This window comes from Caulobacter sp. SSI4214 (assembly GCF_012184455.1).
In the GTDB taxonomy this organism is placed as follows: Bacteria; Pseudomonadota; Alphaproteobacteria; order Caulobacterales; family Caulobacteraceae; genus Caulobacter; species Caulobacter vibrioides_E.
The window spans coordinates 1-56843 of the sequence record NZ_SZWJ01000017.1 but is presented as its reverse complement, the minus strand read 5'-3'; the positions used below and the strand labels follow the sequence as shown (position 1 = coordinate 56843).

Genomic DNA, 56843 nt, shown 5'->3' with positions numbered 1-56843 from the left:
TCCATCTTCTTGCGCTCGTCCTCGGCGATCGCGTTGTCCTTCTCGGCCTTTTTCAGGTCGTCGTTGGCGTCGCGGCGAACGTTGCGGACGGCGATCTTCTGCTGCTCGGCGTACTTGCCGGCGATCTTCGAGAGATCCTTGCGGCGCTCCTCGGTGAGCGGCGGGATCGGAATACGCAGGTTCTGGCCTTCGACGACCGGATTGAGGCCCAGACCGGCGGCGCGGATGGCCTTCTCGACCGAGACCACGACGCCGCGATCCCAGACGCTGACGCTGATCTGGCGAGGCTCGGGCACGCTGATCGAGGCCACCGCGTTCAGCGGCGTCGTCGAGCCATAAGCCTCGACCATCACCTGGTCCAGCAGGCTGGCCGAGGCGCGGCCAGTGCGCAGGGACCCGAACTCCTCCTTCAGGGCGGCGATAGCCTTGTCCATGCGATCGCGGTAGCGCGACAGGACGGGTTTTTCGGCGGCGGCCATGAGGCTCTCCTCGCTTTTTGCCGCCCGTCCCTCGGGGACGGGCCACTGCTCTAGAATTTAGGCGGCGCGGTCGGCGGCGACCACGGTGTAGGTCCCCTCGCCTCTCAGGACGCCCAGCAGATTGCCGCGTCCCTTGATCGAGAAGACCACGATCGGAATGTTGCTGTCGCGCATGAGGGCGACGGCCGAGGCGTCCATGACCCGCAGGTCCTTGGCCAGGACATCCATGTAGCTCAGTCGGTCGTAGCGCTGGGCGGTCGGATCCTTCTTCGGATCGGCCGTGTAGACGCCATCGACGCTGGTGCCCTTCAGCAGGGCGTCGCATTGCATCTCGGCCGCGCGCAGGGCCGCGGCCGTATCGGTGGTGAAGAACGGATTGCCCGTGCCCGCGGCGAAGATGACCACGCGCCCCTTCTCGAGGTGACGCTGGGCGCGGCGGCGGATGTAGGGCTCGCAGACCGTGGCCATCGGAATGGCCGACTGCACGCGAGTCTGAACGCCGATCCGCTCGAGCGCGTCCTGCATGGCCAGGGCGTTCATCACCGTGGCCAACATGCCCATGTAGTCGGCGCTGGACCGTTCCATGCCCTTGGCCGCGCCAGCCATGCCGCGGAAGATGTTGCCGCCGCCGATCACCAGGCAAAGCTCGACGCCCGACTTGACGATCTCGGCCACGTCCTCGGCCACGGCCTGGACGGTGTTGGTGTCGATCCCATAGGGCGTGTCGCCCATCAGGACCTCGCCCGACACTTTCAGCAGGATGCGGCGGTATTTCTGAGGTGCGCTGGTATCGGACATTGGACCGCTATTCCTGAGTCGTCGGCACGCACTTTACGTGCGTTCTACAGAAGTGGGATGGGTTTTGCCAACCGGCGCGGCGTCGCGGCGCGGCGGGCGCAAAAAGGGCGCGGCGCGCGTCTAGAACGCGCCGCGCCCTCGATATCCGGCCGGGAGCCTAGGCTCCCGCCGCTTGGCTTTAGGCTTGGCCGGTCATCGAGGCGACTTCGGCGGCGAAGTCGTCCTGCTTCTTTTCCACGCCTTCGCCCAGAGCCAGACGGGTGAAGCCCTTCACCGTGATCGGCGAACCCAGGGTCTTGGCGGTTTCGGCGACCAGTTGCTCGACGGTCTGGTCGGGGTTCATGACGAAGGCCTGCTTCAACAGCACGACTTCTTCCAGGAACTTGCGGATACGGCCCTCGATCATCTTCTCGACGACCGCGGCCGGCTTGCCCGATTCCAGAGCCTGTTCGGTGAAGACGGCCTTTTCACGCTCGATCGCGGCCGGGTCCAGATCGTCCGGCGACAGCGACAGCGGCGCGGTCGCGGCGACGTGCATGGCGATCTTGCGGCCCAGTTCGCGTAGGGCGGCCTTGTCGCCAGCCGACTCCAGCGCGACCAGCACGCCGATGCGGCCCAGGTCCGGAGCGGTGGCGTTGTGGATGTACGAGGCGACGACGCCCGTATCGACCGTCCATTTGGCGGCGCGGCGGGCCATCATGTTCTCGCCGATCGTGGCGATCAGGTTGGTCAGGTGGTCCTGAACGGTCTCGCCGCCGGCGAGCTTCGCGGCCGTGATGGCTTCGATCGAACCGTCGGTGGCCAGGGCCGCGCCAGCGATCTGACGGGCCGCGCTCTGGAACAGGTCGTTGCGCGACACGAAGTCGGTTTCGGCGTTCACTTCGACGGCGGCGGCGGTTTCACCCGCGCCCTGATCGGCGACGGCGATCGCCACCAGACCTTCGGCGGCGGCCCGGTCGGCCTTCTTGGCGGCCTTGGACAGGCCCTTGGCGCGCAGCCAGTCGATGGAGGCTTCGATGTCGCCGTTGTTCTCGGCCAGCGCCTTCTTGCAGTCCATCATGCCGACGCCGGACTTTTCGCGCAGTTCCTTGACGAGGGCGGCGGTGATCTCAGCCATCGAGTATCTCCAGATTCAAACGGTTGGCGATCGGGCCTTCAGCCCGCCGCGGTCTCAATGCGTATGCGACCGAGCTTGTTAGCCCGGTCGCATGTCAGGGTCGCGACGGTCCCGATCCCGGACGAACGTCCGGGCCGGAACACGTGGAAAATCAGGCCTCGGCCGATTCCGCGGCGGCTTCCGGAGCTTCCGGAGCCAATTCGCGAGCCAGGGCCGGCTCGACCGGGGCGACCGAAGCGCCCAGGTCGACGCCCGAGGCGGCTTGACCGGCGGCCAGACCGTCCAGGACGGCGTCGGCGATCAGGTCGCAGTACAGCTGCAGGGCGCGAGCGGCGTCGTCGTTACCCGGGATCGGATAGGTGATGCCGTCCGGATCGCAGTTGGTGTCGAGGATGGCGACGACCGGGATGTTCAGCTTGCGGGCTTCCAGGATCGCGATCGCTTCCTTGTTGGTGTCGATCACGAACATGATGTCGGGGATGCCGCCCATGTCCTTGATGCCGCCCAGCGACAGCTCCAGCTTGTCGCGCTCGCGGGTCAGCTGCAGCAGTTCCTTCTTGGAACGACCTTGAGCTTCGCCGGCCAGGACGCCTTCCAGTTCGCGCAGACGAGCGATCGAGCCCGAGACGGTGCGCCAGTTGGTCAGGGTGCCGCCGAGCCAGCGGTGGTTCACATAGTACTGGGCGCAGCGCTTGGCGGCCGTGGCGACCGGGTCGCTGGCCTGACGCTTGGTGCCGACGAACAGCACGCGGCCGCCGGCGGCGGCGACTTCACGGACCTTCACCAGGGCTTGGTGCAGCAGCGGGATCGTCTGCGACAGGTCGATGATGTGGATGTTCGAGCGCGAGCCGAAGATGTAGCGGTCCATCTTCGGGTTCCAGCGGTGCGTCTGGTGGCCGAAGTGGGCGCCGGCTTCCAGGAGCTGACGCATGGAGAATTCGGGAAGAGACATCGGGCCTTTGTCCTTTTTCCGGTTGAACCTCCGCGGACACCCCGATCCAGACCATTCTGGAGCGGGACCGGAACGGCGAGGCCGGGATTTCTCCCCGGCGACGACGAACATCCGCGTGTGGAATGGGCGCGCAGATAGTCGCTTGGCGGAGAAAAAGCAAGCCCCGAAGCCGCGTTCACCCGGCGACGAAATGACCGATGAGGCGATCGCGCGGGCATGGCGTCTTCCTCACGAGGCGTCCAAGGCGCGACGATCTTTCCACGGTTCGTGGACGAGACCTTCGCGAGACTTACACACGGACGTGTCTCAATCGCGGAGCCTCGCGAGGGGCGGCGCTTGGAGGACGGGTTCAATGCTTGCGGTCTTCGATCTCGACGGCACCCTTCTGGACGGCGACTCCACGGGGATCTGGCTTTGGGAGCGCGTGCGCCGGTCGCCGCTGCGCGCCCTGCTCGCCCTGGCCGCGGCCCCGATCGCGGGTCCCATGGTCGCCATCCCCCGCACGCGCCGCGCCGGCGCCTCGGTTCTCCTGTGGATCGCCACCTTCGGTCTGCGGGAGAAGGACCTCCGCGCCTCGCTCAATCGCTTTGGCGAGGCGTTCAGGGCCGGCGAGAGCAAGCTCACCTGGCGCGCGGGCGGTCTGGCCACCTTGAATGAGCATCTGACACGCGGCGACCGCGTCGTCGTGGTCACCGCCGCTCCCGCGCTTCTGGCGGAGGCCCTGATCGGCCCGCTGGGTCATCCCATCGAGGTGTTGGGTACGTCGCTGAAGCGCCGCGGCGGCGGCTGGGTCGCGGATGTTCACTGCCGGCATCAACGCAAATGCCAGGCTCTGGCCGAAGCCGGCCACGGCGCCCGCTGGACCTACGCCTATACCGACAGCCTCGACGACCTCCCGCTGCTGCGCGGCGCCGAACGCCCGGTGATCGTCAAGGGCGGCAAGGCGGCGGAACGACGCCTGTTCCGCGCGGGCTTGCTGAACGGACGCGCGGCGGCTTGGTAGCGCCGTAGCCCGGTCGCTCTCGGGCTTCTTCGCTTTAGAGCGTGATAGCCGAAAGTGTAAGCGGTTTCGGCGGCTATCACGCTCTAAATGTTTGATTTAGAGCCTTATCCGCTCGAATGATTCCATTCGAGCGGATAAGGCTCTAGGCTGACGATCTCCGCGCGCCGCCGAGCGAGATCGCCAGCTGCGGTGCTAGCCTTCGCCCAAGCCTGCCCCTTGGACGTTCCAGATCCGCAGCCCTGATGACGTGAAAGCAGCGCCACGACAAAGACCTCCGGCGCCCCGCGAAACTAGGAATAAATTCCTAGACGTCCTCCAGTAAGGCGACGCCCGGCGCGGTCTTCAGCGCGCCGCGCAGCGAGGCGTCGAGCGCGTAGCGGCCTGGAAGGCGCAGTTCGATCTCTCGACCGCCTCCAATCGCGGCGACGAAGGTCACCTCGCCGCCCTTCTGGGATTGAGCCGGTTCGAGCCGCCGCTTGAGGGCCTCGATCTCGGCGGCGCTGGGCGACAGGTGCACGCGCAGGCCCGCCACGACGTTCTCGATGGCTTTTTCGATCGGCTCGGCGTCGTCGCCAAAGAAGCGGACCTCGCCGTCGCGAGCCTTGGCGCGGACCTTGATGGCCACGGCCTTGCCCGGCTCCAGCGTGTCGCGACATTTGCGCAGGGACTCCGGCGGGAACAGCACCTCATATTCGCCGGTGGGATCCGACAGCGAGACGAAGGCGAACTTCTCGCCGCTCTGCGATGCGCGCTCCTGACGGCGACGCACCACCCCGCACATGCGGAAGGCCTCCATGCCGGCCTCGGCCTGGGCCACGGCCTCGGCGAACATCACCGTGCGCTTGCGACGCAGCGGCCCGACCATGTCCTCCAGAGGGTGACCCGTCAGGTAGAAACCGACCGCCGACAACTCCTCGTCCAGCAGGTCGACCTGGTTCCAGTTCTCGGTCTTGGCGAGACGCGGACGCCCGGCGCTCGGGTCGGAACCGAACAATCCCCCCTGCCCGCCCTGGCGATCGGCGTGACAGCTCTGAGCATGAGCGATCAGGACGTCGGCGGAGGCCACGATCTGGGCGCGGTTCTTGTGGATCGAATCGAAGGCGCCGGCCCGGGCCAGGTTTTCGATCGCGCGCTTGTTGACCTGGCGCGGATCGATCCGCTCGACGAAGTCGAAGATGTCGCGGAATGGCCCACCCTCCTCGCGCACCGCGACCAGATGCTTCATCGCCTCGAGACCCACATTGCGGATCGCGCCCAGAGCGTAGAGCACCTCGCCGTTCTCGACTTCGAAGTCGGCGCCGGAAAGATTGATGTCGGGCGCGCGCACGGTGACGTCGAACTTGCGCGCGTCCTGATGGAAGACCGCCAGCTTGTCGGTGTTCGACAAATCGAGGCTCATCGAGGCCGCGAAGAACTCGACCGGGGTGTTCGCCTTCAGCCAGCCCGTCTGGTACGAGATGAACGCATAGGCGGCGGCGTGCGACTTGTTGAAGCCGTAGCCGGCGAACTTGGCCACCAGTTCGAAGATCGATCCCGACTGCTCCTCGGGAACACCCTTTTCCTTGGCGCCGGAGACGAAACGGATCTTCTGAAGATCCATCTCCTCCTTCTTTTTCTTGCCCATGGCGCGCCGCAGCAGGTCGGCTTCGCCCAGACTATAGCCCGCCAGGATCTGGGCGATCTGCATCACCTGTTCCTGGTAGACGATGACGCCGTAGGTCTCCTTCAGCACCGTCTCCAGCGAGGGGTGGAGCGTGTCGACCGGCTTGCGACCGAACTTGCAGTCGACGAAGGTGTCGATGTTGTCCATCGGGCCGGGGCGATACAGCGAGATCAGCGCGGTGATCTCCTCGATCGAGCCGCAGCGCATCTTACGCAGGGTGTCGCGCATCCCCTGGCTTTCAAGCTGGAACACGCCGACCGTCTGGCCCGAGGCCAGCAGTTCGTAGGTCTTGGCGTCGTCGAACGGCAGCTTGCCCAGATCGATCTCGAAGCCGCGCTTCTTCAGGTGCTTCACCGCCCGGTCCAGCACGGTCAGGGTCTTCAGGCCCAGGAAGTCGAACTTCACCAGCCCCGCGCTCTCGACCCACTTCATGTTGAACTGGGTGGCGGGCAGATCCGAGCGCGGATCCTTATAGAGCGGCGTCAGTTGGGTCAGCGGCCGGTCGCCGATCACCACGCCGGCGGCGTGGGTCGAGGCGTTGCGGAACAGGCCCTCCAGCTGCAGCGCCACATCCAGGCAGGCCGAGACGTTGGCGTCTTCCTTCTTAGCCTGCTTCAGACGCGGCTCGATATCGATGGCCTGGGCCAGAGTCACGGGCGCGGCCGGATTGTTGGGCACCATCTTGCAAAGACGATCCACCAGGCCCAACGGCAACTGCATCACCCGGCCCACGTCGCGCAGCACGGCGCGGGCCTGCAGCGAGCCGAAGGTAATGATCTGGGCCACGCGGTCGCGGCCGTATTTCTCCTGCACGTAGGAGATCACCTCTTCGCGCCGCTCCTGGCAGAAGTCGACGTCGAAGTCGGGCATCGAAACCCGCTCGGGATTGAGGAAGCGCTCGAACAGCAGACCAAAGCGCAGCGGGTCCAGATCGGTGATGGTCAGGACCCAGGCGACCAGGGACCCCGCGCCGGAACCCCGTCCAGGGCCGACGGGGATACCATGAGCCTTGCCCCATTTGATGAAGTCCGAAACGATCAGGAAGTAGCCCGGGAACCCCATCTTTTCGATGATGCCGAGTTCGAACTCGAGCCGCTTCCAATACTCCTCCTCGGGCGCCGACAGGGTCAGACCGTCAAGCCGCATCTTCAGGCCTTCCTTGGCCTGGTGACGCAGTTCCTCGGCCTCGTTGCGGCCGTCGCCCGTCGGGAAGCTGGGCAGGATGGGCGCGCGCTTGTGCACCATGAAGGCGCAACGCCGGGCGATATCGAGGGTGTTGTCGCAGGCTTCCGGCAGATCGGAAAACAACTTGCGCATGTCCGCCGCGGGCTTGAACCAGTGCTCCGGCGTGACGCGACGGCGTTCGTCCTGGCCGACAAACGCCCCGTCGGCGATGCAAAGCAGCGCGTCGTGCGCGTCGTAGAAGCCTTCCTTGGCGAAATAGACGTCGTTGGTGGCGACCAGCGGCACGTCATTGTCGTAGGCCCAGTTCACCAGGCCCGGTTCGGCGGCCGCCTGCTTGGGCAAGCCGTGCCGCTGCAGCTCGACATAGAAGCGGTCGCCGAATGCCCTGTGCATCTCGGCCAGGGCGGCCGAGGCCTCCGCGGTCTTGCCGGCGGCGAACAGGGCGTCAACCGGCCCATCCGTACCCCCCGATAGCAGGATCAGCCCCTCGCTATAGGCGGCGACCTTGTCCCACGGCACGACCGGTTCGGGCAGCTCGGCGCTATCGAGATAGGCAATCGACGACAGTTCCGAGAGGTTTAGGTAGCCCTGCTCGTTCTGGGCCAGCAACACGACCGTCGGGGCGCGCGCCCAGCGTTCGGTCGGACCGCCGCCGATGCCGGTGACGGGAATGGCGCAGCCAATGATCGGCTGGACCCCGGCGTCCTTGGCGTAGGACGAATATTCAAGCGCCCCGAAGAGATTAGCGCGGTCGGCGATCCCGGCGGCCGGCATACCTGCCGCGGCGGCCAGCTTGCCGATCTGGTCCGCCTTGATGGCGCCTTCGAGCAGCGAATAGGCCGAGCGAACGCGCAGGTGGACGAAATTCTGCCCTTCCGCGTCCGCCATCACCGTTTCTCCGCGCCTACACGACTCAGGCCACCAGCTGAGCCACCGAACACATCATCCAGACGAAGCCGACGACCGACACAAGGGCCAAAGACTCACGGGCGATACGGATCATCGGAACCTCCACAACTTTCTCGTTTCGTTCCATATTCCGCTTTTGTTCCGTTCACAAGATGTTCCAGCGATCTTCACCGCATTTTCCTTGGGCGTTCGGTGAACGGTTCACGGTCCAAAGCCACGGACCTATGGCCAAGCGCGCCGGATCGGTTCAGATCAACGCCATGCGCTTGATCATCGACACCGACACCGCCGGCGACGACGTCTTTTCGCTGATGTTGGCCCTGACCCGCCCCGGCGTGTCCGTGGAGGCGATCACGATCGCCCATGGCAATGTCGGCTTCGACCAGCACGCCGAGAACGCCCTGATTACGCTGGAGATGTGCGGCCGGGCCGGCGAGGTCCCGGTCTATCTGGGCGCGCAGGGGCCGTTCAGCCGCGCGCCGCTGGACGCCGCCTACGTCTTCGGCAAGGACGGCATGAGCGACAGCGGCTTCGCCAGGACCGCCCAGCGGCCCGCCGACGGTCACGCGGTCGATGAGCTGGTGCGTCGGATCATGGCCGCGCCCGGCGAAATCACCCTCATCGCCCAGGCCCCGCTGACCAACATCGCCCTCGCCTATCTGCGCGAGCCCCGGATCGCCAAGGCGCTAAAGCATCTCTGGATCATGGGCGGGACGGACAACGGCGTTGGCAACGTCACGCCGGCGGCCGAGTATAATTTCTACGTCGATCCCGAAGCCGCCAAGATCGTGGTCAACGCCGGCTTCAACCTGACGATCTCGACCTGGACCCTGACGCTGCGGGACGGCCTCTGGAGCACCGCCCAACTGGCGGAGCTCGAAGCGCTGGGGACCGACAAGGCCCGCTTTTTCACCGATGTAAACCGCGCCTCCCTCGCCTTCGCCCGCGAAACCGAGGGTCTGGACGGAAGCCTTCACCCCGACGCCCTGACCTGCGCCTTGGCTTTGGACGAGCGCCTGATCCTCGACGCCGAGACCTGCGTCGTCGATGTCGAGACCATGGGCGAGCTGACGCGGGGCTATCTTTCGGTCTCCCACGCGATCCTGCCGGATATCGAGGTGGCCGACCCAGCCCTGAAGCGGCGCGAGCCCAATGCCCGCGTGATCAAAAAGATCGACCAGGCCGGCTTTTTCGCCGCGATGAAAAGGGCGCTGCTCTGAAGGAAGACCGCGCCCAGGCCGCTTCTATCTAGAAGGTCTGGGCCACGAGGTGACCGTCCTTCAGGGCCAACACCCGGTCCATATAGCGGGCCAGCTCCATATTATGCGTGGCGATCAAGGCCGCGACGCCTTGCTGCCGACAGACCTGATAAAGAGCCTGGAACACCGACGCCGAGGTGGCCGGATCGAGGTTGCCCGTCGGCTCGTCGGCCAGCAAAAGCTTGGGATGGTTGGCCAGGGCCCGGGCGATCGCGACGCGCTGCTGCTCGCCGCCCGACATCTGGGCTGGCTGGTGGGTCAAACGATGCCCCAGACCCAGGCCTTCCAGCAGCTCGCGCGCCCGCGCCTCGGCGTCCTTCCGTCGCCGGCCGGCGATGGTCAGCGGCATGGCGACGTTCTCGAGCGCCGTGAACTCGGGCAGCAGATGATGGAACTGATAGACGAAGCCTACCGTGCCCAGGCGGATCCGCGTGCGTAGACGTTCGGACAGCCTGGAGCAGTCGCGCCCCTCCAGCGCCACCAGCCCCCCGTCCGGCCGTTCCAGAAGCCCGGCCGAATGCAGCAGCGACGACTTGCCCGAGCCCGAGGGGCCGATCAGGCCCACCACCTCGCCCGGGTAGACGTCGATATCGACGCCGCGCAGTACCGGCAGCGGACCGGCCTCGGTCTTGTAGACGCGCTCGACGCCGCGCAGGGCCAGGATAGGATCACTCATAACGCAGCGCCTCCACTGGATCAAGGCGCGCGGCGCGCATGGCCGGCGGCAGGGTCGCCAGCACGCTCATCAGGGCCGAGATCGCGACGATGCCGCCGACCTCTGTCCAGTCGATCTTCGCCGGAATGTGCGAAAGCATATAGACATCGGCGTTGAACACCGAGGTCCCCGTCGCCCATTCCACGAAATTCTGGATCGGGGTGATGTAGGTGCAGAACAGCGCGCCCAACGCCAGACCGCACAGGGTGCCGGCCACCCCGATCGAGGCCCCGGCCATGATGAAGATGCGCAGCACCGCGCCCTGGCTGGCGCCCATGGTGCGCAGGATGGCGATGTCCTTGCCCTTGTTCTTCACCAGCATGACCAGGCTGGAAATGATGTTCAGCGTGGCGATGGCCACGATGCAGAACAGGATCAGCCGCATCACCTTCCGCTCCACCTGAAGCGCGGTGAAGTAGCTGTGGTTCTTGTCGACCCAGTCGGTGACGAGCGCGCCGGGACCAGACGCCACCTCGACCGCGTGCTTGTAATCCTTGGCCTTGTCGGGGTCGTCGACCTTGATCTCGACATAGTCGATCGACGTGTCCCGGCCGAAGAACAGCTGAGCCTGCTCCAGCGGCATGTAGACGAAGGCCTCGTCAAACTGGCTCATGCCGACGCTGAAAATACCGCCGACGATGTAGTTCTTTTCCCGGGTCGAGCTGCCGAAGGCCGTCGCGGGACCAGTCGGCGAGATCAGGGTGATGGCGTCGCCCGGCTTCACCCCCAGGCTCTGGGCCATGCGGTCGCCGATCAGGACAATCTCGCCGCCGTACTCGCCCTGGCCAAAACCGCTGATCGAGCCCTGTTTGATGTTGCCCGAGATCAGCGACATGTGCCGCAGGTCCGACGTCGTCACCCCGCGCACGATCGCGCCGGTCACCTGGGTCGGACCGATGACCATGGCCTGGGCCTCGACCATCGGCGCGGCCTGGATCACGCCCGGGGCGGCCTGGATCCGCCGGATGATGGTGTCCCGGTCGGGGCCGTTGATCAGCGGCGACTGAGCATAGAGATGCCCGTTGAAGCCGAGAATCCGCCCCAGGAGCTCGGCGCGGAAGCCGTTCATGACGCTCATCACGGTGATCAAGGCGAAGACCGCCAGCATCACCGCGCAGAACGAGATGACCGAGATCAGCGCCACACCGCCGTTCTTGCGCTTGGCGAACAGGTATCGCCGAGCGACCGAGCGCTCCCAGCGACTGAAGGGACCGGCGGCGCGGACGTCTGGCATCAGGCGGTCTTACCCTTGACGAGCTGTTCGAGGACGGCGTCGAGCGACGCGCTTTGCCGCTCGCCGGTCTTGCGGTTCTTCAGCTCGACCACGCCCTCGGCGACGCCCTTCGGGCCGACGATCAGCTGCCAAGGCAGGCCGATCAGGTCCATGGTGGCGAACTTGGCGCCGCCCCGGGCGTCGGTGTCGTCGTAAAGCACGTCCTTGCCGGCGGCCTTCAGCGCCGCATAGGCCTTGTCGCAGACCTCGTCGCAGGCGGCGTCGCCCTGTCGCATGTTGACGATGCCCACATCGAACGGCGCGACGCTTTCCGGCCAGATGATGCCGCCCTTATCATGGCTGGCCTCGATGATCGCGCCCAACAGACGCGAGACGCCGACGCCATAGCTGCCCATCTGGACCGGAACCTGCTGGCCGTCGGGGCCTTGGACCGTGGCCTTCATCGGCTCGGAGTACTTCGTGCCGAACGAGAAGATGTGGCCGACCTCGATGCCGCGCGCCGACAGGCGATCGTCTTCCGGCAGGGCGTTGAAAGCGGCCTCGTCGTGCATCTCCTCGGTCGCGGCGTAGAGCGCCGTGCGCTGGTTCACCAGCGGCTGCAGGTCGCCGTCGATCCAATCGAGGTCGGGACCGGGGGCCGGCATCTCGACCAGGTCCTTATGGCAGAAGACGGCGCTTTCGCCGGTCTCGGCCAGAACGATGAACTCGTGGGAAAGGTCGCCGCCGATCGGACCGGTGTCGGCCCGCATCGGCACGGCTTTCAGGCCCATCCGCGCGAACAGGTTCAGATAGGCCACGAACATGCGGTTGTAGGACTTGCGCGCGCCTTCGGCGTCGAGGTCGAAGCTGTAGGCGTCCTTCATAAAGAACTCACGGCCGCGCATCACGCCAAAGCGCGGGCGGCGCTCGTCCCGGAACTTCCACTGGATGTTGTAGAGGTTCTTGGGCAGGTCCTTGTAGCTCTTGATCGAAGCGCGGAAGATGTCGGTGACGACTTCCTCGGCCGTCGGACCGAACAGCAGCTCGCGCTTGTGGCGGTCGGTGATGCGCAGCATCTCGTCGCCGTAGTCGTCGTAGCGACCGCTCTCGCGCCACAGGTCGGCCAGCTGGATGGTCGGCATCAAGAGTTCGATGGCGCCGGCGCGATCCATTTCCTCACGGACGATCTGCTCGATCTTGTTCAGGACCCGCAGGCCCAGCGGCAGCCAGGCGTAGATGCCCGCCGCCTCCTGGCGGATCATGCCGGCGCGGAGCATCAACTGGTGCGAAACGATCTGGGCGTCGGACGGCGCTTCCTTCAGCACCGGCAGGAAATAGCGCGACAGGCGCATCAGCTTGGAAACTCCGGGAATTCGAGAAGGGCCTGAGATAGCCCCTCGCCCGTGAGCTTGGCAACGCGGTAGAGCCCGCCCGGTTCAGATCTTTGATCTGAACCGGATCAGCAGGCTCGTCCCTTCAAGCATGGAAGCGCGACTATCGCAGAAACGGGCATCCACTTTCTGCGGTCGCGCTTCGGGCCAAAGTAAGGCTCCGTCGCGAGAAAAAGAGAGGCCGCGCGGATCGCCGCGCGGCCTTGTCAGTCATCGTCGGGGAAGACGCCACAGAGCGAGACCGGCAAGGCCGATCTCCTGAAGTCACCTTACCGACCGAACCGGTGTTGGGGCACGCGCTTGCGGTGAAAGCTCGGACATTGGGGCCGATCGCCCAAGCCTTAAGCGAATGGGGGCAAATCGATCGCCCGTCGCTCAAGGCTTGTGCATTCGCACGTCATGCCGCGGCAGGAAGATCCGGCAAACGCACCAGATGGAACTGGATCACCGCGAAGAACACAGCGAACACGATCGCCGAGACCCAGGTGGTGGTGATGAACTTGCGCTTCAGGTTCGGATTGATCGGCGCGCCCGGCTCGACGCCAGGCGGCGGCGTAATGCCGGCCTCGTGAAAACTCCGAACGCCTAGCGGCAGGATGCCGAACAGCACCGTCCACCAGATGGTGACATAAATGGCGAACCAGGTGATCGGGCTCATCAGTGAGCGTCCTTTGGCGTTTCCATGAGCTCGACCAGCATGCCGCCCATGTCCTTTGGGTGAACGAAGATCACCAGCGTCCCGTGGGCCCCGATGCGGGGCTCGCCCAGCACGGTCGCGCCCTTGGCGACTAGGTCATCGCGGGCCTCGTGGATGTTCTCGACCTCGAAGCAGATGTGATGCTGGCCGCCCTTGGGGTTCTTGGCCAGGAAGCCGTGGATCGGCGACTTCTCGCCATAGGGCTCGATCAGCTCGATCTGGCTGTTGGGCAGGTTGACGAAACAGACCCAGACGCCCTGCTCCGGCATCGCCCACTTCTCGGTCACCGAGGTGGCGCCAAGCAGCTCTCGGTACATTTTCACCGAGTCGTCGATGGACGGCGTGGCGACGCCGACGTGGTTGAGCTTGCCGATCATGTCCGAACTCCCGCTACGCTTTTCTGGTTCTTGCCGTATGGCCTAGCACCAGCGCGCTCCGGAAAGAAAGGGCGACCACGGCGTTTTCGCGGCCGCCCCCGCTATCAGATGCGCAGGACCGTGGTCTCGACGACCGGCTTGCGCTCCCAGATGCGGAACGCGGCCTTCTTCACGGCGCGAGAAATGGCGCTTTCGATCGTCTCGTCGATCTCGCGGGCGTCGCCGTCGAGACGCTTGTAGGCGGTCTCGGCCTCCTCGCAGAGATCGTCCAGCGCGTCGTCCAGCGAGTATTCCTCGTCGCCCGTCAGGCCGATGCCACGGATCTGCGGACCCGAGACGATCTTGTTGCGACCATCCAGCACGATCGACACGGCCAGCACGCCGTTATAGGCGGCGTGGCGACGCTCGCGCAGGGCCTCGCCGTTCTCCGGCGTGACGACGCCCCCATCGACGTAAAGACGTCCGGCCGGCACTTCGTCGATGATCCCCGGCTGACCGGGCGCCAGGCGCACCATGTCGCCGTTGCGCGGGCTGACCGCGTGCGGAACTTGCAGATCCTTGGCGAAGGCGGCGTGCTCGATCAGGTGGCGACGCTCGCCGTGCGTCGGCACGGCGATATGCGGACGCACCCAGGAGTACATCTGACGCAGTTCATCGCGGCACGGATGGCCCGAGACGTGGATGCCCGGCGTATCGCGCTCGGTGTGCAGGCGCACCCCGCGATCGGCGAGCTTGTTTTGCAGGTTGCGGATCGGGATCTCGTTGCCCGGGATCACCCGCGAGCTGAAGACCACGTGGTCGCCCTGCCCCAGCTTCACATGCGGATGGCTGCCCTCGGCGATGCGCGACAGCGCCGCGCGCGGTTCGCCCTGGCTGCCCGTGCACAGGAACAGGACTTGGTCCTCGGGCAAGTGCTTGGCTTGGTCGTCGTTGATGAAGGGCTCCACGCCCTCCAGCAGGCCGACGGAGCGGGCGGCGGCGGCCATGCGGTGCATCGAGCGGCCCGCCAGGCAGACCTTGCGGCCGCTCGCCTGGGCGGCGCGGATCACCGTGTCCATGCGCGCCACGTTCGAGGCGAAGCAGGCGACGGCGATCTTACCCCTCAGGCTCCGGATCAAATCGCCGAGGGCCTTGCGGACATCGGCTTCCGACCCCGCCTCGCCTTCGACGAAGACGTTGGTGCTGTCGCAAACCATGGCCAGCACGCCCTCGTCGCCGAGTCTGCGGATGGCCGCCTCGTCGGTCGGGGCGCCCAGCTGCGGCTCCGGATCGATCTTCCAGTCGCCCGTGTGCAGGATGGTGCCCAGCGGAGTCTTGATCGCCAGACCGTTCGGCTCTGGGATCGAGTGCGTCAGCGTGATCAGTTCCAGCGCGAACGGGCCCAGCTGGAAGGTTCCGCCCAGCGGGACCTCGGTGATCGACACCTCGTCCAGCAGGTCGGCGTCGCGAAGCTTCTCGCGCAGCAGGAAGGCCGTGAACGGCGTGGCGTAGACCGGCGCCTTCAGGCGCGGCCACAGCCAGTGCACCGCGCCCAGGTGATCCTCGTGCGCGTGCGTCAGGACGATGCCGAGAATATCGTCGGCATAGGGCTCGATGAAGGTCGGATCGGGAAGAATGATCTCGACGCCCGGCGTTGTCTGGTCGCCGAAGGTCACGCCCAGGTCGACGACGATCCATTTGCGATCATGCGCCGGCCCGAAGCCGTAAAGGTTGAAATTCATGCCGATCTCGTTCGACCCACCCAACGGCAGGAAGACGAGTTCGTCGTCATTGGCTTTTTTCATCAGGTCTCTGAAACAGTGTTTCGTCTGTAGATTTCAAGGAGACCCCGGATCGTCAGATCGGAGTCGAAATGGTCAATGCTGTCGGTGGCGCCCTCGAACAGCGAGGCGACGCCGCCGGTGGCGATCACGGTCATGGGCTCGGCGCGCTCGGCCTTGATGCGCGAGACGAGCCCCTCGATCAGGGAGATATACCCCCAAAACACGCCAGACTGCATGGCCGACACCGTGTCGGTGCCCACGATCCTGTTACCCGCCGGCCGCTGGATCGCGATCCTCGGCAGCTTGGCCGCCGCTTCATGCAAGGCCTGCATCGACAGATTGATCCCGGGCGAGATGATGCCGCCCTCGAACGCGCCGTCGGCCGCGACGATGTCGAAGGTCGTGGCCGTGCCGCTGTCGATGACGATCAGCGGACCGGAATAGACCATCGCCGCGCCAATGGCGTTGACCAGGCGGTCGGCGCCGGCCTCCGATGGCTTTTCGATCCGAACGTCTATGCCCAACTTGGCGTTCTCGCCGATCACCAGGGGCTCGACATTGAAGTAGCGGCGGCTGAGGTTACGAAGGTTGAAAATCGACTGCGGCACGACGCTGGAGATGATCACCGCGTCGATCGCCCGAAAGCCGATGCCCTGCATCGACAGCAGCTGCGACAGCCAGACCACATATTCGTCGGCGGTGCGGGTGCTTTCGGTCGCCGACCGCCACTGGGCGATCCACGACTGACCGTCGTGAATGGCGAACATGGTGTTGGTATTGCCCTGTTCAATGGCCAACAGCATCAGGCAGCTCCGAAAAACACGTCGCCGGCGGTGATCCGGCGCACCCGACCGTCGGGCAGACGCAGGCGTAACGCGCCGTCGCCGTCGAGCCCTTCGGCGATCCCCTCGACCGTCTCGACGCCCAGGCGGGCGACGCAGGCCTCGCCCAGGCCGTAGGCGCGCGCCGTCCAGGCGTCGGCGATCACCGGGAATCCCAGCGCGGTCCAGGATCGCGACCAGCGCTCGAAGGCGCGCGCCAGGACCTCGACGGCCTCGGCCGGATGCGGCGGCGGACTTTCACGATGGGCGGCGACCGAGGTGGCGGGACGCTCGCTCTCGACCGGCTTGTGGCGGAGATTGACGCCGACGCCGACGGCGATCCACAGCCCGCCCTGGGGCGCGGCGCCGGACTCGACCAGGATGCCGCTGACCTTCAAGCCGGCCAGCATCGGGTCGTTGGGCCATTTCAGGCTGATGAGAGACGCGGGCGCGTATTCGGCCAACATGTCCGCCACGGCGAGGGCGGCGACGAAAGAGACCTGGGCGGCCTCCGCGGGCGGCTTATCGGTGCGGAATAGCAGGGTCGCGGCGAGATTGCCCTCGCCGGTCTCCCAGGCGCGGCCACGACGACCGCGCCCAGCGGTCTGGCGCAAGCCCAGCAGCCAAAGCGGCCCGACCTCGCCCGCCTCGGCCCGGCGACGGGCCTCGGCGTTGGTGGAGTCGATCTCGTCTAGAACGACGATCGGCGGGATGACGACGGGCGGAACGCCCGTCACCTCACGCGTGACCAAAGGCGGCCGCGGCGGCCTTGGCGGCGGGCTCAAGCCAGGCCAGGGCGAACAGCACGATCGGGCACGAGAACAGCGCGGCGGCGAAGCCGACCGCTCGGGCCGACGGCGACGGCGCGTCGACCGAACCGTTCGGCGCGTCGAACCACATCGTCTTGATCAGGCGCAGATAGTAGAACGCCGCGACGACGGAGCCGACCAGGCCCAACACGGCGGCCCACTGCATCATCACGTCGCCGGTGGCGATCGCGGCCTTGAAGACAAAGAACTTCGACCAGAAACCCGAGAACGGCGGCAGGCCCAGGGCCGACAGCGAGAACGCGGTCATCGCCAGGGCCACACCCGGACGCGCCTTCACCAGACCGGCCATGTCCTCGATGGTCTCAATCGACTTGCCGTCGCGGTTCAGCGCCTGCAGGCAGGCGAAGAAGCCGGTGACGTCGATCATATAGAGGACCATGAACACCAGCATCGACTGCAGGCCGTCCTGGCCGCCCGCGGCGACGCCCAGAAGGGCGTAGCCGACATTGGCGATCGAGGAATAGGCCCACAGACGCTTGAGGTTGCTCTGCGCCAGGCCCGCGAACGCGCCGACGAACACCGACAGCAGGGCCGCGATCACCAGGATCTGGCGCCATTGGTCACCGGCGGCCGGGAAGGCGTCGCCCAGCACGCGGGCGAACATCATCATGGCCGCCAGCTTCGGCGCGGCGGCGAAGAAGCCGACGACCGGGGTCGGGGCGCCTTCGTAGACGTCGGGCGTCCACATGTGGAAAGGCGCGGCCGACACCTTGAACGCGAGACCGCAGATCAGGAACACCAGGCCAAACAGCAAGCCCGCGCCATGCGCGCCGCCATGGGCGGCGGCCAGCGCGATCTGGCTGAAGTGGGTCGAACCCGTAAAGCCGTAGATCAGCGAGGCGCCGTACAGCAGCAGGCCGGAAGACAGAGCGCCCAGCACGAAGTATTTCAGGCCCGCTTCCGACGACTTGGCGTCATCGCGACGCATGGCCGCCAGGACGTACAGGGCCAGCGATTGCAGCTCGACGCCGACATAGAGGCTGATCAGATCGCCCGCCGAGGCGGTGACGCCCATGCCGACCGCCGCCAGGATCACCAGGACGGCGTATTCGAACTTCTGATCGCCGCGCTGAGCCAGCCAGCGGTCGCCGAGCACGACGGCCACGGCGCTGGAGAGATAGATGGCCACCTTGGCGTAGCTCGCCGCGGCGTCGGCCACATAGACCCCGCCGAAAGCCCGGCCATGCGGCCCCAGCACGGCCGTGGCGGCCGCCGCGAGCAGCGCGGCCACGGCGGCCAGCGTGAAGATCGGTCCGACCTTGCCTCGGAAGGCGCCGGCGACCAGCAGAACCAGCGCCGCGATCGCGAGAACGATCTCGGGCAGGACAAGCGAGAAGTTGGCGGAAAACGTCATAGGCTCCTCACCCGCCCACGGCGGCGCGCCAGGCGCCGACCAGCGCATCGACGGAGGATGCGGTCAGGTTGAACACAAGATTGGGATAGATGCCGAGCACCAGGGTCATGATGATCAGCGGCACGAAAAGCACGTACTCGCGCGGCTCGAGATCCTTGATCGTGGCCAGCTGCGGGTTGGTGATCTCGCCGTACATCACCCGGCGGTACAGGGTCAGGGCGTACATGGCCGAGAAGATCACGCCCGAGGCGGCGACCAGCGCGGTCCAGGTCGAGGCCTTGTAGGCGCCGGTCATGGTCAGGATTTCCCCGACGAAGCCCGACGTGCCCGGCAGGCCGACATTGCCCATCGTGAACAGCAGGAAGACGAAGGCGTAGTGCGGCATCCGGTTGGTCAGGCCGCCGTAGAAGGCGATCTCGCGGGTGTGCATACGGTCATAGACCACGCCGACGCAGAGGAAGAGCGCGCCCGAGATCACCCCGTGGCTCAACATCTGGAACAGAGCGCCCTGCTCGCCGGCGGCGTTGCCCGAGAAGATGCCCATGGTCACGAAGCCCATGTGGGCGACGGACGAATAGGCGATCAGCTTCTTGATGTCGGTCTGCCGGAAGGCGACCAGCGAGGTGTAGACGATGGCGATCACCGACAGCGCGAACACCAGCGGCTGGAAGAACTCCGAGGCGTTGGGGAACATCGGCAGGCTGAAGCGCATGAAGCCGTAGCCGCCCATCTTCAGCAGGATGCCCGCCAGAATGACCGAACCGGCCGTCGGCGCTTCGACGTGCGCGTCGGGCAGCCAGGTGTGCACCGGCCACATCGGCATCTTCACGGCGAACGACGCGAAGAAGGCCAACCACAGCCAGGTTTGCAGCCACGGCGCGAACTTGAACGTCATCAGCGCGGGGATCGACGAGGTGTGGGCGATCGCGATCATGGCCAGGATGGCGGCCAGCATCAGCACCGAGCCAAGCAGCGTGTAGAGGAAGAACTTGTAGGCCGCGTACACCCGACGCTTGCCGCCCCAGATGCCGATGATCAGGAACATCGGGACCAGGCCGCCCTCGAAGAAGAGGTAGAACAGGATCAGGTCCAGCGCGCAGAACACGCCGATCACCAGGGTCTCCAGGACCAGGAAGGCGATCAGATATTCGACCACGCGCTTGTCGACCGACTTCCAGCTGGCGATCACGCAGATCGGCAGCAGGAACGCCGTCAGAAGGACGAACAGCACCGAGATGCCGTCGACGCCCATGCGGTAATGCAGGCCAGCGAACCACGCGACGTCTTCCACGAACTGGAAGCCGGGGTTCTTGGGATCGAACTGAAGGGTGACGATGACCGACAGACCGAAGGTGACCAGCGTGGTCGCCAGCGCGATCCACTTGGCCAGGGTGTCGGTCTTTTCGCTGGCCCCGTTCAGGGCGCGCGCGGCGAGAAGCGCCGCGACGCCCGCCAGGGGCGCGAAGGTCGTAAGGCTGAGAAGGCCGATCATGAGCTCCGTCGCCCTCAGTGGAATTTGAACAGGGCGTAGGTCAGCAGGCCGGCGACGCCGAGCAGCATGACAAACGCGTAGTGGTACAGGTAGCCGGTCTGCAGCTTGCCGGTGCGCTTGCCGACCTCATACGAGACCGCGCTGACGCCATCGGGACCCAGACCGTCGATGATCTTCTGATCGCCGCCCTTCCAGAACAGGTCGCCGAGGAACTTGGCCAGACGCACGAAGGTGGCGTCGTACAGTTCGTCGAAGAACCACTTGTTGTAGAAGAAGACGTAGAGCGGGCCCTTGCGCTCGGCCAGCTTCAGGCCCAGGCGCTCGTCGCCCTTCAGCAGGTAGACGTAGGCGGCGATCAGCAGGCCCAGGATCGTGGCGATCAGCGGGCTGTACTTCACCCACTCGGCCACGCCGTGCGCTTCGTGCAGCACGTGGTTGGTCGGGGCGTTGTAGATCGCGCCGCGCCAGAACGCTTCCTGGTGGTGGCCCACGAAATAGCCGGTGAAGACGAAGCCCGCGGCGACGGCGCCAATCGACAGGACGACCAGCGGGAACAGCATCACCCACGGGCTCTCGTGCGGCTTGTGATCATGGCCGTGACCATGGTCGTCGTCCGGCAGAGGCTCGTCGTGGGTTTCGTCCGCGTGGGCGTCGTGGCCGTGCGCGTCGTGAGCGTGCGCATGGTGGTCGTCATGACCCCAGCGTGCCTTGCCGTTGAAGGTGAAGAAGGCCAGGCGCCACGAGTAGAACGAGGTCAGGCCGGCGACCAGGACGCCGATCACCCAGGCGAACATGCCGATCGGGTTGTGCTGGCCCGCCGCATAGGCGGCCTCGATGATGGTGTCCTTCGAGTAGAAGCCGGCGAAGCCCAGTTCCAACGGCGGAATGCCCAAGCCCGTGATGGCGATGGTGCCGATCGTCATGGCGATGAAGGTGATGGGCAGCAGCTTGGCCAGGGCGCCGTACTTCCGCATGTCCTGCTCATGGTGCATCCCGTGGATCACCGAACCGGCGCCGAGGAACAGCAGGGCCTTGAAGAAGGCGTGCGTGAACAGGTGGAACATCGCCGCCTGATAGGCGCCGACGCCCGCCGCGAAGAACATGTAGCCCAGCTGCGAGCAGGTCGAATAGGCGATGACGCGCTTGATGTCGTTCTGAGTCAGACCGACCGTGGCGGCGAACAGGGCCGTCACCGCGCCGATCACCGTGACGATGTTCTTGGCGATGGGCGCGTATTCGAACATCGGCGACAGCAGGCACAGCATGTAGACGCCGGCGGTGACCATGGTGGCCGCGTGGATCAGGGCCGACACAGGGGTCGGGCCCTCCATGGCGTCCGGAAGCCAGGTGTGCAGGAAGAACTGGGCCGACTTGCCCATCGCGCCGATGAACAGCAGGAAGCAAGCGATGTCCATCAGCGGGAAGGTATGGCCCGCGAACACCCAGGTCTTGCCGGCGTGCGCGGCGATCTGCGGGAAGATCTCGGCGAACTGGATCGACCCGAACGCCCAGAAGGTGGTCATGATGCCCAGGGCGAAGCCGAAGTCGCCGACGCGGTTGACCACGAAGGCCTTGATGGCGGCGGCGCTGGCCGAGGGCTTCTTGAACCAGAAGCCGATCAGCAGGTACGACGCCAGACCCACGCCTTCCCAGCCGAAGAACAGCTGCATGAAGTCGGCGGCGGTGACCAGCGACAGCATGGCGAAGGTGAACAACGACAGATACGCGAAGAAGCGCGGCTTGCTGTCGTCCTCGGCCATGTAGCCCCAGGAATAGATGTGCACCAGGGCCGAGACCGTCGTGACCACGATCAGCATGGTCGCCGACAAAGCGTCGATCCGGATCGACCAGTTGGCCTGGAAGTCGCCGATGTGGATGAACGGCAGCAGGCGGACCGTGAAGGCCTCCAGGCCGCCCCAGGTCCACTGGCTGAACGTGTACCACGACAGGGCGCAGGCCAGGATCAGCAGGCCGGTCGTGACCGCCTGCGAGGCGACGTCGCCGATGCGGCGGCCGAACAGGCCGGCGATCAGGGCGCCGACCAGCGGCGCGAAGACGAGAATGGTTACAAGCGTCTGCATGACGTCGCTTAGCCCTTCATCATGCTGGCGTCGTCAACCGCGATGTCGCCGCGGTTGCGGAAGAAGGTGACGAGGATGGCCAGACCCACGGCCGCCTCGGCGGCGGCCACGGTCAGCACGAACATGGCGAAGATCTGCCCCGCCACGTCGTGCAGGAAGGCCGAGAACGCCACGAGATTGATATTCACCGCCAAGAGGATCAACTCGACCGACATCAGGATGACGATGATGTTCTTGCGGTTCACGAAGATGCCGAAGACGCCGATCGTGAACAGGATCGCGGCGACGACGAGATAGTGCGGCAGGCCGATCATTCGGAGATCCCCTCACCCGGCTTGATCTGAACCAGCTCCATGCCGGTCTTGGGCGTGCGGGCCACCTGCTTGCCGATGTCCTGGCGCTTGACGCCCGGCTTGTGGCGCAGGGTCAGGACGATGGCGCCGATCATGGCCACCAGCAGCACCAGGCCCGCGAGTTGGAAGAAGAAGACATAGTCGGTGTAGAGCACGCGGCCGATCACCTCGGTGTTCGGAACGCCGCCCGGCGACGCGTTCGGCAAGGCCTGCTTGGCGGCCGCGCCGTTGCTGGCCACGGCGGCGACGACCGCGATCATCTCCCCGACCAGCACCAGACCCACGAGGCCACCGATCGGCAGGTTGTTGACGAAGCCCTGACGCAGCGCCGCGAAGTCGATGTCCAGCATCATCACGACGAACAGGAACAGCACCGCGACCGCGCCCACATAGACGACGATCAGCAGCATCGCCAGGAACTCCGCGCCCAGGAGGACGAAGAGCCCGGCGGCCGAGAAGAAGGCGGTGATCAGGAAGAGCACCGAGTGCACCGGGTTCTTGGCCGACACGACGAGCAAGCCCGACGCGAGGGTCACGAAAGCCAGTAGATAAAATGCGATCGCCTGCACGGGCATTGGCCCAGGGCTCCCCTGAAATCTTACGTCCAATGACGCCGACGCCTCGCGGCGCGACGCCTCCTAGGAATCGCGCCCCCTCTTAGCGGTAGGGCGCGTCCAACTCCAGATTCTTCGCGATCAGGCGTTCCCAGCGGTCGCCGTTATCGAGAAGCCGTTCCTTGTCGTAGTACAGTTCCTCGCGCGTCTCGGTCGCGAACTCGGTGTTCGGCCCCTCGACGATGGCGTCCACCGGGCAGGCCTCCTGGCACAGGCCGCAGTAGATGCACTTGACCATGTCGATGTCGTAGCGGGTCGTCCGGCGGCTGCCGTCCTCGCGTGGTTCGGCCTCGATCGTAATGGCCTGGGCGGGGCAGATGGCCTCGCACAGCTTGCAGGCGATGCAGCGTTCCTCGCCCGACGGATAGCGACGCAGGGCGTGCTCGCCCCGGAAGCGCGGCGACTGCGGGTTGCGCTCGTTCGGATAGATCACGGTCTTCTTCGGCGCGACCATGTGCTTCATGGCCAGACCGAACGCGCCGGCGAAGTCGAGCAGGGCCGCGCCCTTGACCGCTTGAGTGATGCGCTGGAACACCAGAGCTCTCCTAAACCTGTACCTCGACGAAGGGCCGTCGTGGCCCCTCCCCACTTCGATGGGCCAAGGCCCCTTATTTCGTCCCGCGCGGGATCACGCAGGTGTAGTTCGCCAGCTGAGCGGGGTCGCCCCCGTCCTGCTTGAACCGGATCGTCCCGCCCTCGGCCTTGCACTTGTCGCCGGCGCGACGAAGATCGTCGTAGCTGACAATCCCCTCGCCCAGCGAATAGGACCGATCCGGAGCCGAGACGGCCTGGCAGGCCGAAAGGGCGAGGCCGGAAAGGCCCAGCGCGATGACCGCTAGGCGCCGCATCAGGCCCCCGGACCGAACACGCGCCACGCGGCGACCGCGGCGACCAGCACGAGCGAGGTCGGCAGAAACACCTTCCACCCCAGGCGCATCAGTTGGTCGTAGCGGTAGCGAGGCACGATGGCCTTGGCCATGGCGAACATGAAGAACCAGAAGACGATCTTGGCGTAGAACACCAAGGCCAGCAGGAAATTGACCAGGAACGGCGGCCAGTGCGCCGTGAAACCAATCGGGAAGCCCGGATTCCAGCCGCCGAAGAACAGCACGCTGATCATCGCGCACATCAGGACGATGTTCGAATACTCGGCCACCATGAACAGCAGGTACGGGGTCGAGCTGTACTCGACCTGGTACCCGGCCACGAGTTCGGATTCGGCTTCCGGCAAGTCGAATGGCGGGCGGTTCGTCTCGGCCAGACCCGAGATGTAGAACATGCCCATCGCGATGACCATCACCGGCAGCAGGACGATGTTCTTCAGGCCGGCGCCGCCAAACACGTTCCAGTTCCAGAACCAGCCGGTCTGCTTTTCGACGATGGTCGACAGGTTCATCGAACCGGCCAGCAGGATCACCGTGATGATGATCAGGCCGATCGAGACCTCGTAGGACACCATCTGCGCGGCCGAACGCAGGGCGCCCAGGAACGGATACTTCGAGTTCGAAGCCCAGCCGCCCATGATGATGCCGTAGACGCCCAGCGAGCTCATGGCCAGCAGGTAGAGGATGCCGACATTGAGGTTGGAGACCACCCAGCCCGGCGCGAACGGCACCACGGCCCAGCCGACGAAGCCCAGGATCAGGCTGATCAGCGGCGCCAGGATGAAGATCACCTTGTCGGCGCCGGCCGGGATGACGATCTCCTTCAAGACGAACTTGAAGAAGTCGGCGAAGGACTGCAGCAGGCCGAAGGGACCCACCACGTTGGGACCCTTGCGCATCTGGACGCCGGCCCAGATCTTGCGGTCGGCCAGCAGCAGGAAGGCCAGGCTCAGGAGAACCCAGATCACGACCAGCAGGATGCCGCCGGTCGTCAGGCCAAACCAGAGAAGCGGATTGGTCGAGTCCACGATTTACTCCGCGGCGATCTTGGCGGCGCCGGAAGCCACGGCCGCGCATTCGGCCATGGTCACGCTGGCGCGCGCGATGGGGTTGGTCAGGTGGAAGGCCTTGATCGGGCTTTCGAACGGCGCGTCCGAAACCTCGCCGTCGGCGCCCAGCGCGCCCACGTCGAACGACGTGGCCACCGAGCCCGGCGCGTAGTCGATCTGGCCGAAGGTCGGGTGATCGGCGAACAGCTTGGCGCGCAGCTGGTCCAGGCTGTCATACGGCAGCTTGTGGCCCAGCACTTCGGAAAGCGCGCGAAGGATCGACCAGTCTTCCTTGGCCTCGCCCTTCGGGAACACCGCGCGGCGGCCCATCTGGACCCGGCCCTCGAGGTTTACATAGAGGCCGTTCTTCTCGGTATAGGCCGCGCCCGGCAGGATCACGTCGGCCTTATGCGCGCCGTTGTCGCCGTGCGTGCCGAGATAGATCTTGAATGCGTCCGAGGCGGCCGTCTCGCACTCGTCGGCGCCCAGCAGGAAGAGGACGTCGACAGCGCCCGGCTTCAGCATGTCGCGGGCGGCGAGGCCGCCGTCGGCCGGGACGAAGCCCATGTCGAGGCCGGCCACCCGAGCGGCTGCGGTGTGCAGCACGTTCCAGCCGTTCCAGCCGTCACGCACGACCTTCATGGTCTTGGCGAGGCCGGCGGCGGCCTTGAGGATCGCCGCGCCATCGGCGCGGGCCAGGGCGCCCTGCCCGATGATGATCGCGGGACGCTCGGCGGCCTTCAGGGCCGCGACGAAGTCGTTCTTGCTCTTGGCCAGGCCCGACAGGGTCTTGGCGCCGGCGCCGAGATAATCATAGCCGAAGGTCAGGTCGGCCTGCTCGCCGATGACGCCGAAGCGGGTCTTGCCGGCGATCCACTGCTTGCGGAAGCGCGCGTTCAGAACCGGCGCCTCGATGCGCGGATTGGCGCCGACGAACAGAACGACGTCGGCGTTCTCGATGCCGGCGATCGTCGAGTTGAACAGCCAGCTCTCGCGCGGGCCGGCGCCCAGCGCCGCGCCGTCCTGGCGGCTGTCCAGGTTCTTGACGCCCAGGGCGGTGAAGAGATCCTTGGTCGCCTTGAGGCTCTCGGCGTCCTGCAGGTCGCCGGCGATGACGCCGATGCGCTCGGGCGCGGTCGTCTTCAGCTTGGCGGCAACGGCGGCGAAGACTTCCGACCAGGTCGCGGGACGCAGCTTGCCGTCCACGCGGACATAGGGACGGTCCAGGCGCTGACGGCCCAGGCCGTCGACGGCATAGCGCGTCTTGTCCGAGATCCACTCTTCATTGACGTCGTCGTTCGTGCGCGGCAGCACGCGCAGCACGGCCGCGCCGCGCGCGTCGACGCGGATCGATGAGCCCAAGGCGTCCATCACGTCGATGCTCTCGGTCTTCTTCAGCTCCCACGGACGGGCTTCGAAGGCGTAGGGCTTGCTCGTCAGGGCGCCGACCGGGCACAGGTCGATGACGTTGGCGCTGAGCTCCGACGTCACCGCCGCGCCCAGATAGGTCGTGATTTCAACGTCTTCGCCGCGCGAGATCAGGCCGATTTCCGGCGAGCCGGCGACCTCGGTGATGAAGCGGACGCAGCGCGTGCACTGGATGCAGCGCGTCATCACGGTCTTGATCAGCGGGCCCATGGCCTTTTCTTCGACCGCGCGCTTGTTTTCTTCGTAGCGGCTGTCGTCGCGGCCATAGCCCATGGCCTGGTCCTGCAGGTCGCACTCGCCGCCCTGGTCGCAGATCGGGCAATCCAGCGGGTGGTTGATGAGCAGGAACTCCATCACCCCTTCGCGGGCCTTCTTGACCATCGGAGTCTTGGTGAAGATCTCCTGCCCCTCGGCGGCCGGCAGAGCGCACGAGGCCTGGGGCTTCGGCGGGCCGGGCTTCACCTCGACCAGGCACATCCGGCAGTTGCCGGCGATGCTGAGGCGCTCATGGTAGCAGAAGCGCGGGATCTCTTCGCCGGCCAGTTCCGCGACCTGCAGAACCGTCATGCCGGGTTCGAACTCGACTTCGACGCCGTTGACCTTGGCGATTGCCATTCTTGTTACTCCGCCGCGATCAGCTTGGCGCCCTGCACGTGCAGGCGACCGCTACGATAGGAAGCGATCCGCTCCTCCACCTCGTGGCGGAAGTGACGGAACAGGCCCTGGATCGGCCAGGCGGCCGCGTCGCCCAGGGCGCAGATGGTGTGACCCTCGACCTGGGTCGTGACGTCCAGCAGGGTGTCGATCTCTTTCGGATCGGCCTCGCCGGTCGCCATGCGCTCCATGACGCGCCACATCCAGCCCGTGCCTTCGCGGCACGGCGTGCACTGGCCGCAGCTCTCATGCTTGTAGAAGTATGACAGGCGGGCGATGGCGCGGACGAGGTCGGTCGACTTGTCCATGACGATGACGGCGGCGGTGCCGAGGCCCGAGCGCAGGTTGCGCAGCGCGTCGAAGTCCATCGGCAGGTCTTCGCACTGCTCGGCCGGGATCATCGGCACGGACGAGCCGCCCGGAATGACGGCCTTCAGGTTGCCCCAGCCGCCCCGGATGCCGCCGCAGTGATCCTCGATCAGCTGGCGGAACGGGATGCTCATCGCCTCTTCGACGTTGCAGGGCAGGTTCACGTGGCCCGAGACGCAGAAGAGCTTGGTGCCGGCGTTGTTCGGACGACCAAAGCCCGCGAACCAAGCCGCGCCGCGACGCAGGATCGTGCCCGCGACGGCGATGCTCTCGACGTTGTTGACCGTGGTCGGCATGCCGTAGAGGCCCGCGCCGGCCGGGAACGGCGGCTTCAGACGCGGCTGGCCCTTCTTGCCTTCCAGGCTTTCCAGCAGAGCCGTCTCTTCGCCGCAGATATAGGCGCCGGCGCCGTGATGGACGTAGAGGTCGAAGTCCCAGCCGTGGACGTTGTCCTTGCCGATCAGCTTGGCCTCGTAGGCCTGCTTGATCGCGGCTTCCAGGATCTCGCGTTCGTAGACGTACTCGCCACGAATATAGATGTAGCAGGCGTGGGCCAGCATGGCGCGCGAGGCGATCAGGCAGCCCTCGATCAGGAGGTGCGGATCATGCCGCATGATCTCCCGGTCCTTGCAGGTGCCCGGCTCGGACTCATCGGCGTTGACCACCAGGTAGTGAGGACGACCTTCCTTCACTTCCTTGGGCATGAACGACCACTTCAGCCCGGTCGAGAAACCGGCGCCGCCCCGGCCGCGCAGGCCGGAGTTCTTCATGTTGTCGATGATCCAGTCGCGCCCAGCGTCCAGGATGTCCTTGGTGCCATTCCAGCAGCCGCGCTTCTTCGCGCCCTCGAGGCCCCAATCCTGGAGACCGTAGAGGTTCGTGAAGATGCGGTCCTTGTCTTCGAGGATACCGACCATGACTCAGCTTTGCGGATCGAATGGATGGGCGCGCACATAACCCGCCCGACGAATGATGACATAGGCGAAAAGCAACCAGCCCGCGCCAATCGTGACGAGACCGGCGACAACCGCCCAGAACGGCGCCCCTTCGACCGTCCGCCCCCAGATCAGGAGCAGCGCGCCGAGGAGGCAGGCCACGAAACCCAAGCCGCGTTCACGACGGCCCAGGCCACGGATGGTGTCGGCATAGGCCGCGCGGCGGGCGATGAGGAGGCTGTCGTCGGTCATGACGTCGCGCCCTCGCGCTTGGTCGCGCGCATCCAGCCCAGGATGAACCAGATGTGAGAGGCCAGGCCAGCCACGATGGCGCCCAGGAAGACCAGCCGCAGCCAGTCGATCCGCAGCGACACCGCGCCATAGATCGCGACGCCGGCCAGCACGAAGCACACCGCGTTGATGGCGAGCATCACGGTGAGGCGCTTCTTCTGGATGTTGGCGTCGGCGGTCATGTTAGGCGGTCGGCTCCGGCTTGGCCTTGGTCGCCTTCGGCTTTTCCGGAAGGTTCGGGATCTTGATCTTCTTGGCGGCCGAGCCGTCGTACAGCTTCGGATCCGTCAGGGTCTGGATCTTGCCCTTCGGCTCCGAGGCGCCGCGGCCGTCATAGCTGCCCGGCTTCGGCGCCTTGCCGGCCGCGAAGTCGTCTAGGATCTGGGCCAGGCTCTCCGGCGTCAGGTCCTCGTAGTAATAGTCGTTGATCGCGGCCATCGGCGCGTTGCAGCAGGCGCCGAGGCACTCGACCTCTTCCCAGCTAAACTTGCCGTCGGCCGAGACGTGGTTGGCGGCGCCGATCTTGTCCTTCAGAACCTTCTTCAGGTCCTCGGCCCCGCGCAGTTGGCAGGGCGTGGTGCCGCACAGCTGCACGAAGGCGACCTTGCCGACCGGCTGCAGCTGGAACATCACGTAGAAGGTGGCCACTTCCAGCACGCGAATGACCGGCATCTCGAGTTGCTTGGCGATCTCCTGGATCGCCGGCTCGGACACCCAGCCCTCCTGCTTCTGGGCCAGCCACAGCATCGGGATCACCGCCGACTGCTTGCGGGCGGCGGGGTACTTGGCTTTCCACCAGTCGGCCTTCGCCTGGCTTTCCTTCGAGAAGGCGAAGCTGGCGGGCTGTTCTTTAGCGAGACGTCTCACACTCATTTGGGGGCGCTCATCGGGCGAAATCAACGCGAGCGATCTTGTCGCCCTTGAAGGTGTAGATGGCGGCGACCTCGAAGACGGGATCGCCATTGCCGCGGTCGACGCGCTCGTGATCGATCACGTTCGAGCCGACCACGATGCGGTTCAGCAGTTCGGCCTTGTTGCCGGGAAAATCGGCGAAGACCTTTTCGTACCAGGCGCGATAGGCGTCGATCCCGGTGCGCGCGACCTCGCCGTTCAGGCCGCCCACGACGACGTCGTCGGCGAAATGGGCGCAATGAGCGTCCAAATCCTGGGCGTTATAGGCGTCCAGCTGGGCCTGGGCCACTTTCTCAAGGGCGATGGCTTCCAGGCTCACCGGTCGATCTCCCCGAACACGATGTCCAGCGAGCCCAGGATGGCCGAGACGTCGGCGAGCTGGTGGCCGCGGTTCATCCAGTCCATCGCCGCCAGGTGCGGGAAGCCTGGCGCGCGGATCTTGCAGCGGTACGGCTTGTTGCCGCCGTCGCTGACCACGAACACGCCGAACTCGCCCTTCGGGGCCTCGACGCAGGCATAGACCTCGCCTTCCGGCGTCTTGAAGCCTTCGGTGTAGAGCTTGAAGTGGTGGATCAGCGCTTCCATCGAGCGCTTCATCTCGGCGCGGCGCGGCGGCGAGACCTTGTTGTCTTCCGACAGCACCGGACCGTGCGTCTTGCGCAGCATGTCGCAGGCCTGACGGATGATCTTGGTCGACTCGCGCATCTCCTGCATGCGGCAGAGATAGCGGTCGTAGCAATCGCCATTCTTGCCCAGCGGGATGTCGAACTCGAAGTCGTTGTAGTTCTCGTAGGGTTGGCTGCGGCGCAGGTCCCAGGCGATGCCCGAGCCGCGCACCATCACGCCCGAGAAGCCCCACAGAATCGCCTCGTCCTTGCTGACGACGCCGATGTCGACGTTGCGCTGCTTGAAGATGCGATTGTCGGTGATCAGGCCTTCGATGTCGTCGCAGATCTTGGGGAACGCCTTGGCCCAGGCGTCGATATCCTCGACCAGCTCCGGCGGCAGGTCCTGGTGGACGCCGCCCGGACGGAAATAGTTGGAGTGCAGGCGGGCGCCGCAAGCGCGCTCGTAGAACACCATCAGCTTCTCGCGCTCCTCGAAGCCCCAAAGCGGCGGGGTCAGGGCGCCGACGTCCATGGCCTGGGTCGTCACGTTCAGCAGGTGGTTCAGGATCCGGCCGATTTCCGAGTATAGGACGCGAATGATCTGGCCCCGGATCGGGACCTCGACGCCCAGCAGCTTCTCGATGGCCAGACAGAAGGCGTGCTCTTGGTTCATCGGCGCCACATAGTCGAGGCGGTCGAAGTACGGCACGTTCTGCAGATAGGTGCGCGCTTCCATCAGCTTCTCGGTGCCGCGGTGCAGCAGGCCGATGTGCGGATCGACGCGTTCGACGATCTCGCCATCCAGCTCCAGCACCAGGCGCAACACGCCGTGCGCGGCCGGGTGCTGGGGGCCGAAGTTGATGTTGAACTTACGGACAGGCGTCTCCGGAACGGCCGGAACCGTCGCCTCGTCTCGGAAGTAGTCTGTCGCCGCGGCGGGCGAGTTCGTGCCGGTCATGGCTACGGACCTTCGTTACACTGTTCCATGCCAGGCCGGCCATCGGCCAGTCCCGGCAAGTGATCTGGAGCCAGCGCCTTCGCGCCGGCCCCGGCCCTACGCGTCTCCCGCCCGCTTCTCGGCTTTCTCGTCGCCGGGCAGCGCGTACTTCGCGCCCTCCCAAGGCGACAGGAAGTCGAACGCACGGAACTCCGTGATCTTTACGGGTTCGTAGACGACACGCTTAAGCTCGTCGTCGTAGCGCACTTCCACATAGCCCGTCATCGGGAAGTCTTTCCGAAGCGGATGGCCGTGGAAGCCGTAATCGGTCAGGATCCGGCGCAGGTCCGGATGGCCTTCGAAGAAGATGCCGAACATGTCGAACGCCTCGCGCTCGAACCAGTCGGCGACCGGGAAGACCGACGTCACGGTGGGAACGGCCGTATCCTCGTCGGTCTGCACCTTCAGGCGAATCCGATGGTTCTTCACCAGCGACAGCAGGTGATAGACCACATCGAAGCGGCGCTCGCGCTGCGGATAATCGACGCCGGTCAGGTCGACCAGCTGGTGGAAGCGGCAATCGGCGTGGTCGCGCAGGAATTCAAGCGCCTGGACCACGCGGTTCGCCGGGCCCAGCACCGTCAGCTCGCCGAACGCCACGTGATAAGCGGTGATCGCGCCGGCGCTGTTGGCGACGATGGTCTGGCCCAGCGCTTCCAGCGGCGAGATCGCCGTTTCGGTCGGAACCACGTCGGTCATCGCTCGATCGTCCCCGTGCGGCGGATCTTCTTCTGCAGCTGCAGCACGCCATAGACCAGCGCCTCGGCCGTGGGCGGGCAGCCCGGAACATAGATGTCGACCGGCACCACGCGGTCGCAGCCGCGCACGACGCTGTAGCTGTAATAGTAGTAGCCGCCGCCGTTGGCGCAGCTGCCCATCGAGATGACGTAGCGGGGCTCCGGCATCTGGTCGTAGACCTTGCGCAGGGCCGGAGCCATCTTGTTGGTCAGAGTGCCGGCGACGATCATCACGTCCGACTGGCGCGGGCTGGCGCGCGGAGCGAAGCCATAGCGCTCCAGGTCATAACGCGGCATCGAGGCCTGCATCATCTCCACGGCGCAGCACGCCAGGCCAAACGTCATCCACATCAGAGAGCCCGTGCGAGCCCAGGTGATCAGGTCGTCGGCGGCGGCGGTGATGAAGCCCTTGTCGGCCAGCTGCTGCGAGACGCCGTCAAAGAACGGATCGTGCAGCTTGGGGTCATAGCCCTCGACCGTCGAACGGCCGCCCGACAGCGCCGGAACGCCAGATCCCGTTGGGGCCGCGTTGGCGGGAACGATCACTCCCATTCGAGGGCGCCCTTCTTCCATTCGTAGATAAAGCCGACGGTCAGGACGCCGAGGAACGTCATCATCGACCAGAAGGCGAACTGGGCCACGTCATGCGGCAACTTCAACAGCGTGACCGCCCAGGGGAACAGGAACGCCACTTCGAGGTCGAAGATGATGAACAGGATCGACACCAGATAGAACCGGACGTCGAACTTCATGCGCGCGTCGTCGAAGGCGTTGAAGCCGCATTCGTATGCGGACAGCTTTTCCGGGTCCGGCGCCTTCGGCGCGAGCACGGCCGCGGCCAGAAGGAAGACAATCCCGATAGCCGCCGCGATCCCGAGGAAGATCACGATAGGCAGGTACTGGAGGAGGAAGGCGGTCATGACAGCCCTTGGCTTGAATCGAGCGGTTTGTAGCCCACTGTCGCCAGCGCTTCAAACACCCGAGACACATTGAGAAACGATCGCAACTAGACAATCTTGAGCTAACGCTGGTCTGTCGCGCGCAACCGGCGCGGCCTTGGCCCACAAGGACCTTTCACCTCGCCTCGCGCGCGTCGATCGCGAGCGAAACCCTTTGTCCCCAGCTCCGTTTCGCGGCTTCGGCGATATGGCCGTTGACACGAGTCTTCGCCCGACATATCAGACGCCCCTCGCCGATCGGCGGGTCGCGCTTTCGCCTCGGCGAAGGCTTATGCGGATGTAGCTCAGTTGGTTAGAGCGCCGGCCTGTCACGCCGGAGGTCGCGGGTTCGAGCCCCGTCATTCGCGCCACTCTCTCGAGAGTGGTCAGCTTCCCTCCCCTCGGTCTACGGACGACCGTCGCGCTCCAAGCGCACGACGCGGATGTAGCTCAGTTGGTTAGAGCGCCGGCCTGTCACGCCGGAGGTCGCGGGTTCGAGCCCCGTCATTCGCGCCACCGTCCAGTGGCTTCCCCTTCGAAATCGGAAACGACGACCTCATCGGGCTTGAGTTGCCGCGACCGCGCGCCATCTAGCCTTCATGAGCAGCACCGCGTATCCGCCGTTTTCCGTCCTGGACCTCGCGCCCGTTCCGCAGGGCGTGACCGTCGGCCAGGCGCTTCACAATAGTCTCGATCTCGCGCGACACGCCGAATCCTTGGGCTTTCACCGCTACTGGCTGGCCGAGCACCACAATATGCCGGGCATCGCCAGCGCCGCGACCGCCGTGGTCATTGGCCACGTGGCCGGCGGTACGAAAACGATTCGAGTCGGCTCCGGCGGCGTCATGCTGCCCAACCACGCGCCGCTGATGGTCGCCGAACAGTTCGGCACCCTGAACGCGCTCTATCCAGGCCGGATCGATCTGGGCCTAGGCCGCGCGCCCGGTACGGACCAGGCCACGATGCGGGCGTTGCGCCGCTACGCCGGCGCCGTTGATTCGTTCGCCCAAGACGTCGTCGAGCTGCAGCATTGGTTCAAGCCGGCCAATCCGGACCAGAGCGTCCGCGCCGTGCCAGGCGAAGGCCAGGATGTGCCGATCTGGATGCTCGGCTCCTCGACCTGGGGCGCGCAATTGGCGGCGGCCCTTGGCCTGCCCTACGCCTTCGCCGCCCACTTCGCGCCCGACTCGCTGTTGGACGCCCTCCTCCTCTATCGCCGGCATTTCAAGCCGTCGGAGACCCTGGACAAGCCACATGTCATGGTTTGCGTCGGCGTGTGCGCGGCGGATACCGACGCGGAGGCCGCGCGTCTGGCGACCTCGACTCAGCAGCAGTTCCTGGCCCTGCGTCGGGGGCGCCCCGGCCTTCTGCCGCCGCCTGTCGACGACATCCGCGAGCACGCTTCGCCCGCGGAGTTGGCGGGGCTGGACCACACCTTCCAGTATTCGGCGATCGGCTCTCCCGAGACGGTGCGCCGCAAGATCGAGCGGGTGCTGGAATTGACGGGCGCGGACGAGCTGATGGCGGCCTCGCAAATCCACGACCACGACGCCCGGAAGCACAGCTACGAGATCCTCGCCAGCCTCAGGGCTTAATGATCGCGAACCTGGGCGCCAGACCCAAAGCTCCGCCGTCCCGTCAACTCGCCATAGATGCCGCAGAGCTGGCGAAAGACCGCGTCCCAGCCGTGCCGCTCGACGGCGCGGCGACGAGCGGCCGCGCGGACGGCGGCCAGATCGCGGGCGAACAGGGCCTCGATAGCTTCGGCGAACGGCGCGGGCTCCGACCGTGTCGCCAGTTGGCCGACCTGGTCGTCGACCGATTCGGCCACGCCGCCGGCGGCGACGCCCACCATGGGCAGGCCGCAAGCCATGGCCTCCAGTACGATCAGCCCGAAAGGCTCGTTGTCGTTGGCGTGCACGAAGGCGTCGCAGCTGGCCAGAATCCCCGCCAATTCGGCCGGATCGCGGACATAGTCCATGCAGATCGCGCGATCACTCACCGGCGCTCCGCCGCCCGCGCCGACGAGCAGAAGCTTATAGGGCGCGCCCAGGCGCTCGACCGCGCCGACCAGCACCTCCAGCCGCTTTTCCCGCGCCGGGCGGCCCGCGAACACCAGCAGACGTTCGTCCGGCGCCACGCCCAGGCGGCGGCATAGCCGCGCCCGGTCCGCGCGGGCCGGATGGAAGATCTCGGTGTCGACGCCCAGCGGCAGGCCGATGGCGTCGTGCACGCCAGCCTCGACCAGGCGGCCAGCGATGAACCGACTGGGCGCGACGGCGCGATCGAACTGACGGTAGATGGCGGCCCAACGCTTCTGCACCGGCTTTTCGACCCATTCGCCGATATGCAGAGCGGCCAGCGCCCCCAGATCGGTGTGGCAAAAGCCCACCACCGGAACGCCTAGGGCGTCGCCGGCGCGCAGCGCCGCCAGGCCCGGGGTATAGGGATCGCCAGCCTCGATAATGTCGGGCCGCTGGCGGATCAGGCGCTCCATCCAGGCCTGCTTGACCACGGGCCAACGGTATCCGGCCCCGAACGGCAGGGGCGTGGCGTAGATCGAGACCCTGCCTTGCCCGTCATGGGAATCGCGCGCGCCGGGGACGACCAGCGTGTGGCGAACATCGGGACGGTTGGCGGCGAGCCACGCGCGCTTGGAGGACAGATAGCGTCGAACCCCGCCGCTGCGCGGGGCGTAGAGCATCGTGGTGTCGACGAGACGGACCGGGCCTTCAGTCGGCGGATGGTCGGAGATGGGGAGAACGCGCGGGCCGAGCGGCCGGTCCGATATCGTGTCCGTCACGCCGATTCCTCATCGTTACCGAAGCCCCCCAATACGGCCTCCGAACGATAAAGCTTTTGCGACAACCACGGTTCCTGGCCGCTTCCGACGATTTCCGCGCCCAGTCTCGCCGGTTCGCAAGGTACGCTTTCGCGGCTTGCAAGGCTCGCCATCTGGCAACGTGGCCGTGAAGAGTGGTGGGCAGTGAGGGGATCGAACCCCCGACCCTCTCGGTGTAAACGAGACGCTCTACCGCTGAGCTAACTGCCCCTTCGCGTCGGCGCTTCTAGAGTATTTTCCGATAGGTGTGAAACGGTTATCGGGCCGAAAATCGGAAGGGACATCGCCGCGGAGGCCCATCCGCGAAACGGGAAAACGAAAAAGCGGAGCGGCCCGGCCGGGCGCCCCGCCTCTCCCTACGCGGAAGAAAGAGGTCAGTCGTTCAGCGAGGCCTTCAGCCCCTCGCCCACCTGGAAGCGCGCCGTCTTCGACGCGGGACGGTTGACGGTTTCGCCGGTGCGGGGATTGCGCGCGGTGCCGGCGGCCCGGGTCACGGCCTTGAAGGCGCCGAAGCCGACCAGGCGAACATCCTTGCCCGACTTGAGGGAGTCGGTGACGGCGTCGATGAAGGCTTCCAGAGCGTCCTTGGCCTGGTTCTTGTTGATGCCCGCCTTCTCGGCGATGGCCGTGACGAGCTCGGCTTTTGTGGTCATGTTTTTCTCCCAGCCTGGGCGGCGACGCGTTTTCCCTTACGGCGCTTCGTCCAGAGCCGGGATTATGGCGGGCGAAAACGCCCCGTCAAACGACAGCGGCGCGGGAATCCCCCGCGCCGCTTAAGTTATCAACGATAAGTTGCTTTTAGTGGGTCAGCACGGCGTCGCTGTCGCCGTCGTCCTTCTTCTGACCGGCGGCGATCGGCTCGTCGGCCTCGCTCCACTCGACGGGCGTCAGCGGACCCGTGAGGCCGTGCTTGAGCACCTCGTCCATGGTCGAGACCGGGATGATCTCCAGGCCGTCCTTGACGCTGGCGGGCACGTCGACCAGGTCCTTTTCGTTCTCCTGCGGGATCAGGACCGTCTTCACGCCCGAGCGCAGGGCCGCGAGCAGCTTTTCCTTCAGACCGCCGATCGCGGTGACCCGGCCGCGCAGCGTGATCTCGCCGGTCATCGCGATGTCCTTGCGGATCGGGACGCCCGTCAGCACCGAGACGATAGCCAGGCCCATGGCCGCGCCGGCGGATGGACCGTCCTTCGGCGTGGCGCCGTCGGGCACGTGGATGTGGACGTCGGTCTTCTCGAACACCGGCGGCTTGATCCCGAACTGCAGGGCCCGCGAGCGGACATAGCTGTTGGCCGCGGCGATCGACTCCTTCATCACGTCCTTGAGGTTGCCGGTGATCTGCATCCGACCCTTGCCCGGCATCTTCACGGCTTCGATGGTCAGGATATCGCCGCCGAACTCCGTCCAGGCCAGACCGGTGACGATGCCGACCTGATCGACCTCGTCGGTCTCGCCGTAGCGGTACTTCTTGACGCCCGCGTACTTGGCCAGGCGCTCGTCGTCGATCGTGATCGAGGCGACCTTTTCGCGGGCCAGATCCCGAACCGTCTTGCGCGCCAGGGCGCCCAGTTCCCGCTCCAGCGACCGCACGCCGGCTTCCCGGGTGTAGTAGCGGATCAGGTCGCGGATCGCCTTGTCCGGGACGATGAACTCGGCCGGCTTCAGCCCATGATCCTTGGCCAGCTTGGGCAGGATGTGGCGCTTGGCGATCTCCAGCTTCTCATCCTCGGTGTAGCCGGGGATGCGAATGATCTCCATGCGGTCCAGCAGCGGCTGGGGCATGTTCAGGCTGTTGGCCGTCGTGACGAACATCACCTGCGACAGGTCGTAGTCGACCTCCAGATAGTGGTCGCCGAAGGTCGAGTTCTGGGCCGGGTCCAGCACTTCCAGGAGAGCCGAGGCCGGATCGCCGCGATAGTCGCTGCCCATCTTGTCGATCTCGTCCAGCAGCACGAAGGCGTTGGTGGTCTTGGCCTTCTTCATCGACTGGATGACCTTGCCGGGCATCGAGCCGATATAGGTGCGGCGGTGACCGCGGATCTCGGCCTCGTCGCGCACGCCGCCGAGGCTCATGCGCACGAACTCGCGGCCGGTCGCCTTGGCGATCGACTTGCCCAGCGAGGTCTTGCCGACGCCGGGAGGGCCGACCAGGCAAAGGATCGGCCCCTTCAGCGAATTGGTGCGCGCCTGAACGGCCAAGTACTCGAGGATCCGCTCCTTGACCTTCTCCAGGCCATAGTGGTCGGCGTCGAGGATGCCTTCGCTCTCGACAAGGTCGATCTTCTTGGTCTTGGCCTTGCCCCACGGGATCGACAGCAGCCAGTCCAGATAGTTCCGGACCACGGTGCTCTCGGCCGACATCGGGCTCATGTTGCGCAGCTTCTTCAGTTCGCCCTCGGCCTTGGCGCGGGCTTCCTTGGAAAGCTTGGTCTTCTTGATGCGCTTTTCGAGGTCGATCAGCTCGTCGCGCGAGTCGTCGGGGTCACCCAACTCGCGCTGGATCGCCTTCATCTGTTCGTTCAGATAGTACTCGCGCTGGGTCTTCTCCATCTGGCGCTTGACGCGCGAGCGGATCTTCTTCTCGACCTGCAGCACCGAGATCTCGCCTTCCATGAGGGCGAAAACCTTCTCAAGGCGCTTCACGACGTCGAAGATTTCCAGCAGGTGCTGCTTGTCGCCGATCTTGACCGATAGGTGCGCGGCGATGCTGTCGGCCAGCTTGCCCGGCTCGGCGATCTGCGGGATCGAGGCCAGGGCCTCCGGCGGCACCTTCTTGTTGAGTTTGACGTAGTTCTCGAATTGCTCGACCACGGCGCGCGACAAGGCCTCGGCCTCGGGGCCCGCGCCCTCGTCCTCGCTGACCTCGCCGATCTGGGCCTCATAGAAGGACTCCTGATCCGTGAACTTGACGACCGCGGCGCGGCCCTTGCCCTCGACCAGCACCTTCACGGTGCCGTCAGGGAGCTTCAGCAGTTGCAGGACGGTGGCCAGGACGCCGACGTCGAAGATGTCGCCCGGCGCCGGATCATCGTCGGCCGAGTTCTTTTGCGTCACCAGCAGGATCTGCTTGTCTCCGCGCATCACCTCTTCGAGCGCGCGCACGGACTTATCGCGGCCCACGAAAAGCGGCACCACCATATGGGGGAAAACAACGATGTCCCGCAGCGGCAGGACGGGAAGGGTACGAAGTTCGGACATGTTCTCAATACTCCCGGCCTAGGCCCAAAAGAGGCGCCTGGCCATGCGGGCCGCCGTAACACCAGACGATGCGCCTGAGTCGAACGGCCCGTCCGCCCGGGACTGGGCGGAATGTCGTTATTTATGTGGACGTTTTACAACAGGGTTCAAGCGGGCTCGCCCATCAGCGGCGACAAGTCGCGCGGGAGCGGCAAAGCTAGCGGACTGTTGCCCCCTTCCCGCTCTTCGACGGGAAGTTTCTCCAAAAGTCCGCCCGTTGAGGGATTTGCGTCGCCAAAGCTTCGCGTGGCGCCCAGAGCGCACCCGCCGCGAAACTTCTCGTCCAGGCCCGCCGCGCACGAAAAAGGCGCGTCCCCGAAACGAGGACGCGCCCTGAACGCTTCAGACGAGACCGGTCGTTAGGCCGAAGCCGCCCCACCCTTCTTCTCGGCATAGATCAGCAGCGGCTGGGCCCGGCCTTCGACGACCTCGGCATTGACGACCACTTCCTCGACGCCCTCGTAGTTGGGCAGCTCGAACATGGTCTCCAGCAGGATGCCTTCCATGATCGAACGAAGGCCGCGCGCGCCGGTCTTGCGGGCGATGGCCTTCTTGGCGACCTGATGCAGGGCGTCGTCGGTGAAGGTCAGCCCGATGTTCTCCATCTCGAACAGGCGCTGGTACTGCTTGACGAAGGCGTTCTTCGGCTCGGTCAGGATCTTGACCAGGGCGGCCTCGTCGAGGTCCTCCAGGGTCGCGACCACCGGCAGACGGCCGATGAATTCCGGGATCAGGCCGAAGCGCTGCAGGTCGTCGGGCTCGACGTTCCGCAGGATCTCGCCCGTCCGGCGCTCTTCCGGATCGGTGACCTTGGCGCCGAAGCCGATCGACTTGGCCGCGCCGCGCGCCGAGATGATCTTCTCGAGCCCGGCGAAGGCGCCGCCGCAGATGAACAGGATGTTCGTCGTATCGACTTGCAGGAATTCCTGCTGCGGATGCTTGCGCCCGCCTTGCGGCGGCACGGAGGCGACCGTGCCTTCCATGATCTTCAGCAGGGCCTGCTGGACGCCTTCGCCCGACACGTCGCGGGTGATCGACGGGTTGTCGGACTTGCGGCTGATCTTGTCGATTTCGTCGATATAGACGATGCCGCGCTGGGCGCGCTCGACATTGTAGTCGGCGGCTTGCAGCAGTTTCAGCACGATGTTCTCGACGTCCTCGCCGACGTAACCGGCCTCGGTCAGCGTCGTGGCGTCGGCCATCGTGAACGGCACGTCGATGATTCGAGCCAGGGTCTGGGCCAGAAGCGTCTTACCCGTACCGGTCGGACCGACCAGCAGGATGTTCGACTTGGCCAGTTCGACGTCGTTGTTCTTCGACGCGTGGTTGAGGCGCTTGTAGTGATTGTGGACCGCCACCGCGAGAACCTTCTTCGCGTGGCCTTGCCCGATCACGTAGTCGTCCAGGACCTCGCAGATCTCGCGCGGCGTCGGCACGCCGTCCTTGGACTTCACGAAGGCGATCTTGTGCTCTTCGCGGATGATATCCATGCACAGTTCGACGCATTCATCACAAATGAACACCGTCGGCCCGGCGATGAGCTTGCGCACCTCGTGCTGGCTCTTTCCACAGAAAGAACAATACAGAGTGCTCTTGGTGTCGCCGCTCGCGGCTTTCGTCATGATCGCTTCTCACACTATGGCGACTTACGGCTTAACGCCGCGACGCCCCTCCGAGCGCATACGCCGCCACCGAAGCAAGCAGAATATACGCCGGGAGTTGTCTAATCCTTGACAATCCCCGATCCGGGCTCGGTTCACAAGCCTTGCCGGCGCCTTTCCCGCCTCAAACGCTCGAACACACCGGATCGTGTCATGACCTCGTCATCTAAATTGGGCGATTGGCGCGCCGGCGCAAGCGTCGTGCGTCTTGGCTCTTACGGCCACCCCCGCGAGGCCGTATTAGCAATTGGGGAATCGTGTGGAACGGAGCGCGTGAAGCGCCCGCATGGAAGGTCGATGGCTAAGCGTTCGTGGATGGCCAAGGGGCTCAGCGCCTCGCGTCCGATGACCGGCGACATGGATGACGAGCCGGCGCTGGTGGCCTTCGACTTCGATGGCACCCTGACCGTCAAGGACAGCTTCAACGCTTTCCTGAAGTGGCGCGCCGGGCCGCGTCGCTGGGCGCGCGGGATTGTTCGCCTCACGCCCTCGCTGATCGCCTACCTGTTCGATCGCAATCGCGCGAAACTCAAGGCCGCAGCGGTGCGCGAGTTCCTGAAGGGCGCGACGGTCACAGAGATCGAAAACGACGCCCGCGCCTTCGCGCAAGCCCACGCCCAGTCCCTGCTTCGCCCCGACGCGGTCGCTGTCTGGCGGTCCTGGCGCGCCAAGGGGGCCAAGCTCGTGATCGTGACCGCTTCGCCCGAAATAACCGTCGCGCCGTTCGCGCGGGGCCTCGGCGCCGACCTGCTGATTGGCACCCGCCTGATGTGCTCCGAGGACGGCCGCGTGCTGGGCGGTCTCGACGGGAACAATTGTCGCGCCAAGGAGAAGGTGACGCGCCTACGCGAGGTTTTCGGCCCCGATGTCCATCTGACGGCCGCGTATGGCGACACCTCGGGCGATACCGAAATGCTGGCGATCGCCGACGAGAAGGGCTTCCGCGTCTTCCGAGGAAGACCCGCCACCTGAGCGGATTTGTCGCGGGCCTTCAGGCAAGAAAAACGCCGCCGATCGAAAGACCGGCGGCGCTTGTTTAGCGACGGCTTAAAGCCCTACTCGGCGCCAGCCTCGGCGGCTTCGCGGGTGTCATAGACGTGGTCGACCAGGCCCCAGGCCTTGGCTTCATCGGCGCTCATGAAGTGGTCGCGGTCCAGCGTGCGCTCGACCTCTTCATAGGTGCGGCCGCAGTGCTTCACGTAGATTTCGTTCAGGCGACGCTTGGTCTTGATGATGTCCTCGGCGTGGCGTTCGATGTCCGAGGCTTGCCCGCGGAAGCCGCCCGACGGCTGGTGCACCATGATGCGGGCGTTCGGCAGCGAGATACGCTGGCCAGCTGCGCCGGCGGCGAGCAACAGGCTGCCCATCGAGGCGGCCATGCCCATGCACACGGTCGAGACCGGGCTCTTGATATATTGCATGGTGTCGTAGATCGCGAGGCCCGACGTCACCACGCCACCCGGCGAGTTGATGTACATGGCGATCTCCTTCTTGGGGTTCTCCGACTCCAGGAAGAGAAGCTGGGCGCAAATAATGCTGGCCATGGTGTCTTCGACGGGGCCCGTTACGAAGATGATCCGCTCCTTCAGCAGGCGCGAGAAGATATCAAACGAGCGCTCGCCGCGGCTGGTCTGTTCGATGACCACGGGAACCAGGTTCATCGCCGTCGTAACCGGATCGTACATGATGGGCATCACCCTTTTTGTGTGTCTTGGCCACGCGAAAACGAATCAGCCCGCGCGCCGCCGTCGCCCACGCATATCGCGTGGCCCTTAACAGGTTGCAAGGAGCCGCCCGGTTTGCGCGCGCACGAAAAAGGCGCGGTTCTCGCGAACCGCGCCTCGTTTCCGTCCGTCTCGGCTGGCCTCAGCCGCCGTAGCCTTCCGGCAGGTCGTCTTCTTCCAGGAGTTCATCCTTGGAGACTTCCTTGTCCTCGATCTTGGCCTTGCCGAAGATCAGGTCGACGACCTTGTCTTCATAGATCGGGGCGCGCAGGGCCGCCTGCAGGTCGGCGCGCTGGCGGTACATGTCGAACACTTGCTGAGCCTGGGCGCCGTATTGGCGAGCTTCGCGCATGATCGCGTCGGTCAGTTCCTGGTCGGTGACGACGACGTCGTTCTTACGGCCGATCTCGGCGAGAACCAGACCCAGGCGCACGCGGCGCTCGGCGATCTTGCGGTACTCGGCCTTCAGCTGGTCTTCCGACTTCTCGGCGTCTTCCGGCGGCAGACCGCCACGCGCCTTGTCGGACTCGACCTGTTGCCAGATGCCGGCGAACTCGGCCTCGACCATGCGCGGCGGCAGCGGGAAGTCGTGCTTGCTGTCCAGGACGTCCAGCAGGGCGCGCTTCAGCTTGAAACGCGAGCTGTTCTCATAGCGGCCCGACAGGTTCGAGCGCAGCAGGTCGGTCAGGGCGGCCAGATCCGACAGACCCAGGCGCTTGGCCAGTTCGTCGTCGGCCTTGCCGTCGACCGGCGCGCGGACTTCGTGGACCTTGGTGGCGAACTCGGCGTCCTTGCCGGCCAGTTCGGCGGCTTGGTAGTTCTCCGGGAACTTCACCTTCACGACGACGTCGTCGCCCGGCTTCGCGCCGACCAGTTGGTCCTCGAAGCCCGGGATGAACTGACCCGAGCCCAGCACGAGTTCAGCGCCCTCGGCCTTGCCGCCGGCGAACTCAACACCGTCGATCGTACCGACGAAATCGATCAGCAGTTGGTCGCCGTCCTTGGCCTTCAGGCTCTTGCCCGTGCGCGGCTCGTAGGTGCGAGCCTGCTTGGCCAGTTCGTCCAGAGCTTCTTGCACTTCGTCGTCGCCGACCTTGTAGACCGGCTTGACCAGTTCGATCGACGCCGGGTCGATCGGTTCGAATTCCGGCATGACCTCGACGGCCAGCTCGAAGGCCAGGTCCTCGCCGCCGGCGATGACCTTGTCCATGTCCGACGACGGGTTCAGCTCGGGCTGGCCCGCCGGACGCAGCTTGTTGTCCTCGAGGACCTTCTGGGTGGTCTCGTTCAGCGCCTGCTCGACGACTTCGCCCATCAGGGCCTTGCCGTACAGACGGCGGACGTGGGCCGTCGGCACCTTGCCGGGACGGAAGCCCTTGACGTTCATCTGCGGCGCGACTTCGGCGATCCGCGCATCAAGACGCGTGGCCAGTTCACTCGCGGGCACCGTGACGCCAAAAACGCGGCTGAGGCCTTCGCCCGACTTTTCAACGATCTGCATCGACATTCTTATTTCTCGGGTCCGGGTCGCCGCGCGCCCGAGCACCGCCCTTGGGGTCCAAAAGATCGACGCCGCCCGCGAGGACCGGGGCGGCGAAAGAGCGCCCTTATGTCACGACGTGCGCGAGCATCCAAGAGCGGCGGCGATAAAACTCGCGCCCGCCCGGCGTGTCCCAAACGAGTCAGGACACGGATGAGCCAGCAGAGGTTCAAATTTCCATGGATAATCCTCTTCCTCCGCGCTAGATCGACTTCCGCGCGGTTATGGCGGAATTGGTAGACGCAGCGGTTTTAGGTACCGCCGGGAGACCGTGGGGGTTCGAGTCCCTCTAGCCGCACCATCTTTTCAATCCCTGCCGAATCCGGAATCGGCGGCGCTCACTCGCCGACCGACAGCTTCATGCGCCAGTCGCGGGCCATGACCATGAAGGTCAGCGACGTCGACCAGCCGATCAGGATCAGGCCCACCAGCGGCTCGACGCTGGCCAGCAGTCGCAGGCCGCCGATCGGATAGAGGTCGCCGACGCTTTGCGTCGTGTAGGTCTCCAGCGCGAAGGAATAGTATTGGAAGGCGTCGCGCGGGGCCCGGCCGACGAACCGTCCGAACTTCAGAACGTCAGCGCCCAGCCAGAAGCCGACCCCGAACAGCCCAGCCTCCACGGCGTGCGCCGCCAGCACGCCGAAGATCACCGCCAGCACCGTCAGCCGCGAGGCGTTGGGGCGATCGACCACCGCGACCGAGATGCCCCGCAGGGCCTCATAGTGAATCAGGACCGCCAGGCAGCTGACCAGCAGCGCCAGCAGTAGTCCTTCCGTCACCATCATCGCCTACCTCCGGGCGGACCAATCAGCGGACCCTTGCGGGGCGAACACGGCCGAAGCGAGACATCCACGCGGCGCTTCAACGACACGCGAAAAGCTCGGCCAGAACGGCCGGCGCCAAGCCTGGCAGATCCTCTGCGATCAGGCCGGGACCATGACGGGCGCCGCATTCGGCGTGGATCCAGGCGCCGGCGCAGGCCGCCTCGAAGCTTTCCATGCCCTGAGCGATCAGGCCGCCGATGAAACCGGCCAGCACATCGCCCGAACCGGCGGTGGCCAGCCAGGGCGCCCCATTCAGCGACACGGCCGCGCGTCCGTCCGGCGCGGCGACCACCGTGTCCGGTCCCTTTAGCAGCACGACGGCTCCGGCGCGGTGGGCGGCTTGGCGAGCGGCGGCGATGCGCTCGGGCGACTGGTCCAGCACGCCCGGAAAGATCCGCTCGAACTCGCCCGGATGCGGGGTCAGAACGTCGTCGCGGTCGAGGCAGGCGAACAGGGCTTCGGGATCTTGGCGGAAACTGGTCAGGGCGTCTGCGTCCACCACCAGGGCCGCGCCGGTGCGCGCCAGGGCCTGCAGATTGCGAGCGGTCGCCTCCCCTACCCCGGCTGCGGGTCCGATCACGACGGCGTCGGCCCGCTCGGCGGCGGCGGCTAGGTCGGCGTCCGTCTCGAATGGCGACAGCATCACCGCTTCCAGGTGGGCGGCGTTAACGGCCAAGGCGTTGGGCGGCGACAAGACCGTTACGGCCCCCGCCCCTATCCGCAATCCGCCCCGCGCCGCCAGCCGGCTCGCGCCGGTGCTCCAGGCCTCGCCGCTGACGACCTTCAGCCGGCCCCGCGTATGTTTGTGCGCATCCATCGCCGGCCACGGAAAGCGCTGAGCCCATAGGCTGGGGTCGTTCTCGAACAGATCCGGATGCTCGGCGGGCCAGAGACCAATGTCGGCCACGACGATCTCGCCGCAAGCCTCGCGGCCTTGGGCCAGCACATGCGCCCGCTTGCGACGATGGAAGGTCACGGTCAGATCGGCGCGGAACGCGACGTCACCCAACGGCCGGCCGGTGTCGCCCTGTATCCCCGAGGGCGTGTCGACCGCCACGATGGCGAGCGGCTGGGACTGACAGAACCGCGCCAGCTTGGCGATCTCGCCTTCCAGCGGCCGCGACAGGCCGGCGCCAAACAGCGCGTCAATATAAAGTGTCCCTGGCGACGGCGCGTCGGACAGAGGTCGCACCTCGCCCTTCCAGCGGGAAGCGGCCCAGCGGGCGGCGTCGGTGGCGGGCGGATAGGCCGCCTCCACCGCCACCTGCCAGCCCCGCCGGCGCAAGTGTCGGGCGGCGACATAGCCGTCCCCGCCATTGTCGCCCGGTCCGCACCAGATCACCACCGGCCGATGGGCGTAGCGCGCGCGCACGGCCCGCGCCACCGCCTCCCCGGCTCGCTCCATCAGCACCGGCGTGGGCGCGCCCCGCTCCACCGCGGCGCGATCGGCGGCGGCCATTTCGGCGACGGAGAGGATCTCTCGCGGCACGACGACTCCTTCAGAGCACCTGGCTCTGAGCTTCGCGCCCTTTCTCCAGCAGGATCAAGCGCTCGCCCTCGATCGCGAAGGTCGTGAGCGAGGCGTGGTCGGGCCGGAAGGCCATGACGTCCGCGGTCCCGGTCGCCACCGCGACCGCCGCGTTCAGGGCGACGAAGTGGCTGAACACGGCGGCTCCGGCGTGCTCACGCAAGGCCGAGGCGACGCCCTCGGTCCAGGCCACATAGTCGAGGTCGCCCCTGATCTGGTCCCAGCGCCCCGCGAACGCCTCGCGCAGCCACGCGGGACGCTCGGCCGGCGACAGGGCGGCCGGGGTCGGAATCTCGCCGACACGGGGGTCGACCTCAACCGGCACGCCAAGCGCCAAGGCCAGCGGCGCGGCGGTTTCCTGACAACGACGCAACGGCGAAGACACCACGCGGGCCGGACGCCGCGCGAGCGGCAAGGCCAAGATGGCCTCGGCCACGGCCCGCGCTTGAGCATGGCCGATCTGGTCGAGCCCGGGATCCGCATCGCTTTCGCCCCAGGCGGCCGCCGGCTTGCCGTGCCGGATCACGTGAACGAAGCTCATGGCGATCAATCCCGAACCAGAAGGCGGCGGCGCGGCGCCGAAGGGTTGAGCCAAGCGACAGCCGCCACAACTTTCAGCAATCCTGGCGACATCGAGGCATTATGGCCGCGTCCCCAATCCGGGAATTGACCAACCGCAAATAAAATCGACGCTCCGCCCCGCACTTCCAGCCCCATTCAAACGATCGTTTCCCGGGATCGTAGGCTCGAAACGGAACGCGGCAAGCGCATTTGACGGCGAACGAGCACATGCCCGATCGATAGGCGCCAGGCGCCTAAATTTCGATCGCGCGGTCGGAAGTGCATTCTCTCGTCGTAATAGTGGCCGACGCTCGCTTGCGGCGGAACAGGCGACATGATCGGTGCGCCTACAGTGAAGGCGGCCAACCGCCGACGGGCCCGAAAGTGGAACCGATGAAGAAGATCGAAGCCATCATCAAGCCGTTCAAGCTGGATGAGGTGAAAGAGGCTCTGCAGGACATGGGCGTCCAGGGGATGACCGTTCTGGAAGCCAAGGGCTACGGCCGCCAGAAGGGTCACACCGAGCTGTATCGCGGCGCCGAGTACGTCGTCGACTTCCTCCCCAAGATCAAGGTCGAGGTGGTCATCGAGGACAGCCAGCTGGACGCCGCGCTGGACGCGATCACCCGCGCCGCCCGCACGGGCCGCATCGGTGATGGCAAGATTTTCGTCTCGGACATCGCGGACGTTATCCGCATCCGAACCGGAGAAAACGGCCCGGCCGCCGTCTAGGCCGGATCGTCAACGCTTAAGAGAGCTCTAGAAGGGGATACGTAATGACCACCGCCAAGGACATCCTGCACCTGATCAAGGAAAAGGACGTCAAGTACGTCGACGTCCGCTTCACCGACATTCGCGGCAAGATGCAGCACGTCACGTTCGACATCGATCTGGTCGACGACGACTTCCTGAACGACGGCACGATGTTCGACGGCTCGTCGATCGCCGGCTGGAAGGCCATCAACGAGTCGGACATGAAGCTGCGTCCCGACCTGTCGAGCGCGATCATCGACCCGTTCTACCAGCAGACCACGCTGGCCCTGTTCTGCGACGTCGTGAACCCCGACACGGGCACCCCGTACAACCGCGACCCGCGCTCGATCGCCAAGTCCGCGCTCAGCTATCTGAAGTCGGCCGGCGTGGGCGACACCGTTTACTTTGGTCCGGAAGCCGAGTTCTTCATCTTCGACGACGTGCGCTGGTCGGTTTCGCCGAACAACACCGGCTACTCGTATGACTCGACCGAGCTGCCGATCAATTCGGCCAAGGAATACGCCGAGGGCAACATGGGTCACCGCCCGGGTCCGAAGGGCGGCTACTTCCCGGTGAACCCGGTCGACAGCTGCCAGGACCTGCGCGGCGAAATGCTGGCCGTCATGGGCGAGCTCGGCATGAAGCCGGAAAAGCACCACCACGAGGTCGCGCCGGCCCAACACGAACTCGGTCTGAAGTTCGACACCATGGTCACCATGGCCGACCGGATGCAGCTCTATAAGTACGTCATCCACAACGTCGCCGCCGCTTACGGCAAGACGGCCACCTTCATGGCCAAGCCGATGTTTGCCGACAACGGTTCGGGCATGCACGTGCACCAGTCGATCTGGCAGGACGGCAAGCCGCTGTTCGCCGGCGACAAGTACGCCGGCCTGTCGCAAGAATGCCTGTGGTACATCGGCGGCATCATCAAGCACGCCAAGGCGATCAACGCGTTCTCGAACTCGACGACGAACTCGTACAAGCGCCTGGTCCCCGGCTACGAAGCCCCGGTGAAGCTGGCCTACAGCTCGCGCAACCGCTCGGCCTCGATCCGCATCCCGCACGTCGACTCGCCGAAGGCCAAGCGCATCGAAGCTCGCTTCCCGGACCCGATGGGCAACCCGTACCTGACCTTCGTCGCCCTGCTGATGGCCGGCCTGGACGGCATCATCAACAAGATCGATCCGGGTCCGGCCGCCGACAAGAACCTGTACGACCTGCCGCCCCGCGAGCAGAAGAAGATCCCGGAAGTCTGCGGCTCGCTGCGCGAGGCCCTGGAAAGCCTGGACAAGGACCGCGCCTTCCTGAAGGCCGGCGGCGTCATGGATGACGACTTCATCGACAGCTACATCGAGCTGAAGATGGAAGAGGTGATGCGCCTGCAACTGCACCCGCACCCCGTCGAATTCGACATGTACTACAAGTGCTAATCGCTTAAACGATAGACACCGCGAAGGGCCGGAGAGCGATCTCCGGCCCTTTTTCGTCGCGCCTCGATCAGGAAGCCGCGCCCGAAGTGGAACAATTTATTACTTACTGGGCAGCACTGAATAAAATTGTCGCAACTTCGCAACAGAACCGACGCAATCGGCCCAAAACGGACGAAATCACGCCCCGAGAGATATCCCCCGAGCCACGGTTTCGCTTATCGCAACGCAACAGACGCGCCGTTAACGCCCCGGTTCAGAGTCGGCGAACGCGGCGCGCATCATCACAGGATGTCTCCATGCCCCATGCCCATCGCACCCTGCGTCGCGCCCTGACCGTCTCCTGCGGCCTCGCCGCCCTCGCCTCGGCCCTGGCCGTCGCCCCCGCCGCCTTCGCGCAGGACGCGACGAAAGTCGGCGAAGTGATCATCACCGCCCAGAAGCGCAGCGAAAACCTGCAGGACGTGCCCGTCTCGGTCGCGGCCATCAGCGGCGAGCGCCTGCAATCGATCTTCGCCGCGGGTGAGGACATCCTGGCCCTGTCGGCCAAGACCCCGGGCCTCTACGCCGAGTCCTCGAACGGCCGCGTCGCTCCGCGCTTCTACATCCGCGGCCTCGGCAACGCCGACTTCGACCTGGCCGCCTCTCAGCCGGTGTCGATCATCCAGGACGAAGTGGTTCTTGAGAACGTCGTCCTGAAAAGCTCGCCGATCTACGACCTCGACCACGTCGAAGTTCTGCGGGGCCCGCAAGGCACCCTGTTCGGCCGCAACACCACCGCTGGCATCGTCAAGTTCGACACGATCAAGCCGACCGAGGAAATGACCGGCCGCGCCAGCGCCTCCTACGGCACCTACAACACCTTCAACTTCGACGGCGGCGTCGGCGGCGCCCTGGTCGAGGGCAAGGTGGCGGCCCGCGCCTCGTTCCTGTTCCAGCACCGCGATAACTGGATCAACAACGGCTTCACCAAAAAGGACGATCAGCTGGGCGGCTATGACGAGCGCGCCGCTCGCCTGCAGGTGCTGTTCACGCCGACCGAAAAGCTGTCGGCCCTGTTTAACATCCACGGCCGCGACCTCGACGGCACCGCCGCCGTGTTCCGCGCCAACATCCTGACCAAGGGCTCGAACAAGCTCAACAGCAACTATGTCACCGACACCGTCTATTATGACGCTGGCGGCAACAACCCGCAGAAGTACAAGGGCTTCGGCGGCTCGGCCAACGTCCAGTACGACTTCGGGCCGACCAAGCTGACCTCGATCACCGCCTATGAGAACACCCACGGCTTCAGCCGCGGCGACATCGACGGCGGCAACCCCAAGGGCCCGGGCTTCATCCCGTTCCAGTCGGAATCCCAGGACGGCCTGAAGAACCTCTACCAGTGGACCCAGGAACTGCGCCTGGCCAGCAACACCCCCGGTCCGCTGACCTGGCAAGTGGGCGGCTTCTACTTCGACACCAAGTACGCCATCCGCACCGACCCGTTCTTCGCCCCGGCCACGGTGCTGCAACAGAAGAACAAGTCCTGGGCGGCTTTCGGCCAGGCCTCGTACAAGTTCACCGATCAGCTGACCGTCACGGGCGGCCTGCGCTACACCAAGGACGACAAGGACCTGAAGGTCCTGTACGGCCCGAACATGGCCGCGCCGGTCTCGGTGTCGGACTCGAAGGTCACCTGGGACCTGAGCGCCTTCTACAAGCTGACGGACGACGTCAGCGCCTACGCCAAGGTGGCCTCGGGCTTCCGCGGTCCGTCGATCCAGGGCCGTGACATCGCCTTCTTCTCGCCGGCCTCGGCCGCCAAGTCCGAAACGATCATGTCGTATGAGGCGGGCCTGAAGAGCGAACTGCTGGACCGTCGCGTGCGTCTGAACGGCGCGGTGTTCACCTACACGATCACCGATCCGCAATTCAGCGCGGTCGGCGGCGGCAGCAACTCCAACCGCCTGATCAACGCCAAGAAGGGCGAGGCCTACGGCCTGGAACTGGACGGCGAGTTCGTGGTCACCCCGAACCTCGTCCTGACCGCCGGCTACAGCTACAACCACACCAAGATCAAGGACAACACGCTGGCCGTCGCCGTCTGCGCGGCCTGCACGATCACCAATCCGCTCAACGCGGCCGGCCAAGCCCTCGTGAACGGCAACCCGTTCCCGAACGCGCCGAAGTACATCTTCGACTTCACCGCCCGCTATGCCTACCCCATCGCGAGCGGTGAGCTGTTCGCCTACACGGACTGGAAGGTCCAGGGCTTCACGAACTTCTTCCTCTACGAATCCAAGGAGTTCTACAGCAAGGGCGATTTCGAGGGCGGCCTGAAGCTGGGCTATGCCAACAAGGCCGCTGGCTGGGAAGTGGCGGCTTTCGCCCGCAACATCACCAACGAGCACAACCTGCGCGGCGCGATCGACTTCGACAACCTGACGGGCTTCGTCAACGATCCGCGCGTGATCGGCGTTTCGGTCGACACGCACTTCTAAGATCGAATTCGATCTTCGAACTCGGAAAGGCCGCGGAGCAATCCGCGGCCTTTTCTGCGCCAGTATCAAGCCGCCTTGAGATCCACTCCAAGATGCGCGTCGATACTCTTGATAGCGGGGCGCTTTTCGTTTGTGCTGCCCGCTTCTTCGAGAGTCGGGGCTTTTCATGATCAGATGGCGAAACGCGGCCTTGACCGCGAGCCTCCTCGCGCTGGGGCTATCGGCCTGCGCGACCACCAGCACGCCTCCTAAATCCGCGACCGCGGCCAAGCCGGCGGAAAAGGTCGAGGCCAAGCCGCTGCCCAAGGGTCTGGATGGCCAGGCGTCGACCGGCTTCCCGTCGACCTACAAGCCGTTTCCCTCGCGCCCGACCGCCTTCGTCGGCGCCACGGTGCTCACGGCGACCGGCCAGCAGATCGAGAAGGGCGTGGTCATCGCCTCGGGCGGGAAGATCGTCGCCGTCGGCGGCCCCGACACGCCCATTCCGGCCGACGTGGTCAAGGTCGACGCGACCGGCAAGTGGATCACGCCCGGCATCATCGACGTGCACAGCCACCTGGGCGTCTATCCCTCGCCCGGCGTCCAGGCGCGGTCCGACGGCAACGAGGCCACGGACCCGAACACGGCTCAGGTCTGGGCCGAGCACTCGGTCTGGCCGCAAGATCCTGGCTTCAACCGGGCCCGCGCCGGCGGCGTCACGACGCTGCAAATCCTCCCCGGCTCGGCCAACCTGTTCGGGGGCCGCTCGGTGACGCTGAAGAACGTACCGTCCCTGACCACCCAGGGCATGAAGTTCCCCGACGCCCCCTACGGCCTGAAGATGGCCTGCGGCGAGAATCCCAAGCGCGTCTATGGCTCCAAGGGCCGCTCGCCCTCGACGGCGATGGGCAACGTCTACGGCTACCGCAAGGCCTGGATCGAGGCGGCGGACTATGCCCGCAGATGGGACGACTATCGCGCCAAGGTCCAGAAGGGCGAGAAGGCCGACGCGCCCAAGCGCGACCTGCAGCTGGAAACCCTGGCGGGCGTGCTGAAGGGCGACATCCTGGTGCAGAACCACTGCTACCGGGCCGACGAAGAAGCCACGATGATCGATATCGCCAAGGAGTTCGGCTATAAGGTCACCGCCTTCCACCACGCCATCGAGAGCTACAAGATCGCCCCCTTGCTGGCCAAGGAAGGCGTCTGCTCGGCGACCTGGGCCTCTTGGACCGGGTTCAAGATGGAAAGCTTCGACGGCATCGACGCCAACGCCGCCTTGATCTGGAAGGCCGGGGCCTGCGTGGTCATCCACTCCGACGACCCGATCATCACCCAGCGCCTGAACCAGGAGGCCGCGATCGCCATGACGGCCGGCAACAAGCTGGGTCTGGGCGTCACGCGGGCCGAGGCGATCAAGTGGATCACGGCCAACTCGGCCAAGATGATCGGCATCGGCGACAAGACCGGCTCGCTGGAGCCCGGCAAGGCCGCCGACATCGTGGTGTGGAGCCGCGATCCGTTCAGCGTCTACGCCCAGGCAGAGAAGGTCTATATCGACGGCGCGCTGATCTATGATCGCCACGACGCGCGCTTCCAGCCCAAGTCCGATTTCGAGCTCGGCCAACCCGGCCAGGGAGCGTTCAACTGATGATCCGGTCTCTGCTTCTCGCCAGCGCCGCCTGCGCGCTGGCCCTTCCGGCGGCCGCCGAAACGGTGGCCATCGTCAACGCGCGCATCGAGCCGGTCTCCAGCGCCGCGATCCCCGCCGGGACGCTGGTGATCAAGGACGGCAAGATCGCCGCCGTCGGCGCCAATGTCGCGGTTCCAGCCGGAGCGCGGGTCGTCGACGCCAAGGGCGGCGTGGTCACGCCCGGCCTCGTCGCGGCGGCCTCGAACCTCGGCGCCTCGGAGGTCAGCGGCGTGCGCGAGACCCGTGACGACGGCACCGGCAACGCGCTCTCCGCCGCCTTCGACATCGCCTATGCGATCAATCCCGCCTCGACCTTCATCCCACTGGCCCGCGATGGCGGGATCACCAGCTCGGCCGTGACGCCGGTGCTCTCCGGCGTCGGCGGCGGGGCCAGCGAGCACGCCGACGACGGCGTGGTCGAGGAGATGACCGCCGGCAAGGTCGGCTCGGGCGATCCGCCGCTGTTCGGCGGCCAGGCCGCGTTCATCCGCCTGAAGGCCGGCGCGCCGGACATCGTCGAGGCCTCCAAGCTGGCCGTCGCCGTCTCGCTGGGCGAGAGCGGCGCTCGGGCGGTCGGCGGCTCGCGCGGCGCGGACCTCGTTTTGATCCGCTCGGCCCTGGAGGACGCTCGCGCCTTCGCCGCAAGGCGCGCCGCCTACGAGCAGGGCGCGACCCGCGACTTCGGCCTCTCGCGCCTGGATCTGCAAGCGCTGGTTCCCGTCGTGCAGGGCAAGACGCCGCTGCTGATCCGCGTCTCGCGCGCCGCCGACATTCGCCAGGCGCTGAAGCTGGCGGCCGACGAGAAGATCCGCGTCATCCTCGAGGGCGTCGAGGAGGGCTGGATAGTCGCGCCGGAGATCGCCAAGGCCGGCGTCCCGGTCATCGTCGATCCCCAGGCCGACCTGCCCGAGAGCTTCGAGGCGCTGGGGGCCCGGCTCGACAACGCCGCCCGGCTGCACGCCGCCGGGGTGACGGTGGCGATCAACGGAGCGCGGGACTTCAACAACCTGCGCCAGGAGCGGCTGAACGCCGGCCTGGCCGTCGCCAACGGCCTGCCCTACGCGGCGGGCCTGGCCGCCGTGACCCTGGTTCCGGCCCGGATCTGGGGCCAGGACGGCAAGATCGGCTCGCTGGACGTGGGCAAGGTCGCCGACGTCGTGGTCTGGAACGGCGATCCCCTGGAGACGACCAGCTGGCCGCTGAACGTCTTCGTCGGCGGGGTCGAACAGCCCAAGGACAGCCGCCAGACCCAGCTGCGCGACCGCTACGCCAAGAGCGACGACAGCGGCTATCCGCCAGCCTATCGCTAGCGGGTTCTTCCGACGATCCGCCCCCGGCTTGCTGGGGGCGGATTTCGCTTTTCAGCGGAAGCCCGGCGGCCCATACGAGGCCCCCGCGTTCGAATCGCCTAGACTTCCGCCGATGTCCTCTTCCGATAAAGCCCCCTCCCTGTTCGACGACGACGCCCTGGCGCCGGTTCCCGCCGCGCCGCTGCGCAGCCCGGTCGAGCCCGTCCCCGCCGCCGCGCCGCGTCCGATCCCGCCGCCGCCTCCGTCCAAGGCCTCGGCGCCGGGCGAGTACTCGGCCGCCGACATCGAGGTGCTGGAGGGCCTGGAGCCGGTCCGCAAGCGCCCGGGCATGTACATCGGCGGCACCGACGAGCGGGCCCTGCACCACCTGTTCGCCGAAGTGCTCGACAACTCGATGGACGAGGCCGTGGCCGGCTTCGCCAAGACCATCGAGGTCAAGCTCGACGCCGACGGCTTCCTGTCGGTCAAGGACGACGGCCGGGGGATGCCCGTCGACCCGCACCCGAAGTACCCCGGCAAGTCGGCGCTGGAGGTCATCATGACCGTCCTGCACGCCGGCGGGAAGTTCACGGGCAAGGCCTACGAGACCTCCGGCGGCCTGCACGGCGTCGGCGCCAGCGTGGTCAACGCCCTGTCCGAGCGCGTCGAGGTCACCGTCTGGCGCGACGGCTTCGAGCACCTTCAGGTCTTCGCCCGCGGCAAGCCGCTGGGTCCGATCCAGCAGGTCGCGCCGTCGAAGAAGAAGGGCACCATGGTGCGCTTCAAGCCCGACGACGAGATCTTCGGCGAGGGCGTCGGCTTCAAGCCGGCGCGCCTGTACCGCATGGCCCGCAGCAAGGCCTATCTCTTCCGCGGCGTGCAGATCAAATGGTCCTGCGACCCGTCCCGCATCCATGACCAGACCCCGCCCGAGGCCACGTTCCACTTCCCCAACGGCCTGGCCGACTTCCTGGCCGAGCGGACCAAGGGCCTGACCACGGTGACGCCCGAGAGCTTCTCGGGCCGCATCGAGCGCCAGGGCGAGGCCGGCGCGGTCGAATGGGCCGTCAGCTGGACGCCTCAGGGCTTTGGCGAGCACGACGGCTTCATGCAGTCGTACTGCAACACCGTGCCCACCCCCGAGGGCGGCACCCACGAGAGCGGCTTCCGCGCCGCCCTGACCCGAGGCCTAAAGGCCTATGCCGAGCTCAAGGGCGAAAAGCGCGGGACGATCATCACCGCCGACGACGTCGTCGCCCAGGCCGGCGCCCTGATCTCGGTGTTCATCAAGAACCCCGAGTTCCAGGGCCAGACCAAGGAAAAGCTCTCGACCACCGAGGCCCAGCGCTTCGTCGAGGCGGCGCTGCGCGACCCGTTCGACCTGTGGCTGGCCTCCAGCCCGAAGAACGCCCAGGCCCTGCTGGAATTCGTCATCGAGCGGGCCGAGGAACGCCTCAAGCGCCGCAAGGACAAGGAAGTCTCCCGCGCCTCGGCGACCCGCAAGCTGCGCCTGCCCGGCAAGCTGGCCGACTGCGCCGGCGGGGCCGTCGACGGCGCCGAGCTCTTCATTGTCGAAGGCGACTCGGCCGGCGGCTCGGCCAAGCAGGCCCGCGACCGCAAGTACCAGGCCATCCTGCCCCTGCGCGGCAAGATCCTGAACGTCGCCTCCGCGTCCGGCGAGAAGTTCACCGCCAACAAGGAGCTGTCGGACCTGATGCTGGCCCTGGGGGCCCAGGGCGGCGCCAAGTACCGCGAAGAGGATCTGCGCTACGAGCGGATCATCATCATGACCGACGCCGACGTCGACGGCGCCCACATCGCCTCCCTCTTGATCACCTTCTTCTACCGCACCATGCCGGACGTGATCCGCCAGGGGCACCTCTTCCTGGCCCTGCCGCCGCTGTACCGCATCAGCCACGGCGGCAAGAGCGAATACGCCCGCGACGACGCCCACAAGGACGAGCTGCTGGCCACGGTGTTCAAGGGCAAGAAGCCCGAGATCGGCCGCTTCAAGGGCCTGGGCGAGATGATGGCCTCCCAGTTGAAGGAGACCACCATGGACCCCAAGCGCCGCACCCTGGCCCGCGTGACCCTGCCGCGCCACGAGGAGAGCGTCGAGGAACTGGTCGAGACCCTGATGGGCCGCAAACCCGAACTGCGCTTCCGGTTCATCCAGGAGAACGCCGAGTTCGCCGCGGCGGATCTGGACCTGTAATTCCCCCTTCCCCCTCGATGGGGGAAGGGTCGGGGATGGGGGTGACTGCCGAGGTGGATGCGGTGCGCGGCGTCCGACGCCGCGGTCACCCCCACCCCTGCCCCTCCCCCATCGAAGGGGGAGGGAACGTGTTTCAGCATCCTCGCGCCCGAGCGGTCGCGAGGGAATTGGGGAGGCGACGGAGCGGCCGGGCGAACCCGGAGACCGTAGGGTTTG

Annotated in this window: 51 protein-coding genes and 4 tRNA genes (1 of these 55 running past the window's edge); 13 read left to right on the top strand and 42 right to left on the bottom strand. The window is 66.0% G+C overall.

Features of this window, described 5'->3' with window-relative positions:
- From frr to rpsB, 4 genes are all read right to left on the bottom strand, one after another.
- On the bottom strand, positions 1-479 hold the 5' portion of the coding sequence (frr, locus tag FCU40_RS07485; RefSeq protein ID WP_004615203.1) for a ribosome recycling factor. Its footprint begins 88 nt before the window's first position; 479 of the gene's 567 nt are visible here — the first part of the coding sequence; it begins with the start codon at positions 477-479; its stop codon lies beyond the left edge, outside the window.
- Between the two features lie 57 nt (positions 480-536).
- Positions 537-1277, bottom strand: a complete 741-nt coding sequence (gene pyrH / locus FCU40_RS07480) for a UMP kinase (RefSeq protein ID WP_004615202.1) — start codon at positions 1275-1277, stop codon at positions 537-539.
- 178 nt (positions 1278-1455) lie between these two features.
- Positions 1456-2394, bottom strand: a complete 939-nt coding sequence (gene tsf, locus FCU40_RS07475) for a translation elongation factor Ts (RefSeq protein WP_168074063.1) — start codon at positions 2392-2394, stop codon at positions 1456-1458.
- A 151-nt stretch (positions 2395-2545) separates the two neighbouring features.
- The gene (rpsB, locus tag FCU40_RS07470; RefSeq protein ID WP_168074061.1) at positions 2546-3346 is read right to left on the bottom strand and encodes a 30S ribosomal protein S2; all 801 of its coding nucleotides are present in this window, start codon (positions 3344-3346) and stop codon (positions 2546-2548) included.
- Between the two features lie 352 nt (positions 3347-3698).
- On the opposite strand from rpsB, the gene FCU40_RS07465 reads away from it, so the two are divergent.
- The gene (locus FCU40_RS07465; protein WP_168074059.1) at positions 3699-4349 is read left to right on the top strand and encodes a haloacid dehalogenase-like hydrolase; all 651 of its coding nucleotides are present in this window, start codon (positions 3699-3701) and stop codon (positions 4347-4349) included.
- 304 nt (positions 4350-4653) lie between these two features.
- Here FCU40_RS07465 and dnaE read toward each other — a convergent pair whose 3' ends face one another.
- On the bottom strand, positions 4654-8085 hold the full coding sequence (dnaE, locus tag FCU40_RS07460) for a DNA polymerase III subunit alpha (protein WP_168074057.1): 3432 nt from the start codon (positions 8083-8085) through the stop codon (positions 4654-4656).
- A 25-nt stretch (positions 8086-8110) separates the two neighbouring features.
- Positions 8111-8200, bottom strand: coding sequence for a cell division inhibitor SidA (gene sidA, locus FCU40_RS07455; protein WP_004615196.1), 90 nt, complete (start codon positions 8198-8200; stop codon positions 8111-8113).
- A gap of 166 nt (positions 8201-8366) precedes the next feature.
- Here sidA and FCU40_RS07450 point away from each other — a divergent pair, with 166 nt between their 5' ends.
- On the top strand, positions 8367-9326 hold the full coding sequence (locus FCU40_RS07450) for a nucleoside hydrolase (protein ID WP_168074079.1): 960 nt from the start codon (positions 8367-8369) through the stop codon (positions 9324-9326).
- Positions 9327-9354: 28 nt separating this feature from the next.
- Here FCU40_RS07450 and FCU40_RS07445 read toward each other — a convergent pair whose 3' ends face one another.
- The 26 genes from FCU40_RS07445 to FCU40_RS07320 all read right to left on the bottom strand — a co-directional run bounded on the left by FCU40_RS07445 (position 9355) and on the right by FCU40_RS07320 (position 32850).
- Positions 9355-10041, bottom strand: a complete 687-nt coding sequence (locus FCU40_RS07445; protein WP_168074055.1) for an ABC transporter ATP-binding protein — start codon at positions 10039-10041, stop codon at positions 9355-9357.
- Positions 10034-11314 carry a lipoprotein-releasing ABC transporter permease subunit gene (locus FCU40_RS07440; protein WP_168074053.1) on the bottom strand — a complete coding sequence of 427 codons (1281 nt, stop codon included), beginning with the start codon at positions 11312-11314 and terminating at the stop codon, positions 10034-10036. The genes FCU40_RS07445 and FCU40_RS07440 overlap by 8 nt, the downstream gene beginning before the upstream one ends.
- Positions 11314-12645: a proline--tRNA ligase gene (gene proS, locus FCU40_RS07435; RefSeq protein WP_168074051.1), complete on the bottom strand. Its 1332-nt coding sequence runs from the start codon at positions 12643-12645 to the stop codon at positions 11314-11316. Before proS ends, FCU40_RS07440 begins: the two co-directional genes overlap by 1 nt.
- Positions 12646-13081: 436 nt before the next feature.
- Positions 13082-13342 carry a DUF1467 family protein gene (locus FCU40_RS07430; RefSeq protein WP_004615191.1) on the bottom strand — a complete coding sequence of 87 codons (261 nt, stop codon included), beginning with the start codon at positions 13340-13342 and terminating at the stop codon, positions 13082-13084.
- Positions 13342-13758 (bottom strand): methylmalonyl-CoA epimerase, encoded by a 417-nt coding sequence (gene mce / locus FCU40_RS07425; RefSeq protein ID WP_004615190.1) that lies wholly within the window; start codon positions 13756-13758, stop codon positions 13342-13344. The genes FCU40_RS07430 and mce overlap by 1 nt, the downstream gene beginning before the upstream one ends.
- A 104-nt stretch (positions 13759-13862) precedes the next feature.
- Positions 13863-15542, bottom strand: a complete 1680-nt coding sequence (locus tag FCU40_RS07420) for a ribonuclease J (protein WP_168074049.1) — start codon at positions 15540-15542, stop codon at positions 13863-13865.
- Positions 15542-16327, bottom strand: coding sequence for a type III pantothenate kinase (locus FCU40_RS07415; RefSeq protein ID WP_035016783.1), 786 nt, complete (start codon positions 16325-16327; stop codon positions 15542-15544). The genes FCU40_RS07420 and FCU40_RS07415 overlap by 1 nt, the downstream gene beginning before the upstream one ends.
- Positions 16324-17079 carry a biotin--[acetyl-CoA-carboxylase] ligase gene (locus FCU40_RS07410; RefSeq protein ID WP_168074047.1) on the bottom strand — a complete coding sequence of 252 codons (756 nt, stop codon included), beginning with the start codon at positions 17077-17079 and terminating at the stop codon, positions 16324-16326. Before FCU40_RS07410 ends, FCU40_RS07415 begins: the two co-directional genes overlap by 4 nt.
- Before the next feature lies 1 nt (position 17080).
- Entirely contained in the window at positions 17081-18574 is a 1494-nt protein-coding gene (nuoN, locus tag FCU40_RS07405; RefSeq protein ID WP_175582064.1) for an NADH-quinone oxidoreductase subunit NuoN, read from the bottom strand.
- Positions 18534-20036 carry an NADH-quinone oxidoreductase subunit M gene (locus FCU40_RS07400; RefSeq protein WP_168074077.1) on the bottom strand — a complete coding sequence of 501 codons (1503 nt, stop codon included), beginning with the start codon at positions 20034-20036 and terminating at the stop codon, positions 18534-18536. Before FCU40_RS07400 ends, nuoN begins: the two co-directional genes overlap by 41 nt.
- On the bottom strand, positions 20033-22099 hold the full coding sequence (nuoL, locus tag FCU40_RS07395; RefSeq protein ID WP_168074043.1) for an NADH-quinone oxidoreductase subunit L: 2067 nt from the start codon (positions 22097-22099) through the stop codon (positions 20033-20035). Before nuoL ends, FCU40_RS07400 begins: the two co-directional genes overlap by 4 nt.
- An 8-nt stretch (positions 22100-22107) precedes the next feature.
- Positions 22108-22413, bottom strand: coding sequence for an NADH-quinone oxidoreductase subunit NuoK (gene nuoK, locus FCU40_RS07390; protein ID WP_004615180.1), 306 nt, complete (start codon positions 22411-22413; stop codon positions 22108-22110).
- Entirely contained in the window at positions 22410-23027 is a 618-nt protein-coding gene (locus FCU40_RS07385; RefSeq protein WP_168074041.1) for an NADH-quinone oxidoreductase subunit J, read from the bottom strand. Before FCU40_RS07385 ends, nuoK begins: the two co-directional genes overlap by 4 nt.
- Before the next feature lie 82 nt (positions 23028-23109).
- A complete protein-coding gene (gene nuoI, locus FCU40_RS07380; RefSeq protein WP_004615178.1) occupies positions 23110-23601 on the bottom strand; it encodes an NADH-quinone oxidoreductase subunit NuoI in 492 nt (163 codons plus the stop codon).
- Positions 23602-23674: 73 nt separating this feature from the next.
- Positions 23675-23914, bottom strand: coding sequence for a hypothetical protein (locus FCU40_RS07375; protein ID WP_168074039.1), 240 nt, complete (start codon positions 23912-23914; stop codon positions 23675-23677).
- The gene (gene nuoH, locus FCU40_RS07370; protein ID WP_081612840.1) at positions 23914-24981 is read right to left on the bottom strand and encodes an NADH-quinone oxidoreductase subunit NuoH; all 1068 of its coding nucleotides are present in this window, start codon (positions 24979-24981) and stop codon (positions 23914-23916) included. Before nuoH ends, FCU40_RS07375 begins: the two co-directional genes overlap by 1 nt.
- Positions 24982-27042, bottom strand: a complete 2061-nt coding sequence (gene nuoG / locus FCU40_RS07365) for an NADH-quinone oxidoreductase subunit NuoG (RefSeq protein WP_168074037.1) — start codon at positions 27040-27042, stop codon at positions 24982-24984.
- 5 nt (positions 27043-27047) lie between these two features.
- Positions 27048-28367, bottom strand: coding sequence for an NADH-quinone oxidoreductase subunit NuoF (nuoF, locus tag FCU40_RS07360; protein WP_004615174.1), 1320 nt, complete (start codon positions 28365-28367; stop codon positions 27048-27050).
- A 3-nt stretch (positions 28368-28370) separates the two neighbouring features.
- Positions 28371-28637: a hypothetical protein gene (locus FCU40_RS07355; protein ID WP_004615173.1), complete on the bottom strand. Its 267-nt coding sequence runs from the start codon at positions 28635-28637 to the stop codon at positions 28371-28373.
- On the bottom strand, positions 28634-28858 hold the full coding sequence (locus FCU40_RS07350; protein ID WP_168074035.1) for a hypothetical protein: 225 nt from the start codon (positions 28856-28858) through the stop codon (positions 28634-28636). Before FCU40_RS07350 ends, FCU40_RS07355 begins: the two co-directional genes overlap by 4 nt.
- 1 nt (position 28859) lies before the next feature.
- Positions 28860-29549 (bottom strand): NADH-quinone oxidoreductase subunit NuoE, encoded by a 690-nt coding sequence (gene nuoE, locus FCU40_RS07345; protein ID WP_004615171.1) that lies wholly within the window; start codon positions 29547-29549, stop codon positions 28860-28862.
- A 10-nt stretch (positions 29550-29559) separates the two neighbouring features.
- Positions 29560-29892, bottom strand: coding sequence for a nuclear transport factor 2 family protein (locus tag FCU40_RS07340; protein WP_035016828.1), 333 nt, complete (start codon positions 29890-29892; stop codon positions 29560-29562).
- Positions 29893-29903: 11 nt separating this feature from the next.
- A complete protein-coding gene (locus tag FCU40_RS07335) occupies positions 29904-31154 on the bottom strand; it encodes an NADH-quinone oxidoreductase subunit D (protein ID WP_168074033.1) in 1251 nt (416 codons plus the stop codon).
- A gap of 96 nt (positions 31155-31250) precedes the next feature.
- Positions 31251-31892, bottom strand: coding sequence for an NADH-quinone oxidoreductase subunit C (locus FCU40_RS07330; RefSeq protein WP_004615166.1), 642 nt, complete (start codon positions 31890-31892; stop codon positions 31251-31253).
- On the bottom strand, positions 31889-32503 hold the full coding sequence (locus tag FCU40_RS07325; RefSeq protein ID WP_081612839.1) for an NADH-quinone oxidoreductase subunit B: 615 nt from the start codon (positions 32501-32503) through the stop codon (positions 31889-31891). The genes FCU40_RS07330 and FCU40_RS07325 overlap by 4 nt, the downstream gene beginning before the upstream one ends.
- Positions 32473-32850, bottom strand: a complete 378-nt coding sequence (locus FCU40_RS07320) for an NADH-quinone oxidoreductase subunit A (RefSeq protein WP_004615164.1) — start codon at positions 32848-32850, stop codon at positions 32473-32475. Before FCU40_RS07320 ends, FCU40_RS07325 begins: the two co-directional genes overlap by 31 nt.
- A gap of 312 nt (positions 32851-33162) precedes the next feature.
- Between FCU40_RS07320 and FCU40_RS07315 the strand changes: the two genes are divergently transcribed.
- The 3 genes from FCU40_RS07315 to FCU40_RS07305 all read left to right on the top strand — a co-directional run bounded on the left by FCU40_RS07315 (position 33163) and on the right by FCU40_RS07305 (position 34463).
- Positions 33163-33239 (top strand) — tRNA-Asp (locus FCU40_RS07315).
- Between the two features lie 68 nt (positions 33240-33307).
- A tRNA-Asp gene (locus FCU40_RS07310) sits at positions 33308-33384 on the top strand.
- A gap of 83 nt (positions 33385-33467) precedes the next feature.
- Entirely contained in the window at positions 33468-34463 is a 996-nt protein-coding gene (locus tag FCU40_RS07305) for an LLM class flavin-dependent oxidoreductase (RefSeq protein ID WP_004615163.1), read from the top strand.
- Here FCU40_RS07305 and FCU40_RS07300 read toward each other — a convergent pair.
- The 5 genes from FCU40_RS07300 to clpX form a co-directional block, all read right to left on the bottom strand.
- Positions 34460-35671: a glycosyltransferase family 1 protein gene (locus tag FCU40_RS07300; protein ID WP_168074031.1), complete on the bottom strand. Its 1212-nt coding sequence runs from the start codon at positions 35669-35671 to the stop codon at positions 34460-34462. The genes FCU40_RS07305 and FCU40_RS07300 overlap by 4 nt on opposite strands.
- 174 nt (positions 35672-35845) lie before the next feature.
- Positions 35846-35920: transfer RNA gene (locus FCU40_RS07295), tRNA-Val, on the bottom strand.
- A gap of 164 nt (positions 35921-36084) precedes the next feature.
- Complete coding sequence (locus tag FCU40_RS07290) at positions 36085-36363, bottom strand: HU family DNA-binding protein (protein WP_004615161.1); 279 nt, start codon at positions 36361-36363, stop codon at positions 36085-36087.
- A gap of 145 nt (positions 36364-36508) precedes the next feature.
- Positions 36509-38908, bottom strand: coding sequence for an endopeptidase La (gene lon, locus FCU40_RS07285; protein ID WP_004615160.1), 2400 nt, complete (start codon positions 38906-38908; stop codon positions 36509-36511).
- Positions 38909-39306: 398 nt separating this feature from the next.
- Entirely contained in the window at positions 39307-40569 is a 1263-nt protein-coding gene (clpX, locus tag FCU40_RS07280) for an ATP-dependent protease ATP-binding subunit ClpX (RefSeq protein WP_004615159.1), read from the bottom strand.
- Between the two features lie 336 nt (positions 40570-40905).
- Between clpX and FCU40_RS07275 the strand changes: the two genes are divergently transcribed.
- Positions 40906-41580, top strand: coding sequence for an HAD-IB family hydrolase (locus FCU40_RS07275; RefSeq protein ID WP_168074029.1), 675 nt, complete (start codon positions 40906-40908; stop codon positions 41578-41580).
- 83 nt (positions 41581-41663) lie between these two features.
- Here the strand turns inward: FCU40_RS07275 and FCU40_RS07270 are convergent, their stop codons facing one another.
- Both FCU40_RS07270 and tig read right to left on the bottom strand, forming a co-directional pair.
- Positions 41664-42305 (bottom strand): ATP-dependent Clp protease proteolytic subunit, encoded by a 642-nt coding sequence (locus tag FCU40_RS07270; protein ID WP_165570559.1) that lies wholly within the window; start codon positions 42303-42305, stop codon positions 41664-41666.
- A gap of 169 nt (positions 42306-42474) precedes the next feature.
- Positions 42475-43833 (bottom strand): trigger factor, encoded by a 1359-nt coding sequence (gene tig, locus FCU40_RS07265; protein ID WP_268743936.1) that lies wholly within the window; start codon positions 43831-43833, stop codon positions 42475-42477.
- Positions 43834-44090: 257 nt separating this feature from the next.
- Here tig and FCU40_RS07260 point away from each other — a divergent pair.
- Positions 44091-44173 (top strand) — tRNA-Leu (locus tag FCU40_RS07260).
- Between the two features lie 37 nt (positions 44174-44210).
- On the opposite strand, the gene FCU40_RS07255 is transcribed toward FCU40_RS07260, so the two are convergent.
- The 3 genes from FCU40_RS07255 to FCU40_RS07245 form a co-directional block, all read right to left on the bottom strand.
- Positions 44211-44657, bottom strand: a complete 447-nt coding sequence (locus tag FCU40_RS07255) for a hypothetical protein (protein ID WP_004615153.1) — start codon at positions 44655-44657, stop codon at positions 44211-44213.
- A gap of 76 nt (positions 44658-44733) precedes the next feature.
- Complete coding sequence (locus tag FCU40_RS07250; RefSeq protein ID WP_168074027.1) at positions 44734-46185, bottom strand: NAD(P)H-hydrate dehydratase; 1452 nt, start codon at positions 46183-46185, stop codon at positions 44734-44736.
- 10 nt (positions 46186-46195) lie between these two features.
- Positions 46196-46765: a histidine phosphatase family protein gene (locus tag FCU40_RS07245; protein WP_168074025.1), complete on the bottom strand. Its 570-nt coding sequence runs from the start codon at positions 46763-46765 to the stop codon at positions 46196-46198.
- Between the two features lie 413 nt (positions 46766-47178).
- On the opposite strand from FCU40_RS07245, the gene FCU40_RS07240 reads away from it, so the two are divergent.
- From FCU40_RS07240 to parE, 6 genes are all read left to right on the top strand, one after another.
- Positions 47179-47517: a P-II family nitrogen regulator gene (locus tag FCU40_RS07240; RefSeq protein ID WP_004615150.1), complete on the top strand. Its 339-nt coding sequence runs from the start codon at positions 47179-47181 to the stop codon at positions 47515-47517.
- Between the two features lie 44 nt (positions 47518-47561).
- Positions 47562-48971 carry a type I glutamate--ammonia ligase gene (glnA, locus tag FCU40_RS07235; protein WP_004615149.1) on the top strand — a complete coding sequence of 470 codons (1410 nt, stop codon included), beginning with the start codon at positions 47562-47564 and terminating at the stop codon, positions 48969-48971.
- Between the two features lie 296 nt (positions 48972-49267).
- Complete coding sequence (locus FCU40_RS07230; protein ID WP_004615148.1) at positions 49268-51451, top strand: TonB-dependent receptor; 2184 nt, start codon at positions 49268-49270, stop codon at positions 51449-51451.
- Between the two features lie 166 nt (positions 51452-51617).
- Positions 51618-53081 carry an amidohydrolase gene (locus FCU40_RS07225; RefSeq protein WP_004615147.1) on the top strand — a complete coding sequence of 488 codons (1464 nt, stop codon included), beginning with the start codon at positions 51618-51620 and terminating at the stop codon, positions 53079-53081.
- A complete protein-coding gene (locus tag FCU40_RS07220) occupies positions 53081-54433 on the top strand; it encodes an amidohydrolase family protein (protein WP_168074023.1) in 1353 nt (450 codons plus the stop codon). The genes FCU40_RS07225 and FCU40_RS07220 overlap by 1 nt, the downstream gene beginning before the upstream one ends.
- Before the next feature lie 112 nt (positions 54434-54545).
- Positions 54546-56627, top strand: coding sequence for a DNA topoisomerase IV subunit B (gene parE / locus FCU40_RS07215; RefSeq protein ID WP_168074021.1), 2082 nt, complete (start codon positions 54546-54548; stop codon positions 56625-56627).
- The last annotated feature ends 216 nt before the right edge of the window (positions 56628-56843 follow it).

Coding starts and splice junctions, on each gene's coding strand:
- pyrH (WP_004615202.1), bottom strand. CDS start 1,277: ATGTCCGATACCAGCGCACCTCAGAAATACCGCCGCATCCTGCTGAAA.
- tsf (WP_168074063.1), bottom strand. CDS start 2,394: ATGGCTGAGATCACCGCCGCCCTCGTCAAGGAACTGCGCGAAAAGTCC.
- rpsB (WP_168074061.1), bottom strand. CDS start 3,346: ATGTCTCTTCCCGAATTCTCCATGCGTCAGCTCCTGGAAGCCGGCGCC.
- FCU40_RS07465 (WP_168074059.1), top strand. CDS start 3,699: ATGCTTGCGGTCTTCGATCTCGACGGCACCCTTCTGGACGGCGACTCC.
- dnaE (WP_168074057.1), bottom strand. CDS start 8,085: ATGGCGGACGCGGAAGGGCAGAATTTCGTCCACCTGCGCGTTCGCTCG.
- sidA (WP_004615196.1), bottom strand. CDS start 8,200: ATGATCCGTATCGCCCGTGAGTCTTTGGCCCTTGTGTCGGTCGTCGGC.
- FCU40_RS07450 (WP_168074079.1), top strand. CDS start 8,367: ATGCGCTTGATCATCGACACCGACACCGCCGGCGACGACGTCTTTTCG.
- FCU40_RS07445 (WP_168074055.1), bottom strand. CDS start 10,041: ATGAGTGATCCTATCCTGGCCCTGCGCGGCGTCGAGCGCGTCTACAAG.
- FCU40_RS07440 (WP_168074053.1), bottom strand. CDS start 11,314: ATGCCAGACGTCCGCGCCGCCGGTCCCTTCAGTCGCTGGGAGCGCTCG.
- proS (WP_168074051.1), bottom strand. CDS start 12,645: ATGCGCCTGTCGCGCTATTTCCTGCCGGTGCTGAAGGAAGCGCCGTCC.
- FCU40_RS07430 (WP_004615191.1), bottom strand. CDS start 13,342: ATGAGCCCGATCACCTGGTTCGCCATTTATGTCACCATCTGGTGGACG.
- mce (WP_004615190.1), bottom strand. CDS start 13,758: ATGATCGGCAAGCTCAACCACGTCGGCGTCGCCACGCCGTCCATCGAC.
- FCU40_RS07420 (WP_168074049.1), bottom strand. CDS start 15,542: ATGAAAAAAGCCAATGACGACGAACTCGTCTTCCTGCCGTTGGGTGGG.
- nuoN (WP_175582064.1), bottom strand. CDS start 18,574: ATGCGCTGGTCGGCGCCTGGCGCGCCGCCGTGGGCGGGTGAGGAGCCT.
- nuoL (WP_168074043.1), bottom strand. CDS start 22,099: ATGCAGACGCTTGTAACCATTCTCGTCTTCGCGCCGCTGGTCGGCGCC.
- nuoK (WP_004615180.1), bottom strand. CDS start 22,413: ATGATCGGCCTGCCGCACTATCTCGTCGTCGCCGCGATCCTGTTCACG.
- FCU40_RS07385 (WP_168074041.1), bottom strand. CDS start 23,027: ATGCCCGTGCAGGCGATCGCATTTTATCTACTGGCTTTCGTGACCCTC.
- FCU40_RS07375 (WP_168074039.1), bottom strand. CDS start 23,914: ATGCGGCGCCTAGCGGTCATCGCGCTGGGCCTTTCCGGCCTCGCCCTT.
- nuoG (WP_168074037.1), bottom strand. CDS start 27,042: ATGGCAATCGCCAAGGTCAACGGCGTCGAAGTCGAGTTCGAACCCGGC.
- nuoF (WP_004615174.1), bottom strand. CDS start 28,367: ATGGTCGGTATCCTCGAAGACAAGGACCGCATCTTCACGAACCTCTAC.
- FCU40_RS07355 (WP_004615173.1), bottom strand. CDS start 28,637: ATGACCGACGACAGCCTCCTCATCGCCCGCCGCGCGGCCTATGCCGAC.
- FCU40_RS07350 (WP_168074035.1), bottom strand. CDS start 28,858: ATGACCGCCGACGCCAACATCCAGAAGAAGCGCCTCACCGTGATGCTC.
- nuoE (WP_004615171.1), bottom strand. CDS start 29,549: ATGAGTGTGAGACGTCTCGCTAAAGAACAGCCCGCCAGCTTCGCCTTC.
- FCU40_RS07335 (WP_168074033.1), bottom strand. CDS start 31,154: ATGACCGGCACGAACTCGCCCGCCGCGGCGACAGACTACTTCCGAGAC.
- FCU40_RS07330 (WP_004615166.1), bottom strand. CDS start 31,892: ATGACCGACGTGGTTCCGACCGAAACGGCGATCTCGCCGCTGGAAGCG.
- FCU40_RS07325 (WP_081612839.1), bottom strand. CDS start 32,503: ATGGAAGAAGGGCGCCCTCGAATGGGAGTGATCGTTCCCGCCAACGCG.
- FCU40_RS07320 (WP_004615164.1), bottom strand. CDS start 32,850: ATGACCGCCTTCCTCCTCCAGTACCTGCCTATCGTGATCTTCCTCGGG.
- FCU40_RS07305 (WP_004615163.1), top strand. CDS start 33,468: ATGAGCAGCACCGCGTATCCGCCGTTTTCCGTCCTGGACCTCGCGCCC.
- FCU40_RS07290 (WP_004615161.1), bottom strand. CDS start 36,363: ATGACCACAAAAGCCGAGCTCGTCACGGCCATCGCCGAGAAGGCGGGC.
- lon (WP_004615160.1), bottom strand. CDS start 38,908: ATGTCCGAACTTCGTACCCTTCCCGTCCTGCCGCTGCGGGACATCGTT.
- clpX (WP_004615159.1), bottom strand. CDS start 40,569: ATGACGAAAGCCGCGAGCGGCGACACCAAGAGCACTCTGTATTGTTCT.
- FCU40_RS07275 (WP_168074029.1), top strand. CDS start 40,906: ATGGCTAAGCGTTCGTGGATGGCCAAGGGGCTCAGCGCCTCGCGTCCG.
- tig (WP_268743936.1), bottom strand. CDS start 43,833: ATGCAGATCGTTGAAAAGTCGGGCGAAGGCCTCAGCCGCGTTTTTGGC.
- FCU40_RS07255 (WP_004615153.1), bottom strand. CDS start 44,657: ATGATGGTGACGGAAGGACTACTGCTGGCGCTGCTGGTCAGCTGCCTG.
- FCU40_RS07245 (WP_168074025.1), bottom strand. CDS start 46,765: ATGAGCTTCGTTCACGTGATCCGGCACGGCAAGCCGGCGGCCGCCTGG.
- FCU40_RS07240 (WP_004615150.1), top strand. CDS start 47,179: ATGAAGAAGATCGAAGCCATCATCAAGCCGTTCAAGCTGGATGAGGTG.
- glnA (WP_004615149.1), top strand. CDS start 47,562: ATGACCACCGCCAAGGACATCCTGCACCTGATCAAGGAAAAGGACGTC.
- FCU40_RS07230 (WP_004615148.1), top strand. CDS start 49,268: ATGCCCCATGCCCATCGCACCCTGCGTCGCGCCCTGACCGTCTCCTGC.
- FCU40_RS07225 (WP_004615147.1), top strand. CDS start 51,618: ATGATCAGATGGCGAAACGCGGCCTTGACCGCGAGCCTCCTCGCGCTG.
- FCU40_RS07220 (WP_168074023.1), top strand. CDS start 53,081: ATGATCCGGTCTCTGCTTCTCGCCAGCGCCGCCTGCGCGCTGGCCCTT.
- parE (WP_168074021.1), top strand. CDS start 54,546: ATGTCCTCTTCCGATAAAGCCCCCTCCCTGTTCGACGACGACGCCCTG.